The organism is Sphingomonas sp., assembly GCF_003248515.1.
Lineage (GTDB): Bacteria > Pseudomonadota > Alphaproteobacteria > Sphingomonadales > Sphingomonadaceae > Sphingomonas_I.
This window is the reverse complement of sequence record NZ_QFOB01000004.1, coordinates 398,490-455,017: the sequence shown is the minus strand read 5'-3', so window position 1 is coordinate 455,017 and position 56,528 is coordinate 398,490. Positions and strand designations below refer to the sequence as shown.

The following is a 56,528-nucleotide window of genomic DNA, read 5'->3' as shown; positions in this document are numbered from 1 at the left end:
TCCAGCGTGATGCGGTTGGTGACGGCGCGGCCGGCGGGCAGCGCGCCGCTCGCGATCAGGTTCATCACGCGTGGCCAGTACCAGGTGGGATAGGCCCATGAGCCGCGCACCTCGATATCCTTGAAGGTGACGCTGAACCAGTCGAGCGGGTTTTCGTGCGGGTGGAGGCCGGTCTGCACCACTACGCCCTGCTTGCGCACGGCATCCACGCAGGCCTTCAGCGCATGCTCGTTGCCCACGCATTCGATGGCGACATCGCAGCCGACTTTGCCCTCGGTTTGATCGCGGATGACATCGCCCACATTCTCGCGGGTCGGGTTGATCGGGATCACGCCCAGCACTGCCTCTTCCGCGAAGCGCAGGCGTGCATCGTTGATGTCCGACACGAACAGGGTGGTGGCGCCTGCGGCACGCGCGGCCAGCAGGGTCAGCAGGCCGATCGGGCCGGCGCCGGTGACGAGCACCGAGTTGCCGGCGGAAACACCGCCGCGGTCGCAGGCATAGACTGCGACGGCAGTGGGCTCCACCAGTGCAGCTTCCTCGTCGGTGAGGCAGTCCGGCACTCTGGCCACATTATATTCGTGGACGATTGCCGCTTCAGACATGCCGCCCCACTGCCAGGAGAGACCGGCAAGCGCGAGTTGGTCGCTGAGGTGGAAGGCGATCGCCCACCTTCACGGTGGTGACGCCTTCGCCGATCGCCTCGATCGTGCCGCCGAACTCATGGCCCAGTATCTGTGGACCGCGCGCCTTGGTGAAAGGGTGCGGGTTGGCATCCGGGATGAAGATCGGGCCAGACGCATATTCGTGCAGGTCCGTGCCGCAGATTCCGACATAGCGGTTGCGGACGAGAACCTGGCCCGGGCCGGGGTTGGTGGGCGCCTTGATATCTTCGATCCGGAGATCGCGCTTGGCGTGAAAACGCAGAGCTTTCATGATTTTCTCCTTGCGATGGAATGGCCGATGACGAAGGTCAGGCGGCGAGATCGATGAGGATCTTCAGGTTGGTGCCGGCGGGGTCGAGCAGGGCGTCGAAGCCGTCCTTCACCGCCGTATCAAGCGTGATACGGTTGGTGACGGCGCGGCCGGCGGGCAGCGCGCCGCTGGCGATCAGGTTCATCACGCGCGGCCAGTACCAGGTGGGGTAGCACCAGGAGCCGCGCACCTCGATGTCCTTGAAGGTTACGCTGAACCAGTCGAGCGGGTTTTCGTGCGGGTGGAGGCCGGTCTGCACCACCACGCCCTGCTTGCGCACGGCATCCACGCAGGCCTTCAGCGCATGCTCGTTGCCCACGCACTCGATGGCCACGTCGCAGCCGACCTTTCCCTCCGTCTGGTCGCGCACGACATCGCCCACGTTCTCGCGCTTCGGATTGATCGGGATCACGCCCGGCACCGCTTCCTGCGCGAGCTTCAGGCGCGCATCGTTGAGGTCGGACACGAACAGGGTCGTCGCGCCGGCGGCACGCGCGGCCAGCAGGGTCAGCAGCCCGATCGGCCCGGCGCCCGCGATCAGCACGCTGTTGCCGGCGCTGATCCCGCCGCGATCGCAGGCATAGACGGCGACGGCGGTGGGCTCGACGAGCGCGGCCTCCTCGTCGGTCAGGTTATCGGGCACCTTCGCGACATTATATTCGTGGACTATCGCCTCCTCGGCCATGCCGCCCCACTGCCAGGAAAGACCTGTCACCGCGATCTGGTCGCTCAGCGATCGCCCACCTTCACGGTGGTGACGCCTTCGCCGATCGCCTCGATCGTGCCGCCGAACTCATGGCCCAGTATCTGTGGACCGCGCGCCTTGGTGAAGGGATGCGGCTCGGCCGACGGGATGAAGATTGGGCCGGAGGCATATTCGTGCAGATCGGTGCCGCAAATGCCGACATAGCGGTTGCGCACGCGCACCTGGCCGGGGCCGGGCCGCGCGGGGGCGGTGACGTTCTCGATGCGCAGATCGCGCGCGGCGTGAAAACGCAGGGCTTTCATCATTCTCTCCATCAGTTTGTTTTGTAGGGAAAATGGTGCGGCGGGGCTGTCATCTCCGCCGCACCTGACAGGCGGGATCAGCTCAGATGATGCACGGGCTGCAGCCCGTAGACGGGCGTCGCGATGCCCTCCATTCGCGCCTTCAGCTGCAGCGCGAGATACAGCGAATAGTGACGCGACTGGTGGAGGTTGCCGCCGTGGAACCAGAGGTTTTCCTGCTGCGTCGGTTTCCACATGTTGCGCTGTTCGCCCTCCCAGGGGCCGGGATCCTTCGGCGTGTCGGAGCCGAGACCCCAGACCTTGCCGACCTTGTCCGCCACCTCCTGGCTGATCAGGTCGGCCGCCCAGCCGTTCATCGATCCGTAGCCGGTGGCGTAGACGATCAGATCAGCCGGCAGTTCGGTGCCGTCCACGAACTTCACGCCGGTCTCGGTGATCTCGTCTATCTCGACGCCGCTCTTCAGCTTGATCGATCCGTCGATCACCAGATCGCTGGCACCGACATCGATATAATAGCCGGAGCCGCGACGCAGGTATTTCATGAACAGGCCGCTCTCGTCGGCACCGAAATCCAGCATGAAGCCGGCTTCCCGCAGGGCGTCATAGAAGGACGCGTCCTTCTTCTTGACCTGATCGTATACGGGGATCTGGAAGTCCGCCATGATCCGGTAGGGCAAGGATGCGAAAGTCATGTCCGCCTTGCGGGTCGTCATGCCGTTGGCGAGCGCGCGCTCCGAGTAGAGATCGCCCAGCACTTCCTCTGTCAGCGAGTCCGAACGCAGGATGTGGGTGCTGGAACGCTGCACCATCGTCACGTCCGCGCCCGCTTCCCACAGCGCCGCGCAGATATCGTGCGAACTGTTGTTGGCGCCGATCACCACCACCTGCTTGCCGGCATAGGCGTCCGGCCCCGGATGTTGCGAGCTGTGATGCTGCTCGCCCCGGAAGCGATCCATGCCCTTGAACTGCGGCACGTTGGGCTTGCCGGACATGCCCGTCGCCAGAACCAGCTGGGTCGGATGGAGGATGATCTCCTCGCCGTCCCGGTTCACGGTGACCGCCCAGCGGCCCTTCTGCTCGTCGAACACGGCGTTGTGCGCCGTGGTCTTCGACCAGTAATTCACCTCCATCACGCGGGTGTACATTTCCAGCCAGTCGCCGATCTTGTCCTTCGGCGCGAAGACCGGCCAGTTCTTCGGGAAATCCAGATAGGGCAGGTGATCGTACCAGACCGGATCGTGCAGGCAGAGCGACTTGTAGCGCCCGCGCCACTGGTCGCCGGGGCGATCATGGCTGTCGATCACGATATGGGGCACGCCCAGCTGGCGCATCCGCGCGCCCAATGCGATGCCGCCCTGGCCGCCGCCGATGATCAGCACATAAGGCTGCTCCGTGCGGCCCAGCGCCTCCACTTCCGCCGCCTTGCGCTCTGGCCAGCTCTTGCGGCCGCGGATCACGCCATGCTCCGCGCCCATGATCCGGGTCGGCCCGCTGCGTTCCTCATGGCCCTTCAGCTCGGTCAGCGATGTCAGCAGGGTCCAGGCCTTGCCGTCGCGCAGCCGCACCAGGCCTTCGCCGCGCCCGATGCCCGTCTCCAGCGAGAGCCAGGCGGTGACGATCCCGTCCTCCTCGCTCGGCTCCTCCGCGATCGTGAAGCGCGCAGTGCCGACATGGGGGAGGGTGGCCTCCAGCATATCGTGGATGCCATCCGGATTTTCCACGGTCCGGATGTTCCAGGTGAAGGCGATCAGATCGCGCCAGAAGCTGGTCGTCCCGAACAGTCGGGAGGCGGCGGTCGCGTCCTTGCGTGCCAGCGCCGCGTTGAGATCGGCCACCCATTTGTCGGCCACGATGCGCGCGGTGGTCGCCGTCTCGTCCGGGGATGGCCTGGTCAATTCGGTCATGTCTCTCTCCTTGTTCCGGTGGTGCGTGGCGATGTCAGACGAACACCATCCCGCCGTCCGCCATCAGGCTCTGGCCGGTGGTGAAGCCGCTCTCGGTCGAGGCCAGCCAGCGGGCGACGCCCACCAGATCGCCGGGCGTAGAGGCGCGGCCCAGAACGGCGCCGGCGGCGAAGGTCTCGAAGGCCTCCTGCGGCCGCTCGGTCAGCGCATTGTCCTGAAAGCCCTGGTCGATCGTCTTCCACATGTCGGTGGCGACGACGCCGGGGCAGATGGCGTTGACGCGGATGCCGTCCTTGCCGAAGGCGCGCGCGGCGGCCTGGGTGAAGGCGACCACGGCGAACTTGCTGGCCGAATAATGGGCCAGCGGCTCATAGCCCTGCTTGCCGGCGATAGAGGCCGTGTTGACGATCGATCCGCCGGTGCCCTGCGCCTTCATCTGGCGGACGGTTTCCTGCACGCCGATCATCACGCCCAGCGCATTGATGTCCATCACCACGCGGAAATCCTCCTCGGTGATGTCGAGGAAGGGGCGGACCTGCGCGATGCCGGCATTGTTGAACATCGCGTCCAGCCCGCCGAACGCGGTCACCGCCTCGCCGATCGCGGCGCGCACCGAGGCGCGGTCGCGCACGTCCACCTTCACCGCGCGGGCCGATCCGCCGATCTCCGCCGCGACGGCGCGGGCCTTCTCCTCATTGATATCGCCCACCACGACGCGCGCGCCGCTTTCCGCCAGCCCCCGCGCGATCGCGGCGCCGATGCCCTGGCCCGCTCCGTTGATTACGGCGCGCACGCCATCCAGATCGATTGCCATCCAGCCTCTCCTTTTCGTTTTGATGATCGGCATCGCAAACCGCGTGCCAGCTTCGAAAATCCCGGTTTTCCGGGACAATCCGCATGATGTGGGGGAGGGGCGCCACAAGTGGCCGCCACAGGGCGCGCCACAGTTGCGGCGGCCCTCAGAACAACAAGGCGAACTTGAAATAGGCGGCGTTGGTGCCGGTCACGTTGCGCCCATCGATGCTACGCGAATAGCGCAGGGTGAGCGACGTCTTCTTCGAAAGCGTCACCATCGCGCCCGCGCCCAGCGCGGTGTCGTGCCCCGCCGGGCTGGCGATGCCCAGGCCACCCCGGTAATAACCGGCCTGGTTCTTCTGCCAGTCGAACGAGACGAAGGGCTCCACTGGCGTCTTTGTCTTCAGGCTCGCGCGCACATTGGCGTGATAGCTGTTGCCCTCGTCGATATCCGGCGTGCTGCCGTTGCGGCGATTGCCCCGGAAGATCGCGCCGATATCGCCGCCGATACTGGCTATCGGGCTCTGCACATCGAAGAAGAAGGACGAATAATTGGCCCAGAAATCGTTGGTCACCTGCTGCGCGCCGATCGGCACGCTGACGAACGTCTGGAAGCCCAGCGTGCTGTTCTTCGAAGGCTTGAACCAGGTGGCGATGCCGGTGAGCGGATCGCCGAAGCCGCTGGCCTTCACGCCGGGTCCGGTGACGCGCACCTCGGGCTGGATATATTCATAGGCGAAGCCCACGTCGGGCAGCCCGTCGAACGTCCAGAAATGCACATATTTCGTCAGGCCGACAACCAGATCGGTGTCCGGCCCGGCCACGCGGTGGCCCGATCCGTCATAGCGTTTCGATCCGCTGTTATATTCGCCATATTGCACCACCACGTCGAACGGGCGGAAGCCGTCCGTCGGCAGATCATATTCGTGCGGGCCGATCACCGCGAAGGTGATGTCCTCGGCCCGCGCCGTGCCCGTCGCGCCGATGCCCCCGATCACGCACAGCATGGGCGCGAAATGCCTCGCCTTCATCCTCATCCCTCCGGATCCTGTTATTGGGAGGAAGAAGAGCAACAGGCGTGCCAGGTGCGGAAATCACCGGAAAACCGCGCTGTCCGGCCAATGCGGGGTGTGGCGCGCCACAGCCCTGCGCCTCAGTTGTGCGGCATGATACCGAGGCGCCGCATCCGGCGGTGGACGGTCGTGCGATCCACGCCCAGGCGGCGCGCCGCCTCGGAGACATTGCCGTTGCACGCGGTCAGCACGCCCTGCAGCGCGCCGGCCTCGTCGTCCGTGCCCTCTACGCCATGGGCGATCGCGTCGGGCAGGTCGGCGCAATCGATCACGCCGCCCTCGTTCAGCGCCGCCGCCACCGCGATGACATTGTCCAGTTCGCGGATATTGCCCGGCCAGGCATGCGCCCGCAGCAGCGAGAGCGCGGCGGGCGTCACCGCGATTGTCCGTCCGTCGGCCGAATGCCGCTCCAGCAGGCGATCGAGCACCCAGCCGAAATCGCTCCGGTCGCGAAGCGGCGGCAGGCGCAGCGCGGCGGCGCTGAGCCGATAATACAGATCCTCGCGGAACAGCCCGTCCGCCACCAGATCCGCCAGCGGCCGGTGCGAGGCGGAGAGGACGCGCAGGTCGACGCGCCGGGGCGTCACCGCGCCCACCGGCTGCACCTCGCGCTCGGCCAGCACGCGCAGCAGACGGCTCTGCAGGCCGAGCGGCATGTCGCCGATCTCGTCCAGGAAGAGCGTGCCCCCGTTCGCCTGCTCGATCAGGCCCTTACGCCCCTTCGAGACCGCGCCCGTGAAGGCGCCCGGCGCATGGCCGAACAATTCGCTCTCGATTAGCGATTCCGGGATCGCCGCGCAATTGATCGCCACGAACGGCCCCTGGCGGCCGCTACCGTCATGGATGGCGCGGGCGAGATGCTCCTTGCCCGTGCCGGTCTCGCCCTGGATCAGTATCGGCAGCGGCGTGCGCGCCAGTTTCGCGGCCTTGTACTGAAGGTCGCCGATTTCGGGCGATCCGCCGCCGAGCTGGCGGATCGAGGCGGGCAGGCGGATAGTGGAGACCGCGCGCCCCGCCGGCTTGGGCTCGATCGCGTGGGCGAACAGCACGTTGCCGTCGCGCATCCGCACCCAGCGTTCCTGTGTAGAGCGCCGGCGGGTGAGGTCCGGCAGGCCATCGATGTCGAACTCCGCGAAATCGGTGATCGATCGCCCGATCAGGTCGGCGGGGTCGCGCCAGTCCGCGCCGATCGCGCGGCCCAGAAGCCGCGCGCCGAAATGGGTCATGCCTGCGATCCGGCCGCCATCGTCGATCGCGATCGCGCCTTCGGGGTCCACGTCGAGAAACTCCGGCGATCGAGCGAAGCGCAGCACCCACTGGTGGCGGGTCCGCGCCATCAGATGGGCCATCTCCACCCGCCGCGCGGTGGCGGAGACGAGGTGCAGCGCCAGGTTCTGGCTGGCCTTGGGAGCGGGCGAGGAGAGCAGCGACAGGTCCAGCACCGCTGCCAGCCGCCCTTCGCTGTCGTAAATGGGGGCGGCGGTGCAGGAGAGCGGCGTGTGCGTCGTGTCGAAATGGTCGTCCTGATGGATGGTCAGTGCCTCGCCGGTAGCGATGCAGGAACCGACCGCGCTGGTCCCGCTGCCTGGCTCCGACCATTGCGAGCCCAGATACAGCCCGGCCTTGCGCAGGTTCCCGTCGAAGAACGGATCGCCCATGAAATCCACGGTTACGCCCTGGCGATCGGCGAGCAGCAGCACATAACCCTGGCCCGCCACCTGCCCGTAAAGCCGCTCCAGCCCGGATCGCGCGATTGCGATCAGCTCTTCCGATTGCTGGCGATGTTCCTTCAGCCGCTGTTCGGTGACGATGATAGCTTCGCAGGCGCGGGCCGGATCGAGGCGATGCTGGTCCAGGCACCGCCGCCATGACTGGACGACGAGGGGGGCGCGCGCCGTCGCGCCGCCCATCGCCGCGCCCTCGATCTCGCGCACATGATCGGCATGTGTCGGCATGTCGTATCGCGGTGGTCTTTCGATCCGACCGCGCCTCTCCGTTTTATCTCGGGGCAGGGTGCCCGACCCGGTGCGCTCTTGCAAATGGGCCCTAGGTGCAAGGCGTGGTTATTTGAATGCGATACGCTCGGGTGATAGTCTCTACCCGAGGCAATCATCGTCGCCGTCCTCAACGCGCGGGCTTGACGGGCCAAGCCAGCGTCTGCTTTTGGCTCCGTTGCCTAGCCCTCGGATGACCAAGATTGGTCGGTAGCTGTCGTCGGCCGCTGTCAACTGAACGAACGGGCGTTTACGCCTGTCAATCCTTCAAACCGGACATTCCGCTTCCCACCCCGAATTAGCGCCTCCCGTTCACCTGCGCTGTGCGTCATCGACGCTATAGAACATCGGATTGTGCATCCACTCCCGCACGGCCGACTCCCTCCATCCGGCACACCGCTCGCTGATCGCGATCTGGCGCGGGAAGGTGCCATTCTGGATCTTCCGATAAAGCGTCGATCGGCTGAGCCCGGTACGCTCGAGCACGGCATCGATCCGGAGAATGCGGTCGGGGGCATCTGCGTTCATGGCGGTCACTCCGTCCATCATCTGCAGCCAAGCTGGGCGAGGATCGCGTGGGCCACCAGACAATGACAGGTGACACTCAGGGCATCTGAATTCGCGGCTGTAGCTTCGCATGCTCAAGCTCGATGCTTGAGGCCACTTCCGGGTCGATCCCTTAGCTCAGATCGCCACAAAGTCGCGCTGGACGCGATCACGCAGCAGCAGGCCACGTTTACCGAGCGCGATCTTGCCCGGTTCGTGCACCGGCACAGCGATGGCAAAGAGCAGTTCGATCGGGTCATGGCAGCGGTGCACGCGTCGATCTGATCGACCGCTGGGACGGCGAACGACGCGAAGCGCCGGCTGAAAGCCGGATCATCCTCACCCACACCAATGACGAGGTGCGCCAGCTCAACCTAGCTGCGCGCAACAGGCTCCGGAATGCGGGTGAGCTCGGGCAGGAGTTCGCCGTCCAGACCGGTCGCGGCGAGCGGGTGTTCGCGGCCGGAGACCGCGTCATGTTCCTGCACAACGAGCGCGGGCTGGGCGTGAAGAATGGCTCTCGCGGGATCGTCGAGAGTGTGAACCAGGTGCGGATGGCGGTGCTGCTCGACGACGGGCGCAGCATCGCCTTCGACCTGAAGGACTATGCGCAGGTCGATCATGGCTATGCCGCCACCGTCCACAAGGCGCAGGGCATGACGGTGGACCGGGTCCATGTGCTGGCGACGCCGGGGCTCGACCGGCATGCCGCCTATGTCGGGCTGTCGCGGCACCGGGCAGGCGTCGGCCTCCATTATGGTCGGGACGACTTCGCTGATCAGGACCGGCTCGCCGCCACGCTGGGTCGCGAGCGGGGCAAGGACATGGCGTCGGACTATCCCTTGCCGGCACAGGTGTCGGAGAAGGCGCCCGAGCCGCCCCGCAATCCGTTCGCCGGCCTGCGGCTCGGCGTCGCACGAGCCACCGATGAGCCCGAGCGATCGCCTCTCGCGCGGGCGGTTGAGCGTTATGCGCGGGCCATGCTCGATATCGAGCGGCTGGGCCGGCGCGGCGATCCGCTGCCACACCAGGCTGCGGCCCTGCGGACGGCGCGCGATGGCGTGAACGCCATACGGCCGCTGGCATCACGGGATCTGGCGTCGGCATTCGGGGCCGACCCGCAGCTGATGGAAGAGGCAGCGCGCGGCCGTCCTGCCGCTGCCATCCAGGCGATGCAGCTGGAGGCGGAGATCCGCGTCGATGCCGCGCAGCGGGCAGACCGGTTCGTCGCGGAATGGCAGAAGGAGACGCTGCGTTGGCAGGGCTACCGGCAGAATGGTGACGTCGTGCGCGCTGAACACACGGTCGACCGCATGAGGGACATGGCAAAGGACCTGCAGCGCGACCCCCAGCTCGAGTCGCTGCTCCGGAATCGCCGGATCGAGCTCGGTCTGAAGGCTTCCGGCGGGCAGGGTTTGTCCCACGACCTCCAGGATCATTCCGCCCTCTCGCGTGGTCGCGGCCTTGGCCGCTAGCGTCGCGCGATGACCCAAGATCCCTCCGAAACCGACCCCGCCGCCGCCTTCGAGAGCCTGCGCCGGGAGATCAGCCTCACCCGCGCCGCAGTCGAAGGCCTCACCGCCGCGCGGGAGCGCATCCCTGATTATGGTCCGACACTCACGGCTGTCGTCGACGGCCTGAAGAAGATCTACGATGTCGCCGTGCAGATCGGGAGCAGCCCGGCGATCCAGCTGCCACCGGCCGCCATGGCTGGCGAGATGAAGAGGGCCAGCGAGATCGCGCGGGCTCCGGATGCCGAACTTCTGCGGCAGGCCGCCGGCGATCTGCAGCGCAGCTGCGCGCAGATCGACCTGATGATCAAACGGGGGCAGGCGGCAGACCAGCAATACTGGCTCATGGCCGCGTGCGTCGTCTTGGGGGTATCCCTCGCCATCCTCGCCATGATTATCTTCTGACCGATCGTGCGCGTAGTGCCCGCTCGCCGCGTCATGGGCGCCGCAACGGGCCTGAGGGCGGCTTGCGACCAATCCAGGCCGTTCAAGTGCTCGCGGCCACGTCCTGTAAGCCGACATTCCAGGATCGTTTGTGCACGCGATCGAGACGCTCGCGGTCCGAGCGGCTGGAACACTGCGCTGACGCGCGCTCCAGCGCGTCGGCTGCCTCGCGCTGGCAGTCCTGCGCTGCCTCGGGCTCAATCGCCTGAAGAGACGCGAGCGCCTTTTGCAGGCGGACACCGACCTCGACCATGCCAGCGCCGTCGCGCGCGATAGGCCGGTAGAGATCCTCGATCAGGTCGGGAAACGCGAATGCGGGCACCTTCACATTGTCGGGAGGAGCCAGGTTCGGGTCGAGCTCATGTCGCAGCATGGTCGCGAGAACCCGCGTCCCCGCCTCGATCACCGCGATCGCGGTGCCCGGGTCGTTGACCGCCGGCGACAATGCGCGCGAGGCAATCTCGGAGAGCACCACCAGCCCGAAGCGTGGATCGGTATCGAACACGCGGTGATGGGCGAGCGTGAAGGCCGAGCGGATGCGACAGACCTGCTTTTCGTCGAGAGCAGCCTCACTCCAGGCGAGCAGGCGTGCCGGATCGACGAGCGTTCCCGGCAGCGCTGCGAGATGGATGTCAGCCCCGATCTCGTCCGCGACCTCGGACAGCGCGATCACGTCGACATGATTGACCCGGCCGATCTCGGTGTGACGGACCGCCGATGCGTTTTCCGGCACGATGATCCGCTGCCGTGGGCCGAAGCGCGGGCGAAGTGCCATGGCCTTGGCCGCCATGGTCGCTGCGCGCTCAACCCTGTCGATCGTGTCCTGCATCCGCCCGAAGCGCGCGACATGCTCGATCCAGCGCAGGAAAGTGATGACGATCAGTGCGATCACGAGGATCGTGCCGGCGAACAGGATCACGCGGCCGGTCTCTCCATAGAGGCCGGTCGACAGCGCGATGATGCCGACAATCGCGAACAGGAAGCTGCCAAGGAAGGTGCCAAGCGCATTCTGGGCGACGCTGTCATCGATGAGCAGTTGCACGGCCCGTGGCGTGACGCTGCTTGCAGCGCCGGCATAGGCCGACACCATCGTCGTGAGAGAGAAAGTAGTGACCGCCAGCATGCTGGAGGCCAACACGTTCAGGATTTCATCGACCGACTTCGATCCAAGCTTGGCGGCGAAGTCGTAGGACAACGCATGGCCGATCAGCACACCGGCGAACGCCAGCACGACGCCGAAGATGCAGAAGAGCGACGCCCGGAACCACATGCGCCGCGCGAGCAGGCGCAGAACCCACTGCCAGCGCGTCATGCGCGGGCCTCATGTGGAAGATCAGTCGCTTCTGGAATTCTCATTTCCCCCGCTCTTTCAGCCGCACCTTGCCGGCGTCAGGGCGATACGCCTCTCGGACCGCCGGGTTCCGGTTCTGGTGGACAGGGCAGGCCCGGCCGTTCAGTCCTCTGAACGGGTCCGTAGTGCGTTGGGAGTATCATGCAGCACGTCGATGTCGTCACTCTGGGGTTGCTGCTGTTCGTCGCCTGCCTGGTTGCGATCGTCACGCGCCGCATCGGTCTGCCCTACGCGATCGGGCTGGTCGTCGCCGGGATCGGGCTCAGCCTTGCCGGATATCAGAGCCGTATCGCGCTCACGCCCGAGTTGATCTTCACTTTCCTGCTGCCGCCGCTGATCTTCGAGGCCGCGCTTCACCTCGGCTGGGGCCAGTTCAAGCGGGAAGCACCGCTCGTGCTCAGCATGGCCTTTGTCGGCACGCTGCTCTCCGCCTTCGTGGTGGCGGCCGGCATGCACTGGGTCATCCACTGGAGCTGGCAGGCGTCCCTGCTCTTCGGTTCCCTCATCGCCGCGACCGATCCGGTGTCGGTGATCGCCATGATGAAGGAGCAGAATGCCGAGAAGCGGCTCCGCTTCCTGATGGAGGCCGAGAGCATCGTGAACGACGGCGCCGCCGCCGTCCTCTTCGCGCTCGTCGTGGCCTGGATCTCGGGAGGGGACAGCAGCGCCGGCGGCGTGGCGATCTCGCTCGTCACCACAGTAGGCGGCGGCGTGCTGTGCGGCCTTCTGGTCGCGGGCTCGCTGCTCACGATTGCCGGCCGCTCGGACGACCATCTCGTCGAGATCACGTTGACGATGCTGGCCGCCTACGGTTCCTTCCTGATCGCGGAGAAATTCCATGTCTCCGGCGTCCTGGCGACGCTCTCGGCCGGCATGCTGGTCGGGAACTGGGGCCGTGGACGCCGCCTCACCGAATATGGTGGCGAGGCGATGATCCGCTTCTGGGATTTCGCCGCCTTCCTCGCCAACTCGGTGGTCTTCCTGCTGATCGGCAGCCGTGAGGCAGCGCAGCAGCTGGGTGCCTATCTCTGGCCGGCCGCCATCGGCACCGCCCTAGTGCTCGCGGGCCGAACCATCGCGGTCTATCCGATCACGGCGGTGTTCCACCGCACCGCACTCGCGACCAATCGGATCACGCAGCACATCCTCTTCTGGGGTGGGCTTCGCGGTGCCTTGGCGTTGGCACTGGCACTTGCGGCGCCTGCCGAACTACCCGAGCATGACGCTCTGATCGGCGTCGCCTTTGCGGTCGTAGCCTTCTCAATTTTCGTTCAGGGGCTCAGTGTGCCAAGGCTGCTGAAGGCCGCCTCCATCGCCAAAGACTGAGGCGGCAGGCGACCAATCCAAATTATTCCCGGGCTTTCGGTGGCTTCCTAAAAGCTGACCTTCCAGAACCGACGGGGCACCCGATCAAGACGCTATTCGATGAGCTGGCGCTAGCCAATCTTCGCGAACATCGCGGATCCCGCAGCGCGCACGCGCCTTAGCGTCAGAGCGTCGTCGCGAGACACGGCGACGGTGCCAGCTAAACCGTCGAGCAGCGCGCTCACATCCGCGAGCCGTGCATGGTTGATCCGGTAGAAGATCAGCTTAGCCTCGCGTCGCGTCTCGACGAGCGCCGCATTGCGCAACACGGCAAGCTGTTGCGACAGCGCAGGCTGGCCGATGCCTGAAACCTTTTCCAAATCGCCGACCGAGCGCTCGCTATCTGCGAGAGCGATCAGGATCGCCAGGCGCGTGGCATGCGCCAGCGCCTTTAGCAATTCGGCCGACGCTTCGAGATCGGACATGCTCACGCGGCATCCGGGACGGGCTGGTAAAACCAGTCCGATGGATCCTCGCCCGCGACGATGTCCTCTAGTGTCTGGCTCGGCTCGCGCAGCAGGTCCGCACCAGGCTCCCAATCGGCAGGGGCGAGCACACCGCCACCATGGACCCGCTGCAAGGCGCGCACGGTGCGTATGATTTCGGGAATCGAGCGGCCGACCTCGGCGGGATAGGTAGTAGTAGCCCGAACGACACCATCGGGATCGATTACCATCGTCGTGCGCACCGTCGAAGCATCGGTGGCATCGTGCGCCACCATGCCGAACGCCTTCGCGACCTCCAGCGTCGGATCCTCGATAATCGGGAAATCGATCTTGACCTCGAAGCGGTCATGGATCGCCCGCATCCAGGCGAGATGCGAGAACAGGCTGTCGACCGACAATCCGAGCAACGCGCAGTCCATGTCGGCGAAAGCCTGTGCCATGCGCGCCAGGCCGACAAATTCCGTCGTGCAGACCGGCGTGAAGTCGGCGGGGTGTGAGAAGAACACGAGCCACCGGCCGCGATAGTCTGAAAGCCTCACCGCACCCCTTGTAGTTCGAGCCGTAAAATCCGGCGCCGCATCGCCGAGCCGCACCGGTGCGGGAGTGTGTGCGTCCATCATCTTCCTCATCAAGCCCAACAATCTGGCCGAGCACGATCCTTGACACAAGTCAGATACACATATACACGCTTTCTGTAAATGTGATGGAGTCTTTTGATGGACACCGCTCTAAGCCACGCCAGCACCCTCATCGCAGAGGCGGGTGCGGAATCGTCGCCAAAGCCCGTAGTGCGAACCTTCTTCGACGAGCCCACCTTCACCGCGAGCCACGTCGTGTTCGATCCGGCGACCCTGAAAGCCGCGATCATCGACTCGGTGCTGGACTTCGATCCCGCAGCTGGCCGCACGTCGCATGCCTCAGCTGACGCGATCATCGCATTCGTTCGGGCAGAGGGCCTTGTCGTCGAGTGGCTGCTCGAAACCCACGCGCATGCCGATCATCTTTCGGCCGCGCCCTATCTTCAGCAGCAGCTTGGCGGACAACTCGCGATCGGTCGTGCGATCACGACCGTCCAATCGGTATTCGGCAAGCTCTTCAACGAAGGCACCGCGTTCGAGCGCGACGGATCGCAATTTGATCGACTGTTCGATGATGGCGACACCTTCACGATCGGCTCGCTTTCGGCCTCGGTGCTTCATGTCCCCGGACACACGCCGGCCGATCTTGCCTATGTCATCGGCGACGCCGTCTTCTGTGGCGACAGCCTGTTCATGCCGGACTACGGGACCGCGCGAGCTGACTTTCCCGGCGGCGATGCGCGCCAGCTCTATCGTTCGATCCGCCGCCTGTTGTCGCTCCCACGCGAGGCGCGCCTGTTTCTCTGTCACGACTACAAGGCGCCGGGCCGCGACAGCTTTGCGTGGGAGACCACGATCGGGATCGAGCGCGACGCTAACGTCCATGTCCATGACGGCGTGAGCGAGGATGCCTTCGTAACGATGCGGACGGCGCGCGATGCGACCCTCGCGATGCCCCGCCTGATCCTGCCGTCGGTCCAGGTCAACATGAATGCGGGTCGGCTTCCAGAGCCGGAAAATAATGGGACTCGCTACCTCAAGATTCCGCTGGACGTGATCTGATGGCGTGGTCCAGCGCCCAACCATTGGCCGGACTTTTTGGCGGCCTTATGATCGGACTAGCAGCCGCGATCATGCTGCTGGGACTCGGCCGCATTGCCGGCGTGAGCGGCCTTGCCGCCCGCGCCGTCGGGATCGCGCCACCGGGCGCTCCGTGGGTCATCGCCGTCGCCTTCATCGTCGGCCTGCCCCTTGGCGGGGCGCTGGTCGGCACTGGCGGTTTCGCCTCCGCGATCCATATGCCCGCTTCACTCCTTACCCTGATCGTTGCTGGATTGCTGGTAGGGATCGGCACACGCCTCGGGAGCGGCTGCACGAGCGGGCATGGCGTGTGCGGCCTGTCACGGCTGTCGCGTCGATCCATGCTCGCAACGCTGACCTTCATGGCCGCCGGCATCGCAACCGTTGCCGCGATGCGCGGACTGGCGGGCTGATGCGCGCGCTCGTCGCCTTGGTCTCCGGCACCCTGTTCGGAGCGGGCCTCGCCGTATCCGGAATGACCGATCCCATGCGCGTCCGTGCGTTTCTCGACATTTTCGGTGGCGCGTGGGACCCGACGCTCGCCTTTGTCATGGCCGGTGCGATCGTGCCGATGACGGCAGCCTGGGCGTTGCAGCGCCGGATGGCGAAGCCGGTAGCAGAAACGGTTTTCCACCTCCCGAGCACAAGTCGCGTTGACGCCCGCCTACTCGGTGGCGCCGCGCTGTTCGGCATGGGTTGGGGCCTTGCCGGACTCTGTCCTGGACCAGCGATCGCCGACCTTGCCCTTCGCCCGATCCCCGCCGCGACCTTCGTCGCGGCGATGCTGACCGGCTTCGCTCTGCATGCGGTCGCAGGACGCATAAGCCCCAAAACAACGACCGCCTGATCTCAAGGAGAGGATGATGTCGCCCAAGTCGCTGACACCGGATCTGTCCGTCGCACCGCAGCTGTCGCTTGGCGACATCGAGGAAGCGGCCGAACTCGGCTTTCGCACGATCATCGACAACCGGCCGGACGATGAAGAAGCGGGCCAGCCCGAGGCAGAGGTGCTGGCCGCACATGCTCGCCGGCTCGGAATGGAGTTCGTCCACCAGCCCATCGTGCCAGGCCAGATCGGTGACGCTGACGTCGAGGCGTTCGGCAGGACGATGCTGGGCTGCGCCAAACCCGTGCTCGCCTTCTGCCGCACGGGGACGCGATCGACGACATTGTGGGCGCTAGCGCACAAGGACCAACAGCCGCCTGCGGATATTCTCTTGACCGCCAAGGCGGCAGGCTACGACCTCTCCGCACTTCTTCCGAAGCTGGAGCGCGGCTCACGCCCGCACGATGTTGTCATCGTCGGCGGCGGTTCGGCCGGGATCGCCACGGCCGCCTCACTGCTGCGACGCCGCCCCGGCCTCGACGTCGTGATCGTCGAGCCGCGCGACCGGCATTTCTACCAACCGGGCTGGACGATGGTCGGCGGTGGCATCTTCGATCCGTCCTCGACCTGCAGGCGTGAGGCGGACGTCATTCCGTCCGGAGCGAACTGGGTGAAAGGCGCGGTCGCGACGTTCGATCCCGAGCGCAACCGCGTGACGCTCGAAGACGGCGCGGCCCTAAGCTATCGCACCCTCATCGTGGCGCCGGGCAATGTGCTCGACTGGAACGCCGTCGACGGCCTCGAAGCGACCCTCGGCCGCCACGGCGTCACCTCCAACTACAGCTACGAGACCGCGCCCTACACCTGGGAACTGGTCCAGGATCTGCGCGAAGGCGTCGCGCTATTCACCCAGCCGCCGATGCCGATCAAATGCGCCGGTGCGCCGCAGAAGGCGATGTATCTTTCCTGCGATCATTGGAAGCGGACCGGGCGTCTCGGCAATATCGATGTCGCCTTCCATAATGCGGGTGCGGCCCTCTTCGGAGTCAAGGAATATGTCCCGCCGCTGATGCGCTATATCGACGACTACGGAATCGACCTGCGGCTCGAATCGAAATTAATAGCCGTCGATGGGCCAGCGCGCCGCGCGACCTTCGCCACCAAGGCCGGCGAAATCACGCGCGACTTCGACATGCTCCACGTCTGCCCGCCCCAGAAGGCACCGGAGTTCCTCGCGCGCAGCCCGCTCGCCGATCAGGCGGGCTATACCGAGGTCGATCCCGCGACGATGCGGCACGTCCGCTACGAAAATATCTTCGGCCTGGGCGACGGCGGCTCGACGCCCAATGCAAAGACGGCGGCTGCGGCACGCAAGCAGGCCCCGATCGTAGCGGTCAATCTTCTGGCTGTGCTCGACGGTAAGGCCCCCCCGGCCGTCTACGACGGCTATGGCTCCTGTCCGCTCACCGTCGAGCGTGGGCGCATCGTCCTCGCTGAATTCGGCTATGGCGGCAAGTTGCTACCGAGTTTCCCGAAATGGATGATCGACGGACAGAAGCCGCAACGGCTCAGCTGGTGGCTCAAGGGGCAGGCGCTCCCCTGGATCTACTGGAATGGTATGCTGAAGGGGCATGAGTGGCTGGCCAAACCGCTCCTCGCTGACGTGGCCTGAGCCATGCTCGACACGTTGCAATACGGCCTTGGCGCCCTGTCCGGTGGACTTGTCGGCTTCTCGCTCGGCCTCGTGGGTGGCGGCGGCTCAATCCTCGCCGTGCCGCTAATGGTCTATCTGGTCGGCGTGTCGAGTCCGCACGTCGCGATCGGCACCAGCGCCCTGGCCGTCGCAGCGAACGCGGGAACAGGCCTTGCCAGCCACGCGCGTGCCCATACCGTCAAGTGGCGGTGCGGCGGCATGTACGCGGTTGCCGGTGTCGCGGGTGCGCTGGCGGGATCGACCATCGGCAAGGCATTCGACGGGCAGAAGCTGCTGTTCCTCTTTGCCCTCGTCATGCTCGCCGTCGGCGCGCTGATGCTCAAGGGGCGCAAGGCGGTCGGGATCGAGGGCGCGCAGTGCAATCGGGAGAATGCCCCCAAAGTGCTGGGCTATGGCCTTGGTACGGGGCTGTTCTCCGGCTTCTTCGGCATTGGTGGCGGTTTCCTGATCGTGCCGGGACTGGTCGCCTCGACCCGGATGCCGATGATCAACGCGGTCGGCACGAGCCTGGTCGCCGTCACGGCCTTCGGCCTGACCACGGCGCTCAATTATGCCTTCTCGGGGTTGGTCGACTGGCCGCTCGCCGGCGTGTTCATTGCTGGGGGCATAGCCGGTGGCTTCGGCGGCACGATGACGGCGAGGCGTCTTTCGGGAACGGGAACGCTGACCACGGTCTTTGCGGTGCTCATCTTCGTCGTGGCAGGCTATATGCTGTGGAAGAGCGCGGCGGCGCTATGACGGTCATGGCTGACAAGGAGGCGCGGTGCCTTGCGGTCGAGGCGCTCGTCGCGACTGGCAGGGGTGTGATCGAAAGCTGCCGCGAAGTCGGCATCTCGGAAAGCGTCTTCCAGCGCTGGAAGCGCGCGAAGCGACAGGGAGCAGGTAATTAGATGCTGTCGTCACTCGATCCGGTGATTTTGGCGCGAGCCCAGTTCGCCTTCACCGTCTCCTTCCATTTTATCTTTCCAGCCTTTTCGATCGGGCTGGCAAGCTACCTGATGGTGCTGGAGGGCCTGTGGCTGAAGACGGGCAGCGGCATCTACGCAAACCTCTATCGCTACTGGCTCAAGATCTTCGCGGTCGCCTTCGGCATGGGCGTCGTGTCCGGCCTCGTCATGTCCTACCAGTTCGGCACCAACTGGTCGGTCTTCTCGACCAAAGCCGGGCCGATCATCGGGCCGCTGATGGCCTATGAGGTGCTGACCGCTTTCTTCCTCGAGGCAGGCTTCCTTGGCGTCATGCTGTTCGGCATTTCCAAGGTTGGGCGCGGGCTGCACTTCTTCGCGACCTGCATGGTGGCGCTCGGCACGCTGGTCTCGGCGACGTGGATCATCAGCGTGAACAGCTGGATGCAGACGCCGGTCGGCTATGCGATCAACGCCAAGGGCCAGTTCGTGCCCGCCGGCTCCTGGCTGCCGATCATCTTCAATCCCAGCTTCCCCTATCGGCTCGTTCACACCGTCATTGCCGCCTATCTCACCACCTCGCTCGTGGTGGGCGGGGTCGGCGCCTGGCATCTGTTGAAAGACCGCACCAATCCGGGTGCGCGACGCATGTTCTCGATGGCGATGTGGATGGCGGCGCTCGTCGCCCCCATCCAGATACTTGCCGGCGACGCGCACGGCCTCAACACGCTCGAGCACCAGCCTGCCAAGGTGCTGGCGATGGAGGGGGACTATCATCCGAGTCCCAATGGCGCGCCGCTGATCCTGTTCGGGCTGCCGAGCAACGACGAGGCCCGCGTCCGCTACGAGGTGGCAGTGCCCAAGCTCGGCTCGCTGATCCTCAAGCATGATCCCAATGCGCCGCTGCCGGGACTGACCGATTTCCCACGCGACAAGTGGCCGCCATCGCCGATCGTCTTCTGGTCGTTCCGGATCATGGTGGCGCTGGGCTTGGCGATGCTCGGCCTCGGCCTGTGGAGCCTGCTCGCCCGCGCCCGTAAACAGCTCTATGACTGGCCATGGCTGCATCGGGCCGCCGTCGCATTGAGCCCGGCGGGCTTTGTCGCGGTGATTGCCGGCTGGGTGACGACCGAGGTCGGCCGACAGCCCTATACCGTCTATGGTTTGCTTGAGACGGCAAAATCCCATTCGCCGCTGGGGGCGCCGGCCGTCGCCTCATCGCTGCTCGCCTTCGTGCTGGTCTATTTCTCCTGCTTCGGCGCCGGCACGCTTTACCTTTTGCGGCTGATGGCGAAGCCGCCCGAGCGCGGCGAGACCGAGCCGCCCAACGTGCCGAACCGCACGGCAGGCATTACACCCGCGCCTGCGGTGGGCGCGGTCCCGGCGGCGGAGTGACGATGATGGGGCATTTCGATCTTACCATCGTCTGGGCGTGCATCATCGGCTTTGCGGTGTTCGCCTATGTCGTGATGGACGGCTTCGACCTGGGTATTGGCATCCTGTTCCCGAGTTTCGCTGTCGGCGACGAGCGCGATCAGGCGATGAACGCGATCGCGCCCGTGTGGGACGGCAACGAGACATGGCTGGTGATGGGCGGCGGCGGGCTGCTCGCCGCTTTCCCGCTGGCTTATGCGATCATCCTGCCGGCGACCTATCCGCTGATCATCGCGATGTTGCTGGGCCTCGTCTTCCGGGGCGTCGCGTTCGAGTTTCGCTGGCGCGATCCTGGTCATCGACCGCTGTGGGATTTCGCGTTCATGCTCGGCTCGCTCGTCGCTGCGCTTTCGCAAGGGATCGTCCTCGGCGCGATCCTGCAGGGCATTCATGTCGAGGCCGACGCCTATGCCGGTGGCTGGCTCGACTGGTTGAGCCCGTTCAGCCTGCTCACCGGCGTCTCGGTGGTAATCGGCTATGCCCTGCTCGGAGCGACCTGGCTGGTGTGGAAGACCGAAGGCTCCGCGCAAACTCATGCTCGGCGCCTCACGTTATGGTCCGGCATGGCGACGCTGCTGGCGCTGGGAGCCGTAAGCGCAGCGACGCCATTTCTCGCATACGACTATTGGCACCGCTGGTTCACCATGCCGGGCGTGCTGCTGACCGCGCAGGTGCCGCTGATGACGCTGATCGTGGCTATTGCCTTCTTCATCAGCCTTCGTCGTGGTGCCGAACGGCTGCCCTTCCTGCTGGCGCTGGCGATCTTCCTTCTCGGCTTCGTCGGCCTCGGGATCAGCATCTATCCCTACGTGGTGCCACGCTCGGTGACGATCTGGGATGCCGCCGCTCCCCCGCAGAGCCAGCTCTTCATGCTGGCCGGCGCCGTCATCATCGTGCCGGTCATTCTCGCTTACACCGGCTGGGCCTACTGGGTGTTTCGCGGCAAAGTCGGCACCCACGGATATCATTGATGGAAGCCGAGCGCCCCTTCTGGCACCGCCTTTTGTGGATGATCGGCATCTGGACGGCGAGCGTCCTGGCGCTCGGCATCGTCGCATCCATAATCCGGTTCTGGTTGCGGTGAGGAGAATGGTGTGCGGAAGATTTTGACGGCGATGACCATGATCGGGCTATCGGGTCCGACCATTGCCCAGTCCGCTTTGGCGGTCCCGCACTTTGGCAAGATCGTTGATGTGCCCGGTGCGCAGGAGCGTCCCGATTCGAAGATCGAATATCGGGTCGTTTTCGGCGTGACGAAAGCTGCGCCGAAACGAGATCAAGCGAACCCCTCGCTTGAGCGCGTCGCCCGTTTCGTGAACCTGCTCACGCACTATGGCGTCGGCCGAGACAATATTCATGTCGTGGCGATTATATCCGGACCTGCAACTGCGATCGTTCGCAAGCCCGATGGCGGAGCATCGCAACCCATCGACGCGGCGCTTATCGGTGAGTTAACCTCCGCCGGTGTTCGGGTAGCAGTTTGCAGTCAGGCGGCGAGCGCGCACGGCATCGCGGCGACGGACTTGTTGCCCGGCGTGCACCTCGATGTATCGGCGATCACGACGATCGCCACGTTGCAGGCGAAAGGCTATGGCTACCAGCCGGATTGACTAGGCTGTTCAGCCGCTCGCACTTTAATCGCCACCGAGATGCAGCAGCAGAGCCGTCGGGCAGCTCTGATGCTTTGCAGCTCCAAAGCTGCCTGGCGGATAAGTCCCAATTCTCGCCATCCAGCTTGCTTATCTGTGCCGCCGGGCTCTGGTGCTCGCTGCATAAACACACGTCTGCGATTGGGCAGCGGCTGTTGGATCGCGGATGCCCGCCGTCTGCCGTGACGGGGCAGCTTCTTCGACAGTCTTTGCAGGCCTAAAGAGGGGCTATGGTTACGATCGGCGCGTTCTTTGATGCGTACCCCGGCTTTTTAGCTGACCCGGAGGGCGTTTCACCGCAAGCCGCCCCACTTGGGGTACTATTGGGGGTGTCTAGCCGCGCGAGCACAAAAAATTCGCAATAAAACAAGCTCCTAAGGCATGGGTCGACAGTAAACGGTTTCTGTCCCCGCAACCAACTTCAAATATCCCACAACCGCCCAGGGCAGCCTGCGGCGGCTTTTTTGTGCCTCCTTCCCGCGCGACACCCACTCGCCCCCCAAACACTCCTCGAAGCGCCCATCGCACGGGCCCGCACTGCAGATCGTCAGCTGCCCCCGCCCAGCGGATGCCCCGGCCTCGCCGCCACAACCCGAAAACCCCCGCGCCAGAGCTGACCTGCTCCCCGTTTCCAGGTCGCTGATAAGTCAGCTTCCGTGTCCTCATGCCCCCTGGCGAGGGCGGGTGGTGAATTCGGCGGCTGCCATGCCACCGAGGCTGCTGTGCGGATCTACGGCATTGTGGTCCGTCCGCCATGCCCCGCGAACCCGTCTCGCCGTAGCGCTCGTCTCCATCCGACGAACAGCCTCACCGAATGCGTGACGTCCGGGGAGCACGTCACCGTCGATCAAGGCTGCGGCCGATGCGCTCCGTCATGTGGATCGAACGCATTTCGGATCCCGGACCCCATGACAGCACTCCATGCCGAATTCGGCTTCTTACGATCGGTCTCCCGTGGCTCCCGGGCGGGCCTGGCGCCAGGTGACGTCGCGCCGCCCGCTTATGCGGCCGCTATCCCCGAGCCGATCGAACTCTCCATCGTGGTGCCGACCTTCAACGAGCGCGCCAATGTCGGCCCGTTGATCGGGCGTATCGCTGCGGCGCTGGCCGGCGTGCAGTGGGAGGTGATCGTCGTTGACGACGATTCCCCCGATCGCACAGCGGATTATGTCCGCACCCTGCATGCCCGGGATCCGCGTGTGCGCGTCATTCGCCGCGTCGGCCGTCGCGGGCTGTCCTCGGCCTGCGTGGAAGGCATGCTTGCCTCCAGCGCGCCTTTTCTCGCGGTGATGGACGCCGATCTGCAGCACGATCCGGCCCTGCTCGCGGCGATGCTGGCGACGCTTCGGGCGGGCCACACCGATCTCGTGATCGGCAGCCGCCACGTCGCCGGCGGATCGCTTGGCGAATGGGCGGGATCGCGCGCCGCCGCCAGCCGCCTGGCGACATGGTTCGCCACGAAGATGACCGCGGTGGACCTGACGGATCCCATGAGCGGCTTTTTCGCGCTGCGTCGCGAGGTGATCGATCGATGGGCTCCGGAACTGTCCGCGATCGGCTTCAAGGTGCTGCTCGATATCGTGCTTACCGCCGGCCCATCACTCCGCATACGGGAACTCCCGCTGCGCTTCTCCACGCGACGGCATGGCGAGAGCAAGCTCTCCCTGCGGGTTACCTGGGACTATGGCATGATGCTGGCGGACAGGCTTTTCGGCCATGTCATTCCCGTGCGGCTCTTTTCCTTCGCCTGCGTGGGGGCTCTGGGCCTGCTGGTTCACCTCGCCGTGCTGGGGCTATTGTTCAGGCTGCTGGGCGCGGGCTTCCGGATATCGGAAGTCGTGGCCACCGGCGCCGCCATGATCGGCAACTATGCGGTGAACAATCTCCTCACCTATGCCGATCGCCGTCGACGGGGATGGGGATGGCTGGGCGGCCTGGCCAGCTTTGCGCTGGTCTGCGCGATCGGCGCGATCGCCAACGTGCTGGTTGCGACCACCGCACTCGGTATGGGGCTGCCCTGGGAGATGGCCGCGATTGCCGGTATCCTGGCCGGCATGGTGTGGAATTACGGTGCGTCGGCCCGATATACCTGGTCGACGGACGCGTGACCGTGCCGATGCAGCAGATATCGGGCGGCGTCGGGATGATCCTGGCAACGTGTTGGAAGGAAATCGGGCCATGCGAAACGCCGACGCAGAGGGAGTGCAGACTAGGGCAGGGTCATGGCTTCCTTCCAGGGGGTGGCAATTCGCGCCTGTACCGGCTAGCGGCGCGACCCGACTTGGCCGATGTGATCGACGATTATGACCAAAGCCGGCCTCGAGGCCGTATTTCTGGAGAATCGCGCGAGATTGTTGCGCTTCCTTTTCGCGCATGGCGCGGGAGAGGCGGCGGAGGATCTGCTGCAGGAACTGTGGATCAAGGTTTCGGCCACACCGCCGGGGCCGATCGGCGCGCCGCTCTCGTATCTTTTTCGCGCAGCCAACAATCTGATGGTCGACCGGCATCGCTCGCTTCGTCAGGCCAGTGTGCGCGAGAGGGACTGGAACGAGGCGTTCGGCACCACCTTTCCCGGCAAGTCGGACGAACCCTCGGGCGAGCGGACGCTCATCGCGCGCGAGGCGCTGGGTGTCGCGCAGGCGGCGCTGGACAATATTCCCGGGCGGGCGGCTGCGATCTTCCGGCGCCACAGGATCGACGGGATCGGCCAGCGCGATATCGCGGCGGAGATGAACATCAGCATCAGTACGGTGGAGAGCGATCTGCGCGTCGCATATGGGGCGCTTCTCGAAGCCCGGAGGCGCATCGATGACGCGTGATTCAGACATGGTCGATGCGGCCGCGCTCGACTGGATCGTGCGGCTGGGCGATCCGGCGTTCGAGGACTGGGATGGCTTCACCGCCTGGCTGGAGGCGGATCCGCGCCATGCCGAGCGCTATCATGCGCTGGAAGCCGACGCCGCTGACCTCGCCACGCTGGTTCCCGCCCCGGCGCAGGGGATGCCCGCGATTGCGCCAAGGGCGTCTTCGCGGCGTGGCCTGTGGATCTCCGGCGCTTTCGCTGCCTCCGTCGCGGCGATCGCGGGCTATGGCGTTTTGCAGAACCGGGCCGATCCTTATGGGATCGAGACGGCGCCAGGCGAGACGCGTACGGTGGCACTGGCGGATGGCACCAGCATCGCGCTCAACGGCGGGAGCCGCGTCATTCTGGACCATCGTGATTCCCGGATCGCCACGCTGGAGCGTGGTGAGGCCTATTTCATGGTGCGCCATGATGCCGACCGGCCTTTCCGGGTGAAGGCCGGCGAGGATGAGCTTCTCGACGTCGGGACGGCGTTTGACGTGGCCCGCGACGGTGCCGGCATCCGGGTGGGGGTCGCCGAAGGGGCCGTGCTGTTCAATCCTTCGGGCGAGAAGGTCCGCCTCGAAGCCGGCCAGGGGCTGCTCTCCAACGGGCGCTCGATCCGTCTCGCGGAGGTCTCCCCGGAAAGCGTCGGCGGCTGGCGGCAGGGCACGCTCGACTATGACGGCGCCCCGCTGGAGCAGGTATCCGCGGATCTCTCGCGTGCGCTGGGCCACAGGATCGCGGTTGCCCCCGCCATAGCGACCCGGTCTTTCCGGGGAACGATCTCGCTTGATGTGGTGCGCGATGATCCTGCCCGGCTGGGGCCGCTGCTCAATGTCCGGATCCGGCGCAACGGTGACGGCTGGGAGATCACGCCACTCCCGTGAAAATTGCGCACTGCCTGTTCGCGCCCCTGCTGCTGGCCTCCGGGCCGGCACTGGCGGCGGAGCCCACGCTCGATCTTCCGGCTGGAAAGCTGGGCGATGCCGTGCGCGCGCTCGGCCGCGCGACCCGCACCAGCGTCAGCGTGGAAGGCACGGAATTGTGGGAGCGAAAGGTCCCCGCCATTCGCGGCCGCATGACCGCCCGCAAGGCTCTCGATCGGATGGCCAAGGCGGCTGGCGCGGAGCTTCGCCCGGCAGGCCCCGGCGGCTGGCGCCTGCTCGCCAAGCCGGCGCGGACGGGGCAGCCCGCCATCCGTCCGGCGGGGCAAACCCCGCCGCCTTCGCAGATCGCCGCGCCATCCGAGATCATCGTCACCGCCAGCAAGCGTGACGTCCGGTTGCGCGATCTGCCGGGCCAGGCATCGCTGATCGACGGCATCGATCTGGCCTTCGGCGGCGCCGGCGGAACCGATGCGATCCTGTCCCGGCTGGCCAGCGTTTCGTCGACCCATCTGGGCGCGGGGCGCAACAAGCTCTTCATCCGCGGGATCGCCGATTCCAGCTTCACCGGGCCGACCCAGTCGACGGTCGGCCAGTATCTTGGCGATCTCCGGCTTACCTATAATGCGCCCGATCCCGATCTGCGCCTGTACGACATGGCGTCCGTCGAGGTGCTCGAAGGCCCGCAGGGCACGCTTTACGGCGCCGGTTCGCTCGGCGGCATCATCCGGCTGGCGCCGAACGCGCCGGTGCTGGGGCAATTCCAGGGCTCGGTCGCTGGCGGCGTGAGCGCGACCGCGCACGGCGATCCGGGCGGCGATCTTTCGGCCATACTGAACCTGCCGGTGGCGGGGGACAGAGCGGCGCTGCGCGTGGTGGGCTATGGCGTCAGCGAGGGCGGCTTTATCGACAATCCCCTGCGAGGCGAAAAGGACATCAATCGCACGCGGACGGCCGGGGGCCGCGCGACCCTGCGCGTCGATGCCGGGAGCGGCTGGACGATCGACATCGGCGCGATCGGCCAGCGCACCCATGGGGACGATAGCCAATATGCCGATCGGGATGGGCCGCCGCTCACCCGCTCCAGCGCGATCGCTCAGGGTTTTTCCGCTTCCTATGTGCTGGGGCAGCTCGTCATCGCCAAGGACTGGGGCGGGATCCGCTTCCGTTCGTCCAGCGGCGCGATCGGCCAGCACCTGCGCGAACGCTACGATGCGGGCGTGCCGAGCGGATCGGTGGTGCCCGGGACGGGTGTCGATGCGGAGCCGCTGGCGGCCGGCGTCGTCCTGTCGCGCGGCGAGCCCCGCGTTTTCGTCCAGCGCAACAGCACGCGCCTGATTGCCAGCGAAAGCAGGCTGTGGCGGCCGACGGCCGATGGCTATGGCTGGCTGATCGGCACCAGCTTCACCGCGAACCGAACCCGGCTCAAGCGCGCGATGGGGCTGGATTCCTCGCTGCTTCCCGCCACCGGCATCGTCAACCGGACCGACGAATATACGCTCTACGGAGAGGCGAGCATCGCCCCCGTCCGGGGCCTCACCATCACAGGTGGCGGACGGCTCAGCCATGCCCGGCTCTCGGGCGCGGCCGAAGACGTATCGCCTCTGTCCAGCGCCGTCGCGGAGTTAGCCCGGGCGCAACTGATCGCCGATCGCACCACCACCCGCCTGCTGCCTTCGGGATCGATCGTGGCGGCCATCCTTCCGAAGCTGAGCCTCTTCACGCGCTTTCAGCAGGGGTTTCGGCCCGGGGGACTCGCGATCGAGGGCGATTTCGTCCGCCGCTTCCGGGGAGACCGGGTTTCGACCCTCGAAAGCGGGCTCCGTTTCGGCGAGCCCGGCCGAGACCGGATCGATCTCGCGGCCAGCCTTTCCCATAGCCGTTGGGACGATATCCAGGCCGACTTCATCGATTCCAGCGGGCTGCCGAGCACCGCCAACATCGGCGACGGCCGCATCTGGACGGCGAGCCTTGCGGCGGGCTGGAAGCCGATCTCCGGCCTGCGGCTGGATCTGGGCGTCACCTACAATGACAGCCGGGTCGCCGAACCGGCACCCGAAGTGGCGCGGATCGCTCTCGTCCGCATGAGCCGCGTGCCGAATGTCGCGCGTTATGCGGCGAGGGTGGGCCTCGATTATCAGCGGGCGATGGGCGACGGCTTCACGCTCCGTCTGAACGGCTGGGCCCGCTATGTCGGCCGTTCGCGTCTCGGCATCGGGCCGATCCTCGGCGAGGCGCAGGGCGATTATCTGGATACGGCGCTGGCGCTGCGTGTCGGCAGGGCCGGCTGGGGCGTGACGCTGGGCGCCACCAACCTGACCGACGCCGTAGGCAACCGGTTCGCGCTCGGCACCCCCTTCGCGATCGGGCACAGCCAGATCACGCCGCTGCGGCCGCGCACTGTCCGTCTCGGCGTCGACGCCTCATTCTGAATTCAAGGCGCCCCGCGAAGGGCTCCGTCCTGAGGTGCAAACGGCGCGATCCGATCGCGCCGGTCACTGCACAAAGGGACCTTCATGCGTCGTCATCTGTTCGCTTCCGCCTGCCTGCCGGCGCTCCTGTCCGCCTTTCCGGTTCGTGCAGAAACGCTGATTGAGGCCAAGCGCACCGATCCCGTCCGCACGTCCACGATAAAGGCGGGCGCGAGCGATGATACGCGCATCACCAGTGCGGGCTCGATCGTCCCGACGGCTGGCGCCGCCGTAACGGTCGACAGCAACAACAAGCTGACCAATGAGGGCCTGATCCAGATCACCAATGCGGATGGCGCAACCGGCATCGCAGTGGCTGCGGGAGCCGGCGGTGGCATCGCGAACACCGGCAAGATCACCATCGACGAAACCTACGAGCCGACGGACGCCGACAAGGACGGGGATCTCGATGGTCCGCTCGCCGTTGGCACTGGCCGCAGCGGCATCCGCACCGCCGGCTCCTATGCGGGATCGATCTCGAACAGCGGCACCATCGCCGTGGAGGGCAAGGACAGCGCCGGAATCTGGCTGGGCGGCGCCCTGACCGGTGCCTTCACCCACGATGGCACGACCACGATTGTCGGCGATCGATCGGTCGGCGTGCGGCTGGATGCCGTGAATGGCAATGTCCGCCTTGCCGGCGCCATCGGCGCGCAGGGCGAAGGGGCTGTCGCGGCCCGTGTGGATGGCGACATCGCCGGCGCACTGGTGGTGCAGGGCGCCCTGGCCTCGACCGGCTATCGCACCACGACCCTGCCGGCCGATCCCAGCAAGCTGGACGCGGACGATCTGCTTCAGGGTGGCCCGGCCCTTATCGTCGCCGGCAATGTTTCGGGCGGGATCATTCTCGCCGTTCCGCCCAAGGATAACAGCCCGACCGACAATGACGAGGACAAGGACGGGATCGATGATGGCAAGGAAGGCTCCGCCACGATCCTTTCTTATGGGGCGGCGGCGGCCGTGCAGATCGGCGCGGCCGATCGCGCCGTGGCGATCGGGCCTGTAGCCGGCACGGGCACCGGCTTCGGCCTGATCGTCGACGGCAGCATTTCGGGGCAGGGCCTCTATGCCGGGATCGACGGCAACGGCCTCGTCGTCGGGGGCCTGGGCGGAACGGTCTCGATCGCGAACGGGATCGGCGTCAATGGCCGGATCGAGGCTGTTTCGAACGGCGCCAGCGCCACCGCGATCCGGATCGGCAACGGCGCCACGACGCCCGAAATCCGCGTGGCGGGCAGCGTGACGGCCACAGGCGGCGGCACTTCAACATCCCGGGCTACGGCAATCGTGATCGAGACGGGAGGCCATGTCGCCACGATCCGCAACAGCGGAACGATCAGGGCCACCGCGAGCGGTGCGGACGGAAGCGCCACCGCGATCGTGGATCGTGGCGGCTCCGTCTCCCTCGTCGAAAACAGCGGCGCCATTTCCGCCTCCGGCGCGCTCGCCACGTCCGACCGTAACATCGCCATCGATCTGTCCGCCAACAATGAGGGCGTAATCGTGCGGCAGACGGCGGTGGCGGCCGGCATCACCGCGCCCAGCATCGCGGGGGACATCCGCTTCGGCGCGGGCAACGATCTGCTGGATGTCGCGGACGGGTCGGTCAAGGGGCAGGCGCGTTTCGGCACGGGCGACAACAGGCTCGCCCTTTCGGGAGACGCCACGTTCGATGGAACCGCCTCGTTCGGATCGGGCAATGACAGCGTCTCGCTGGCCGGCACCTCCGTGTTCACCGGAACCGCCGATTTTGGCGGTGGCCAGGATATGCTGACCCTGTCCGGCACCGCGCGCTTCGCGGGCACGCTCGCCAATGCGCAGGAGCTTGCGGTCACGGTCAATGGTGGCACGTTCGATCTCGCCAAGGGCGCCTCGATCGCGTCGCTGGCGATGGGCAGCGGATCCGTCCTGCGTGTGACGCTTCAGAAGGATAGCGCGGCGCAGGCCGCCAACCTTCTCCAGATTTCGGGCAATGCCTCCTTCGCGCAGGGCTCGAAGCTCGCGATCAAGCTCGGCAGCATCGCCGACGCGGAAGGGCGCTACACCGTCCTGCGCGCCGGCAGCCTCAGCGGGGCGGCGAATCTGGCGACGGATACGGCGTTGCTCCCGTTTCTTTTCAAGGGCGCGCTCTCGGCCGTCGGCGGCAATGAGCTCGCCGTCGACATCAGCCGCAAGACGACCACCGAACTGGGGCTCAATCGCTCCCAGGCGGCGATCTACGATGCGGCCTATGCCGCGCTGGGGCGCGACCAGAAAGTCGGCGCCGCCTTCCTCGACATCACGGACGGAGATGATTTCCGCAGGTCGCTCCGCCAGATGCTGCCGGATCATGCCGGTGGTACGTTCGAGCTGGCGTCGCTGGGATCGCGCGCCACGGCCCGGATCCTTGCCGACCCGCGCGGGCCTTTCAAGGATAAGGGGCGCTGGGGATACTGGATCAGCCAGATCGCCCTCAGCACGACGAAGAGCGTGGACGACACGGCGGGCTATTCCGTGGGGGGCTGGGGCCTGTCGACGGGCGGCGAATATAAGACCGGCCTCGGCAATTTCGGCCTCTCGGTCGGCTATGTGGCGGGCCGCGACAATGATCGCGGCACCGACAATGATGTTCACGCCAATCAGTGGGAACTGGCGGCCTATTGGCGCGGGACGTGGGCTGGTCTCTCCGCCTATGCGCGGGCCTCGGCCGGGCGGATCGATTTCAAGAGCGCGCGCAGCTTCACCGGCAACACCGGCAGCGAAGCGGTAACCCGATCGACCAAGGGCAGTTGGAACGGCAATCTCGCCTCGGCCGCCGGCGGTGTATCTTACGAGATGGTTTCGGGATCCTTCTCGCTCCGCCCGATCGCGTCGGTCGATTATTACCGGCTCAAGGAGGATGGCTATGCCGAGAGCGGAGGCGGCCAGGCGTTCGATCTGATCGTGGCGTCACGTAAGAGCGATGAACTCGCCGTCACCGGCAGCGTGGCGGCCGGCCTCGATTTCGGCGGCTATGACCAGGATAGCGGATGGCTCCGGATCGAAGTGGAAGGCGGCCGCCGGCAGCTGGTGGGAGGATCGTTGGGCTCGACGACCGCGCACTTCGCCGATGGCCAGACGTTCGCGCTGGTGCCGGAGGATCGCACCAGCGGCTGGGTCGGCAAGCTTCGCGCGACGGGGGGCAATTCCATGTTCCGCGTGGGGAGCGAATTCAATGCGGAGCAGCAGCAGGGCCGCGCGGCCCTGTCGCTCCGCGCCAACCTGCAATTCGATCTCTGACAGGTGGCGGGGCAATGCCGGTCCACCGGCGTTGCCCCGCGCCGCCGTGGAAGACGCCAGGGCCAACGGATCGGCGTCGCCCGGTTTTCCTGCGGGTAAGCGGGGCGGGGCGGGCGAACCGGCGGAGGCCGGAGCGCCCGCATCCCGGCCACGGATCCGGATCGGGGCGATGGCCATCCTCGCCCCAGGAGTCGCGACAAGGGGCGCCGTCTCGGTCCCTATGGGTGCTTCCCCCGGGGGGCCGGCCGCACCGTGAGTTCGATGCGCCTGGAAATCGCCGCACCATCCAGGAAAGCCTCGTCATGGCTCACCACCAGCAAGGCGCCGTCGAAGGCCCGCAGCGCCGCCTCGATCGCGGCGACGGACTCGAGGTCCAGATGGTTGGTAGGTTCATCGAGGATCAGCAGCGGCGGCGGCGCGGGGCCGCCCAGGATGCAGGCCAGCGCGGCTCTCAACATCTGTCCGCCGCTGAGCGTTCCGGCCCGTTGCAGGGCGGCGTCGGCCCTGAAGCGGAATTTCGCGAGTGCCGCACGGCATGCAAGGGCGTCGATGCCCGGGTTCAGCGCATGGAAATTTTCGGCGATCGTCAGCCCGGGATCGAGGATCGCCGCCGTCTGATCCAGCATGGCGAATGGAGCGCCACGCATGATCGTGCCGGAAGTCGGCGCCATTCGCCCGGCGATCAGATTGAGCAGGGTCGTCTTGCCCGATCCGTTCGGGCCGACGATCGCGATCCGCTCCGGACCGGTGATCGTAAGCGAGAATTTGCGGATGACAGGAGGGCTTGCCGGATATCCCGCCGTCACGTCCTGAAGATGCAGGATCGTCTTGCTGTCAGGTAATCCGGTGGGCGAAAGGGTTACGCTCATAGGCTCGAGGATCTCGATCCGGCTTCGCGCGGCCGCCGCCGCCTCCATCGCCTCCGCGCGCTGGCGCCCGGCCAGTCGGGCATTGTCGCCGCCGCTATTCTCGGCCCGCTCCTTCCGGGCTCCGGCCAGAATTTTCGGCATGTCTCCGCGCGCGCCCTTGCGGCTGCCGGCCGCATCCCGGCGCTGCTTGCGCTCGATCGCGATCTGCGCCTTGCGATCGATTTCGATCCGTTGCCGCTCGGCGGTCTCCAGATCCTGATGGGCGGCCGCAAGCTCGATCACCTTGCGCTCGCGATAGTGCGTCCAGTTCCCTCCGTAGCGCGCCGCGCCGAGCGGGGTCATCTCGACGATCGCATCCATTGTCTCCAGCAGCGCGCGATCATGGCTGACGATGATGGCGCCCGCCCGCCACGATGCCAGCAGTTCGAACAATGCGTCCCGGCCGGCGCGATCCAGATGGTTCGTGGGCTCATCGAGAAGCAGGAAGTCCGGCGCGGCAAGCATCACCCCCGCCATGGCGGCGCGGGTGCGCTGGCCCCCGGAAAGGCGGCGGAGGGGGCTGCCCGGGCTGGCATCGAGGCCCACGCGCGCGAGTGCCGACTGGACGCGCGCCTCCAATGTCCAGTCGACCGCCGCCAGTTCGTCGGCCGTGGCCTCGCCGGCTGAGGCCCGCCGGAGCAGGGCGAGATCGGCGGCGACGCCCAGCAGATCGGCGAGGGTTTCGTCCGGGCCTATCTGAACGATCTGCCGTAGCATCGCGACCGTTCCGCGCCTGACGATCCTGCCGTGCCCCGGCGGATGCTGGTCCGCCAGCATTCGGAGCAATGTGCTTTTGCCGACGCCGTTGCGACCGACGATGCCGACGCGCTCCTGGTTGAAGCTGAGATTGAGGTGATGGAAGACCGGATAACCTTCCGGCGTCGACCAACCGAGGTCGAACGTCGCGATCGAGGCGGACATGAACATGATTTCCCTGGCGGCAAAACGGATCGATTTTGCTGTCAGATCGAAATCACATGTGCGCTGTGGTCCTGCCGGTATGTGGTGGGATGTCTATCGCCGCCGACACGCGACGGCAAGTGGAGCACCTCTTTCGCAAGGCCGAGCCGATCGGGCGGCGACCGTTGGGAGAGGTGCGGCGCGATTTCGGCGGGGCGCCAGCGATGCCTCTTCCGTCCCCATCCGTTTTCGTCGCGGGAAGGGATGAGACGCGGCCCGGTCTCGAATCGTCACAGCCCCCGGCCGAAGCGCGCCGTGGGGACGGCAGGCGGCGCGGCCGGCCCGCGCACGGCCCTACCCTTGAGCCAGGTCTGCGCGGCGCTGCGTGAGATGAAATATTCATGATAGCGGGCGTCGAGCGTTCGCCGCATCTGGTTCTTGGCGAGCGAGTTCGAGACGAGCATGGCGACGGCGTCGCCCGGCCGGTATATATTGCGGGTCATCGTCGCGATGATGCCCGCCACCTCGTCCGACTGGGCGAGGCCTTCCCCCATGTCGACGAACGCCGAGACCGCCAGACCGTTGGCATGAACCGCTTTTACGACGTGTCGCCAATCCTCGAAATAGCCCTTCACCTGAGGGGGGGACCATATGCCGGTGCCCCGCGCCTGCACCGCGCCGCCGATGAGATCGAATGTTACCGATAGTTCGCCGTCCACTCCCGGCTCTTCGTTGAAATGCTGGCGTGACTGCACGGATATTCTCGCAACTTCTCTTCAGGAACGAGCCGGCACTGGGCGGATAAGGTTTACAGAAACTAAGATTCTAATCCGCGGCGACACGAAGCCGACCAAAGTCTAACGGGAAGGAACACTCAGCTTGCCCGTCACCGGACGCTATAGGGGACGGTGACCGAATAAGAGGAAAGCGCCGCCATGCTGCCCTTGGGGCGCACGCGCACCGTGGTCACGGCCGCCTGAGAGGTGGCGTTGCCGGCGACGGGCGCATAGGTCCAGCTGGTGCCCTGATCGCTCGAGAAATCGACGTCATCGCCCGTATTGGAGGCGCCGCTGTAGGAGAAGGTCAGCCCCGAGGCCGGGCTGCCTTCGCTGCCCTGGATCACCGCGCCCGATCCCGTGCCGTCTCCGTCCAGCGCGATGATCATGTTGGTCGGGGTGGGCAGGATGAGTTGCACGGCATCGGCCTGCGTCGCGACGATATCGGGATTGGTGACCGTCAGGATCATGCGCCGCTTGCTGCCGGGAATCGCCTTGGGATTGTAGGTGCCGTTCACGCTGTCCCAGGTGGGCTGCCCCAGGGTGAGGCTGACGATCGGCGGCCTAGATTGCACGACGAGCGTGACGTTGACGACGCCCGATTTGCTGCCGGAGTCGACGATGCCGACGCACGCAAAGGCGACCGCGATCCCGTTGCAGAAATTCCAGTCCCATTTCACCGAGAAGCTGCCGGTATAGGTTCCGGGGGCAACTGCATTCGTGCTCGCCAGCTTAAAATAAACGGGCACGTTGATCGTGCCGTCTCCCAGGAGGTTCAGCAGATTCAGGATGACGCCGTTCATGTAATAAGCGGATATGCCCGGCTTCAGCTCGATCGAGGCGTTGCTGTCGGCAAAGAGCTGATAGGTCACGCTATCGGTGGGCGATGCCGCCGATGTCAGTTTCAGAACCGTGCCGGCGGGGACGGTGGCTTTCAGGAAATTCCCGCTCAGGACTGTGAGCACGCTGAAGCTGGCGCAGGAAAAGCCGGCGCCAGTCTTGACGAACGGCGCGCTCGCCTTGATCGCGGCGGGGGAATAGTTGCCGACACTCGTGGCGATCGGCGTCGCGACATCGCAGGCCGCAGTGGCCCCCGACGCCGCGCATGCCAGCGTGAGCAACGCGACGATGCGCGCGATGATCGGCCGACGCATCCGCGATCGCGAAGACAATATCAATCTCAAGAAGCGCATCTTTGCTGTCGATGCGAATCCATGTTTTAAAATCGCTTAATCGTGGTGGGCGGTATTGCCGGATTAGACTTTAGGATGGTTGCCGCCGGCAACTTGCCCGGAATTGCGGCCGGACCGGAATGCATGGAGCTTCAGTGCGCTGCCGCGTCCCGTCCGGCGAGATCACGATCGATTTCCGCCACGACGATGCGGGTACGGCGACGGATCATGGTGCGATCCGGGCCGTCACCTTCCGACAGCAGGCGCCAGTCCCGGCTGAGATCCGAAAAGCCCAGAATGCCCGCAAATCCGGCGACGCGATGCGCGACATCGGCCGGATCGTGTGTGTCCAGCGCACCGAGGGCCTCGTCGAGAAGCGAACGCAGCCCGCGGAGCATTTGCGTGACTTCCCCGTCACCGAACAATTGCTCCAGATGTTCTGCAGTGGGTGGCATCGGCTCCGGCCGCCACTTCTCCGCGGCGGCAACAAGTTCTTCGGCTGTATAGGTCTCCGCAAGCGAATCGTCGAAGCCCAATTGATGCAGATCATCGATATCCGGTGTGGGCGCACCCGTGATCGCGATCATCGGGGCACTCCGGAAGGATTCTCCCAAAGAACGAATTTCTGCGGAAAACTCGCTCCCGCCCGGCATATCGAGATGCAGGGGTGCAATGATGAGCGCAGGAATCTGATCGAGATGCAAAAGTGCTTCCGTCCCATTGGGAGCTGTCACTGTTTGCCATCCAGCATAATTTAGCATCGTCCGCGCAGAAATGAGATTGATCGATCGATCATCCACTATCATTATCAGCGGAGATGGGACGGATTTGGCCATAAACAATGTCCAAAATCGAATTAACTGCTACAAACTTCCGTAAGTCTATGGGCGATGACGTGAGTCGTCAAAGCTTAAACAGAATTTCTTGTTGCGTTGCGGAAAGGATCTTATGAGCGGCCGGGTACTGGTGGTCGATGATCATCCCCTTACGCGAGAGGGGCTGTCGCTCGCCGCTCGGGTCGCCCTGCCGGGCGTTGCTGTGGTTGGTGTGGGATCGGTCGCGGAGGCGGTGGAGGTCATGCCGACCAAGCCGGCCTTCCGGCTCGTGCTGCTGGATTTCCAGCTTTCGGATGCTCATGGCTATTCGGGCCTGCTCAAGCTTCAGCACATCGATCCTCATGTGCCGATCGTGATGATCACCGCGCGCGAGGATGCCTCCCTGATCGAGGCGGCGAAGGCGCTCGGCGCCGCGGGATTCGTATTCAAAAGCCGCCCGGTGGACGAGATCGCCGCGATCCTGAAGCGGATCGTGGCAGGGGGCACCCATTTCCCGGCTGAAGTGGCGGCAAGCCAGACCATCGCCGCAGCCCGTGCCCGCATCGCCGATCTTTCGCCGGCGCAGAACGCGGTGCTGATCGCGCTGGCCGACGGGCGCTCAAACAAGGAGATTGCGCGCGATCTGGATGTGACGGAGGCGACGATAAAGGCGCATCTGACCGCCATCTTCCGGCGGCTGGGCGTCAGCAATCGCACACAGGCGCTGCTGGCGGTCCGTCCGCTGTTCGAGATCGATCAGCCAGCCAGATGATGACGCAGCGCGAGCGCCGGTCGGAACTCTATCTTCGCGCGCCGCGCGCCTGGCGTTCGATTCTCGCCGCCGTGCTGGTGCCGCTCCTCCTGATCGCCGGAATTGCCGGCTTGCAGGGCCAGTTCCGGGAGTCGGAGGCGCTCCGCGCGCAGGCAAGCCAATCCTATGATCGCCGCATGGGCCAGGTGACCTTGCTCTCCCAACTCAAGGATGCGGAAACGGCGCAGCGCGGCTTCCTGCTGACGGGCGATCCCGATTTCCTGAAACCATATGAGCCGGCGCGCGTGGAAATCGCGGCGCAGATCGGGGCGATGCGCGGGCAGGCCGGGGCGGATATGCCGGAGACCTATGTCCGCCGCGTGGCCGGCTTGGTGGAGGCGAAGTTCGAGGAACTGGATCGCACCATCGCCGCCGCCAGGCGCGGCGATCGCCAGGGTGCGCTCGGCATGGTCGCATCCGGCAACGGCAAGCGACTGATGGACGCATTGCGGGTCACGATCGGTGCGATGATCGATCGGGAGGCTGCCCTCTCGGATAGTCGCAGGGAGGCGTTTCTCGATCAGCGTGCGGGCCTGCAGCGGCTTATGCTGCTGGCATGCATGGCGGCGGTGCTGGTGCTGCTCGCCTTTCTCTATCTGGGATGGCGCCTGCGGCACGAACGGTATCTGTCGCTGGTCGATGCGTTCGAGGCGGCGGAGCGGAACGCGACGATCCTGAACAGCACGATCGATGCCATCCTGATCCTGAACCCCAGCGGCACGATCGAACTGATCAATGCCGCCGCCAGCGGAATGCTGGGCTTTGCCAGTAAGGATCTGGAGCGGAAAGACGTTGCCTCGATCATCGATATCGCGCCCGGCGAGGGCAGCTTCCACAAGCGCATCGGCCTGGTGGAAGGGCAGTTGTCTCGATCCTTCCTGGCCGATCGCGTCGTGCGCCATCATGAAGGGCATCATATCGCCGTCGATGTCGCGATGGGTGTGATGAGCCTGCCCAGCGGCGATCATATCGTGCTGTCTCTGCGCGACATTTCCGAGCGGAAGCGGATCGAGCGGGTGAAGGACGATCTGATGTCCACCGTGAGCCACGAACTGCGCACGCCGCTGACATCCGTCGTCGGTTCGCTCGGCCTGCTGCGGGCGGGCAGCGTGGGCCTGTTGCCGGAAGGCGCGGCGCGGCTGGTGGAGATAGCGGAGAATAATTCGCGGCGGCTGATCCGGCTCATCAACGACATGCTGGACATCGACAGGATCGAATCCGGCCAGTTGCACATGCTGCGCGATCCGATGGACCTGCGCCTCCTGATCGATCAGGCGTGCACGGGCAGCGAAGGGCTGGCCAAGGGGCGCGGCGTGAAGCTGGAATGCCACAAGCCGGATCGCCCCGTCATGGTGGCGGGGGATCAGGATCGACTGCTGCAGGTCGTCACCAATCTGCTCTCCAATGCCATTCGCGCCGCGCCGCAGGGATCGGCGGTGCGGCTGTCGACGAGCGTCGATCCCGGCGGTCGCGCGCTCGTCACGGTCGATGACAGCGGCGCCGGAATACCGATCGCCTTCCGCAGCCGCATCTTTGGGCGCTTCGAGCGCGGCGCACCGCACGATGGCTCGACGGGAACGGGGCTCGGCCTTGCCATATCGCGCGAAATCATCCTTCGGCACGATGGGATGATCTGGTTCGAGGATCGCGACGAGGGCGGTACGCGCTTCGCCTTCGCGCTCCCCCGGATCGGCGCCCTGGCGGAACAGGATGTGGATGCGCCGCGCATCCTGATCTGCGAGCAGGACGAAGCCACGGCCTGCGCGATCGTGGCCCTCGCGATGAAGGAGGGATGTGCCTATGATCTCGCTCGCAATGGGGACGAGGCCCGCGCGATCCTGGGTCAGCGCGACTATGCGGCGCTGATCGTCGATCTCCATCTGCCGGAGGAGGGCGGCCTCGCCTTCACCCGTCTGGTTCGCGATGGCGATGGCGCGTTCTGCGGACCCGTGATCGTCGTTTCCTCCAGCGTGCCCGGCGATGGCGAACAGCTTGCCCCGCTCGATATGATCGACTGGATCGAAAAGCCGGGCGATGCGGATCGGCTCTCGTCCGCGCTCCGCACGGCGCTGCGGCGGACGGACGCACGCCGGCCGACGATCCTGCATCTGGACGATGATCGCGATCTGCTGGATGTCGTCGCCGCCGCACTGGAGCCGGAGGCGCGGATCATCACCGCGACCGATATTGCCGAGGCGATGGCCCTATTGCAGACCAGTTCGCCCGATGCCGTGATCCTGGACATTCAGCTGGCGCACGGCTCGGGGCTGGATCTGATGCCCTTCCTTGTCGATCGGGAGGGCGTCGCCATCCCGACCATCATCTATTCCGCGCAGGATGCGGCATCGGATGTGATCGGCCAGGTCGATGCCGTGCTCGTCAAGGCGCGGGGATCGATACCGGATCTGAAGGCCACCGTGCGCCGGGTGGTGCGGTCGCGCATGGTGCGGGAGATGCAATTGTGACCCTGTCTGTCCTCTATGTGGATGATGATGACGATATCCGGCATGTCGCCGCCCTTTCGCTGGGGCTGGATCCGATGCTGGCCGTCCGCGTCGCCGCATCGGGGCGCGAGGCACTGGAAATGATCGATGCCGGCTGGGTTCCCGATGTCGCGCTCCTGGACGTGATGATGCCGGGCATGGACGGCATGGAACTGCTGGAGCGGCTGCGGGCCAGGCGAGAGACCAGCGCGGTGCCCGTCCTCTTCATGACAGCGCGGGGACGCTCCGCCGACGTGGCGGACTATAAGGCGCGCGGCGCGGTCGGCGTGATCGTCAAACCCTTCGATCCGCTCGGGCTGGCGCGGCAATTACGCGACGTGCTGGATGCGCAGGACGAACGGGCGCGGGCCTGAGGCGGCATGTTTCGGGTCGCGTGGTAGCCGGGCGATCGTTCAACCGGCCTGAATCACGTCATAGTGGACGGCGAGCGAATAGAGGACGGCGGTCTCCCGATTCACACTGTCACTCACCCGTCGAAGAACCACGCTGGTTTCCTCCGAAAAATCGTCCCAGTTCGCCATGATGCGCGGCGCATCCCAACGATAGAGATATTGTGCCCAGTCCTCGCGCAGCATGTCCAGTTCCGCGACTGATGCGCGTGCAGCAGGCTCGTGGCGAGCCCCGTTCGCGGCGGCGGCCGTGGCATGGATGATCGGGTCCGCAGTGGCGAGATGATCGCGGATCGCCATGGCCAACATGTCCAGAACCTGCGCCGCCGTTTCCGGTCGCGAATTGCCCGAGCGCACCAGCTTCAGCAGATGTTGGGTCAGGCGATCGATCGTTTCGTGGTCTGCGATCAGCGCGGAATATTCCATTGCGATCTCCAGGCGCGCGGCAAGAAAACGAGCGAAGGCCATCCTAAAACTGCGAATGTTTCGCATATCAATCCCATCCTCGCTCAATTCCGGCATGTGTCCCGATTATGTCTCGGCTCGTCGCGCGTGGCGCCTTAAGGCGTCAGCGCCTGCCAAAGATGGCGGCGGCCGCGCCGCCGATCGTCTGCTGATCGAATTTCAGCCGCGCCGTGATGAACGGGCCGGATCGGGTGTAGCGATCCTTGCTGAAATCGCGGTCGCGATAGCCCGTCACGTTATAGCCGGCGGTGATCCACATGTTCCTGCCCGGCGATACGCCCACGCTGGGGCCGACGCTGAAGGCAACGCTCTTGCGCTCCCATGCATGTTGCATCGATCCCTGCACGCCGATATCCACGCGCTTGCCGATATCCTTGCGCAGTTCGAAGCCGATCACGTCGATCAGTCCGGAATAATCATCCTCTCCGAAGCTGCCGCGCACCCATTTGATGCCGTGATACAAAGTGGCTTCCAGGCCGTGGGTGGCCCCCTCGCGCCCGGTGCGGTAATTGATCGCGATATTGTTGATGAAGCGGAGCGTGGCCTGATAGCCGCCGCCATAAGCCGGCACGCCCAGCACGTTGCGATCGGTGAAGCCGGCATCGGCGCGCTCGTTGCGCGCCGTCAGGCGCTCAAGGATCGACCAGCGGCTGCCGAGCGGGCGCCATGCGAGCGAGAGATCGGCCGTGATGAAGGCGGCCGTGGCGCCGCCATCCTGCTTCACCTGATACCAGCGCACCGATCCCGCCAGCGTGCGCCCTTCGCCCAGCGAGCGCAGCACATTGCTGGTGATGCCGAAGCGATTTCCATCGTCGGCGCGGCGATATTCGAGCCGGCCGTTCCACGACCAGAGCTGTGCGCGATAGTTCGCACCAAGCGTTATCGCCGTATAATCGGCATTGCTGGTGGTGCCGTTCTGCGTCTGTGAGAGGGATCCGCCGGATGCCACGGGCTGAAAGGCGTTGATGACCGCGCCTTCCGGTATCCTGCCTTTCACGGTGCTGCTGGCATCCAGCGTGGCATCCACCGTCCATCGTTCGCCCAGCGGCAGGGATTGATTGAGCCCATATTGGGCGAAGGTACGCTGCCCGTTCTCGCCGATCCCGCCGCCCACGCCCTGCTGGTTGACGGTGCTCATCAGCTTCGCGCCGGCCCAGGGGGAAAGATCGAAGCCGATCCGCTTGGTATGCGCGGTGAAGGCTTGGCCCTGCGCGATCTCGTAACCGCCCAGCAGGCGGATGGCAGGGCGCACGGCATAAGCGAGGGTCAACTGGTGGCGGATCGGGAAATCCACGCTGGCCTTGTCTCCACCCGGCGCGAACTGCGTCTGGCCCGCCAGCGTGAGCTTGCCATCCAGCACTGCCTGAGTGCCGCCGAGCGTGAGCAGGCGGCTGGCGCGATCCTTGCCGTCCATGCCCTGATCCGCCGCCAGCTGGGCGCCGATGAAGATCGTGCCCTTCGGGCGGCGCAGCTCCAGGCGCGTATCGAAGGCGGTGCGCGTGCTGCCCGTTTCCAGCTGCTCCTGATGCCAGGCGGTGCCGGTGACGGAGAGGCGCTCGCCCAGCCTCAGCCGCCCGTCGAGGCCCAGCTTGCGCGTGCCCGCCTCGACGAGATTCTGCTGGCCGAGGCCGAAGCCCAGATCCTGCTGGCGCGCATAACCGAGCAGATCCAGCGCCCGGCTGTGATGCTCCGCCTCCACCAGCCATGCGCGGCCCGCATCCAGCCCGGCCCTGCCGCCGGTCGCCGCTTCGGCGCGCAGTTCCGCCACGCGGCCGATCCGTGCCTTGCCGTCGATCGCGAGCACCGTCGCCGCGCTTACCGTCTCGTCGCGCAGCGCCGTCGCGCCGAGTTCCACCTTGTCCCCGGCGAGCTTGAGGGCGGCGCGGCCACCCGCCACCAGCTTCTTGCCGCTCCCATAGGTTTCATAATCGACGACGATGATGATCGGATTGAGGTTCGCGTCGCGGGTGAGGATCGGCTCGCGAAAGCGGATCGTGCCCAGGCTGGTATCGATGTCGTAATCGATATGCCGGGTCATCTGCGTCGAAGAGACGATCAGTTCGGAACGGAAGCGATCGCGCACCTCGATGCGCAGCTTGTCGCTGTTGGGTACGATATCGCGTCCGGAAAGGCGATAGGGGCCGCTCAGGCCATTCCCCTGTATCTCGTCCCGCGCGTAAAGCTGGTCGTCGTGCGCGCCGAAGGCGGTGAAGCTCAGGTGGCGGCCATTATAGGCGACCTTGGCGCCGTTCAGCGTGCGGCTGTAGCGGCCGAGCTGGGTTTCGGTGAAGCCGGTCTCGTAATCGCCGAACAGCGCATAGAATTCGCGCCGTTCGAGCCGGAGATAGAGTTTGCGCGCGGTCGGTGCGTCATAGCCCTGGCGCGATCCGTCGCCATAGACGGTGTAATAGCGATCGGGATCGATCACGCCGAGCAGCCCCCGGTCGCGATCGCGCGTGCGGCCGCTATCATAGGCGATGGTGGCGAGCCACGATCCCTTGATCCGGCCCTTGGCATAGAGCGCGAGTTCGCCGTCGCGAATGGCGCCACGGCCCCGATCGGCGAGCTGGCTGCTGCGCTTGCGCAGCGTATCATAGCCCAGTGTCCCGCTGCCAAAGCCGACAACCATCCACTGCTTCTGGGAGGCGGAGAGCCAGGCGCGGATATCGCTGGTGCGCACGATCCGCTCCTCCGTCAGCGAAACCTGCGCGTGGACGGCGCCGGCCTGCGTCGTGGGCTCCAGCGCGATGAAGGCCAACCCCTCATCGCCCACCACGCGCGCGACCGAGGGGCTCCGGCCTTTCCCCGTCAGCTGGCGGGCCTGCTCCAGTTCGGCATCGATCGCGGCCATATAGGGCTGGTCGAGATGGAAGGGCAGCAAGGTGCCGTCGCGCACGGGATGGCCATCCCTGTCGGTGACCTTCACGGCCAGCAGCGGCCGGGTGACGCCATCGGCCACGAGGCGGCTCTTTTCGGGAACGAAGGTGGCGCGCGAGGGGATGCTGGAGGAATGAACCACGCGGGTGATCGTTGTTACCGTGGCGCCCTTCTCGTCGAGGATCCGTGCCTCGATGCGGTTGTCGCCCTCCACCAGCGGCAGGCCCGTCCAGCGCGAGATGGCGATCGTGCCGCCGGGATCGGTGTCGGTCGTATCGAAGGCCAGCGGATCGCTCAGCGCGCCATTGATGCTGAGCGCGACGTGCTGGGCCGGCAGATGCTTGATGACAACGCGCAGCGCCGGTGCGCGCGGATTGTGATCGATCTGTGGGAAAAGCATGTCGATGCCCGGCTGCTGGCCGGCGAACCAGTCGCGATTGCCGGCCGCGGTGGCATCGTCCGGCACCGTAATGGGCAGGGCCTGCGCCGTGGCCGCGATCTTGCCGGTGCGGCGCAGCTGGAAATCGACCCGTTTCAGCAGGCCGCCGTCGCTTTCCACGAAGCGGGAAATCGCGCTTTGCGACTGGCGCGTATCCTGATCGCACGCGACCGGCGCGTGGCTGGCCGGTACGCTTCCCGTATCGAGCTGGACGACGTGGCGGCCGGGACGCACGCCTTCGAAATGGTAGAGGCCGTCGCGATCGGTGACCACGAAGGTGCCATCCTCCATCAGCAGTCGGATGCCGGCCAGGCCCTTGCGATGATCGACGGGATCGCCGCAGCCGCCTTCGGTGACGCGGCCGACGATGGTGAAGCCATCAGTGAAGAGCAGGGGCTTCAGGCGGACGGCGGCGGCCGCCTCGTTCGCGGTCGCGCCGCTGCTGCCGGACGCCAGCACGCGGTTGATCGCCTCGCCAGATGGTGCTCCCGGTGCCACTGACACGACATAACGAACCTCTATGGTTTGTTTTGGTGCGACGGTGGGGATCGAGAAGTCCAGGTTTCGTCCGTCTCCTGCGATGTGCGGCGCATCGGCGCCACGATGGGAGCCGATTTCATAGCGGAGGCCGGGTGGCAGGATATCGGTGAGATGCACGTCATGCGCGGCGGTGTCGCCGCGATTGGTGAGCGTCACCCGATATTGCACGAAATCGCCTGGCGATGCTTCGCGCACCGAGGCGGTCTTGGTGAGCAGCAATGTCGTGTCGCCGATGCGATCGATCGGAATATCCGAATAGAAAGGCTCGGGTGACGAAAGCTCGAAAACCCCGCCGAACGATGCCTCGTTCAGCAGGTAGCTCCGTCCTTTCGGATCCTTGAGTTGTTCGAGCGCCGCGCGATCCCTTCGGGATGGCGCGGTGTAGCTTCCGGGCGGCTTGATACTCAGATGATATTTGCCGGGCAGGGTGAGGGGGAAGCGATAATTTCCCTGCGTGAATTTATAGATGCGGCCGCTGGCATCGGCGACGGACGTGCCGGTGACGACCACGGAGGGATAGCGGCTGACGCCATCGTCGCCATAGACGGTGGCGGGGCGCCCCTGATCGTCGAGCAGGCTGACTTCCGCGCCATCGACGAGCGCGCCTGTCATGGAATCAAAGACATAGCCTGCCGGATCGATCAGCAGCGAAAAGGTGGAGGCATAGCTGTAATCATCCTCGGCGAAGGAGAGGACGAGCCGGGTGTTTCGCGTCAGGGTCGGATCGCAGGCCGATGTCGCCTCGTCGCCGCCGCCGGCCGGCACGCCGCCTGCGAAAACGCCCGTATCCGGGCCTGTTTCCAGCAGCGGGAGCGAAGAGGTGAAATCGCCCGAATTGACGTTGATCGAAAAGGTTTCGCGAACAGTGGGATCGTGATTGCCGGCCTGATTATCCAGAACCATGATCATCGGCGTCTCGGCATCGATTGTTTCGAGCTTCGGCGCGGCCGCCAGCGTCGCCGCATCGATCGGCGCGGGCGTGAACCTGATCGACGGGCTCGTTTCGCACTTCATGCCGGAAAGCTGGTAGCCGGGCGGCAGCAGCCGGAAGCTGAGCGAGGTCGGGCCTTTGCTCACGTCCACGTCGAGCGAGACGGTGTTGGACGAGATGGTCTGGCGCTGGTTCGCATCGCCGAAGGAGAGCGTGGCCTTATTTTCGACGCGCGTCACCAACTCCCCGGCCGCGGGTGCGGCCGGGGCCAGGCCGAGCAGGGCGGCGAGGCAGAGGAGCAGGCGACGCGAAAAGGGCATGAGGGGGCAGCCTCCGACGGGCACGGCCCGCGGAGTATTTTCTCCTTTTTCTGGAATGATTTAGATCAGTCGATCGTGACCTTGAACGCGACTGCGACGGTTGCCCCGCCGCCGACCGTGTCGATATGGGCGGAGACGGTCTTGCTCGACGTGTCGAACGAGGCCGTGAAGCCGTCCGTCTCGGCCGCGTCGTCCGTATCGTCGTCCTCGGCCGATCCGCTCACGACGCAGGCGATCCCCAGCACGCCGGGTGTGCCGATCGAGATCGAGCCCGGAACATAGGTCGTCTTCGCCGGAATGGCGTCCGTCAGGTTGACGCTGGTGGCCGCCGTGGTGAGCGTGGCATTGTTGACGCGAAGGCAATATTCCACGGTCGCGCCGGGCAAGGCCTTGGGATTCAGGATGTTGACGCCATCCGAAAGCACCAGCGCCGATTTGGCGACCGTCAGCGAGACGTTGTGCGTGCCGATTTCATAGCCTGAATAAGCGCGGCCCTGCCCGTTGCGGGCGATATCGCCGAGATAGAGCGTGCCGTCGCTGTCATCATCGGCGAACACGATATCGACGGTATTGTCGGCATTGGCGAGATTGAGGTCCGTCGCCACGAGCGCGCTGCCCTTCGTGCCAGCCGTGCCGCCAGCGGCGACGATGACGTGGAGGGAGTCGAACGCCAGAAGCGCGCTGGGCGTCGTCGGCACATTGCCGACGAGGAACACCGTCACCGAGGCATCGGGCGCGAGTTCGTCGATATAGGTCGCCGTGTCGACGCCCGGATCATAGACGCCGTTATTGTTGGAATCGACATAGGCCTTCAGATTCAGCATGTCGAAATTGTCGGTGCCCGGCAGAATGCCGACCGAGATGTTCTGCTGATCGGGATCCAGGATGAAATCCTGCACGTCATTCGTCAGGTTCGTGACCTTGAAGCGCGTAACCGCATTCTGTTCCCCCAGATTGACCTGCGTCAGACCTGTCTGATCGGTGGCGACCGTGAAGTTCACCTTGCGGTCGACCACGAACGAGGCGGTCGTCGAGCTGGTCGACTGGCTCGTGCCGTTGACGGTGTAGGTGACGGACGCCGTATTGTTGATGACGGTGCCCGCCGTCGTCTGCGACGCGGCCTGCGCGCCCGTCGCGGCGCATAGCCCCGCCGTGCCGGCGAGCAGCGCCGGAACGAGCCTCTTCGCGAACATGGTGTGAAACATCCTTCCCTGTTGAACTGGAGCGCGCCGGCCGATCACCGCAGCGTCGCCTGGAATGCGAGCTGGCCGGAGGTGCCGGCGGCGAGCGGACGCGTCAGCCGCCAGCGGACGCTGGTCACGTCTTCGGCGGTGGCGGCGCGTATCGCGCCGCCGGCACCCGCCACGCGCAGGGCGGCGAGCTGGCCGTAAGTCTTGCCGTCGGCTGAAACGTCGGGCGCCACGGAGCCTTGTGCCGGTGCCCGATAGCTCAGCTCCGCCGGCACCGGATTGGCCAGAACGATATCGTTGAGCGGCTGCGTGCCGACATTGCGATAGGCGAGTACGAAGACGACCCGATCGCCCGGAACGACGCGGCGGGCGGGCTCCAGCACGATGCGCGTGCTGCCATCGGCCGCGCGCTGTCTGGTTTCGACCATCACCTTCGAGGTCACTTCCAGCGGGCCTGCGGCCGCTGCGGGAACGGCGACGAGTGCGACCGTCGCGAGGGTGAGCATGCGCAACATTACGAACTCCTCAAAGAATCTTGGCCTGAAAGGTGACGGTGCGGGTGGCGGCGGTGGTGACGTCACCGAAGAGGATGTGGACGGCGCTGCCGTCGAAGCTGGCCATGTCGCCGTCGGCGGCATCGGTCAGCGACTGGCCGTCGAGCGTGATGCTGCCGGCGACGAAGGCCGTTCCCGCCGGGATCGGATCGCGAAGCTCGACGGCGGTGGCAGCGCCCGGAAAGCGGGCGTCGAGCCGATAGGTGATGATCGATCCATGGCCGGCATGGGCGGAGCCGTCCCGCGCGAGGACCGTCTGCGATTTTTCGAGGGTCGGGCCGGTGGATCGTTCGCCGAGCACGACCGAGGCGGTCGCTCGCGCGCCGGTGCGCCCGACGATCGCATCGACGCCGCCGGCGCCCGCGCCCGCGAAGACAGTGCCGGCGTCGCCGCTGCCGGTGGATGACGCCACGGTGATCGACAGGGCCGCATCCTGGCTGCCGGCGAGGCGGACGAGGGCGAACAGCCGCCGGTGCTCGCCCGGCGCGATTTTGACCGACGATCCCGTCAGCAGCGTATCGCCATCGCCATAGACGCCGTTGTCGTCGCTATCGATGGCGAGGCCGGAAAGCGTTGCGAGATTAGGATCGACCGCGCCGGAAAGCGTGAAGGTCTCTTCCGCATTGCCGCTGTTGGTGATGACGAAGGCGATCGGGGTAGGGCCATTCGCCGCGGGGCGGACGGTGGGCTGCTCGGCACGGATCGCCACATCGAGAAGCATGTCGACACCCAGCGTGACCGTGTTGCTGGAAATGCGGACAGATGAATTGCCATCGACGAAGGACAGGCTGGCCGTATTCGCGATCCGGGTGCCGGCCGGCGTGGGATCGGCGTGCGCGCAGGTGGCCGGAAGGGCGCACGCGATCGCCCCCGCCACAATGGCGAGAAAGCGATTGCGGATCGCAAACCCTTTCGATCGGTCCAACATGCCCCAGTCCGGACGACGTGATTGTCGTGCGCGACCGTGACAGCGCCATGTGCGGTTAAGCGGTTCTTACTACGCGTCTTTTGGATGAGGCGAATTCGACCAAGGTCTATCCTTTCGCCAAAATGAACGGCGCGTCATCGGCGCGGGAATATTGGGGGAAGGCGGGATTTTCTTTCGGCACGGGAGAAGATACCGGAGAGCCGGCAAGGAGAGCCGGATTTGATCTATGCTCAACTGGATCAGGCTCCGCAGCATATCAGGGGTGCTGCTTGGGCTCGATCCCGTTCGTGGGCGGGCGAGCCTCGATATTCCCGTCATACCTCTGTGCCTCCAGGCTGACGAAGCCGGCGCGGTTGGGCATCGCGATCTTCGCCAGGCGATCGGCATCCAGCCGGGTTTCGGCCGGCACGATGCCGTCGATCGAAAGCAGATAGGCGACAAGACCATAGACTTCGTCGTCGGTCAGCGATTGCGGCGCCGTGAGAGGCATGGCGCGGCGGATATAGTCGAAGATCGTGGGCGCATAAGGCCAGTAACTCGCCACGGTTCGCACCGGTCTGGGCGAGGCGAGTGTGCCCAGCCCGCCCGTCAGCCGGTCCGCGACGCCGCCGCTCCCCGCCGCGCCGTGGCAGGCGGCGCATTTCTCGGCATAGGTCGCCCGCCCTTCGGCGACGGAGCCGGAGCCCGGTGGCAGGTTCGCACCGTCCGAGCTGACGGTGAGGTCCGTCCGCTCCACCACTTCGGCGGAAACCGGCCGGCCGAGTTTGGGCGCGCCCCCGATGGCATCGCGCGCATGGCCGGGGCGGGAGAGAGCGAGGGCCATGCCGATCGCGATCCCGGCCGTGGCGAAGAGGCGATCACGCATAGACATGGCTCACTTTCCCCAGCGGATCGACGCGCCAGCTCTGGATCGCATTGCCGTGATAGCCCTGGCCCGGCCCGTATTTGCCGATCCAGTCGGCGCGGCGTGGCTGTACCGCCCCGGTTTCGTCGATGGCCCTGCTCATCAGGATGGCGGGTCCGCCGCTCCATTGCCACGGCATGCGGAAGCGCGTGAGCGCCTTGGGCAGGATCGGCGCGGTCAGTGCGGCCTCCGCCCAGCTGGCGCCGCCATCCGCCGAAACTTCCACCTTGCGGATGCGCCCACGGCCCGACCAGGCAAGGCCGCCGATCTCGTGAAACCCTGCCCCCTTCAGATCCAGGCCGAAGGAGGGAGAGAGGATGATCGACTTGACGCCCATCCGCAGCGAGAAGATCTCCGCGTGCGCGTCCGCCAGCAGATCCGAATATCTGGATGTCTCCTCGCGCGAGAAAGCGGGCGCCGCGATCACCTTCAGCCGGCGGAGCCATTTGACCGAGGCATTGCCCTCGATCCCCGGCAGCAGCAGCCGCAGGGGATAGCCCTGCTGCGGCCGCAGCGGCTCCCCATTCTGGAACAGCGCGATCATCGCATCATCGAGGCAGATGGACAGCGGGATGCTCCGCGTCATGCCCGCGGCATCGGCGCCTTCCGCCTGCACCCAGCGCGCGGCCGGATCCAGCCCCGCTTCGTCCAGCAGGGTGGACAGGCGCACGCCCGTCCATTCGGCGCAGGAGAGCAGCCCGTTGAGCTGGCCAGCGCTCACCTGCGCGGGCCGATCCGCGGCGATCGCGCCGCTATTGCCCGAGCATTCCAGAAACAGGATCCGGCTTTCGCGCGGATAGCGCAGCAGATCCTCGTAGCGGAACGACAGCGGTTGGCGGACGAGCCCGTGCACCAGCAACTCGTGCGTTGCCGGATCCAGATCGGGGATGCCGTTATGATGCCGTTCGAAATGCAGGCCGTTCGGCGTGATCGTGCCTTCCAGCAGATGCAGCGGCGTGCGTGACGATCCCGTTCCCGGAAAAGGCAGGGCGGGCACGATGCGCTGGATCGCGGCGGCGGCTGGGCCGGGCTCGCCATAGCCTGACAGCGGCGCGCCCGGCTCCAGCATCGATGCGGGTGAATTCCGGGCCGGCGCGGCCTTCAGCGTCGCGCCGAGGCCGCTTGCCGAGAGCGCGCCCGCGACGAGCAGGGATCGGCGGTGGATCAGGCCGCCGCCGGCCACCGCTTCATCCGGCGTATCGCTGCGATCGCGCATGTCACGTCTCCGGATAGTGCCTGTGCAGGCGGCACAAAAAACGGCCCGGCGGTCGGCCGGGCCGCAGGTTACGCCTCGGGAGTCTGAAACCTAAGGCGATCGGAAGGATCAGGATGTCGCGTTGCTGACGTTCTCGATGCCGGAGGCGTCGCTCGCGTTCGGCGCGATCTCCTCGATATTGTCCAGCGCCTCATCGACCGAATTGCTGACATTTTCCGTCGTCACATTCTGCTCGGGCGATTTCGAGCAGGCGGAAAGGCCGGCCGCGGCCAGCGTGAACGACAGGATCGTGATGGTCTTCTTCATGTCATGCCCCTTTTGTGCATCGGTCGTGGTGAGGAGGTTCGTGACGGTCAGGCGACCGCCTCCGGATGACGGAGCCGGCTATCGGCATCCGCCGCGTCATCGCGCAGCAGCGGGAGCAGCTGATCGCCCTGCCGCCGGATCTCCGGCAGATAGGGCGTATCGGACAGCACGAAATGCGTGACGCCCAGATCGCGATATTTGCGCAGCGAGCTGGCGACATCGGCCGCCGAGCCGACCAGCCAGGTCGTGCCCGCGCCGCCGCCGCCATAGCGGCCCGGCGCCGTGTAGAGATTGTCGTCCAGCACCTCGCCGCGCGCGTGCAGATCGAGCAGGCGCTGCTGGCCCGCCGCCGGCGCGCGGCGATGCTCATCCACCGTGCCCTGCTTCTTCGCCATCTCGTCCACCTTCGCCTCGGCATCGGCCCACGCCTCTTCGGTCGTGTCCCGAACGAGCGTGGTGATGCGCAGGCCGAATTGCAGCGGCGCCAGATCGCGATCCAGATCGCGGCTGAGCGCCTTCAGGCGCGCGATCCGGCCCGCCACGCCATCCAGCGGCTCGCCCCAGAAGAGCTGGACGTCCGCCTCGGTGGCGGCCACGCGCTCCGCCGCTTCGGACGCGCCGCCGAAATAGAGCTTCGGATGCAGCCTGTCTCCGCGCGGGGTGAGGCGCGGCAGCACGGTGGATCCCTCCACGCTGAAATGCGTGCCCGCGAAGGAGACATTTTCCTCGGTCCAGAGCCGGCGCACCAGCCGCATGAATTCCTTCGTGCGGCCGTAGCGGTGCGCCTGATCGCCCTCGCTATCGCCATAAGCGGCGAGATTGTCCTGCCCCGAGACGATGTTGATGCGTATGCGGCCGCCCGTCAGCTCGTCCAGCGTGGCGGCGGACGATGCGAAATGGGCCGGTCGCCAGTAGCCGGGCCGGATCGCGATGAGCGGCTCGAACGTCTTCGTGCGCGCGGCGAGGGCGGTCGCGACCGTGAAGGTATCGGGGCGGCCCCAGCTCGTGCCGATCAGCGCGCCTTTCCAGCCATGCTGCTCCAGCGCCGTGGCGTGGCTCGTCAGGGCTTCCAGGCTGCGATGATCCGTGCCCGCGCTGTCGCCGCGATGGCCGGGCTCGATCTGATTGGGAATATACCAGAGGAATTCGGAGCTCATGCTTGGCCTCCTTGAGAAATCCGGAAGGGAAAGGGTGCGCGGCGGCTATTCGAGGCCGAAGCCCAGGGCGTGGAGGATATCGCGCAGCACATGGCGGCCGCTGCGCGCCAGATGATCGTGGCCCACGCGCTGGGTGGCCTGTTCGGTCCAGTCGCGCTCGATCATGCCCTGCTCGCGCTGGAAGCCGCGCAGGCGATGATCGTAGGCGGCGAGCGCGAGGCCGTTATCCCCCGCGCCATAGGTTTCGCGAAACAGCACCGCCTCCTGCGGCAGGCGCGGCTTCACTGAGGCGGGACGATCCGGATCGGGATGGCCCACCGTCAGGCCGAAGAGCGCGAAGACATTCGGCGGCAGGCCCAGTTCGGCGGCGACTTCGGCCGGCCTGTTGCGGATGCCGCCGATATAGCAGCTGCCGAGGCCGATCGATTCCAGCGCCACCACCGCGCTCTGCGCCGCCAGCGACGTATCGACCGCGCCCAGCAGGAAGCTTTCGAGATAGCGCAGGCCGACAGTGGGCGCCGAAAGCGCCTCGCCAATACCGGTCAGCCGTTGGAGATCCACCAGCCACAGCAGGAAGAGCGGAGCCTGATATATCTGCTTCTGATCTCCTGCGAGCAGGGCCAGCCGCGCCTTGCGCGCGGGATCCTCGACCGCGATCACGCTCCAGGGCTGGAGGTTCGAAGAGCTCGCGGCGGATTGCGCCGCCGCCACCAGCAACTCCACCGTCCCCTCCGGCAGCGCGTCTGGCAGGTAGGCGCGAACCGAGCGGTGCGCGACGAGCGTGTCGAGCGTGTCGTTCCACGCGACCGGCAGGTCGAGCGTGTCGCGATACCGCTCGTAGAGCCGCGCATCCCGCCGATCATCCGCGACGGACGAATGGATCAGTTCGGCGATCTGGCTCATCGGGGTTTCCCATCTTGGAAGGAGAGTTCGCGCGCCTCGGCGGCTGATCGCGGGTCGAGAGGATCGACTGGCACGTCTTCGACGCCGAGCAGGCGGTGGAGCAGCGTCCGCAGCTCCGCGATCCGTTCGCGCCGGGCGAGGCCCTCCGGTGGCAGCGCGACCGACAGGTCCGCCGCGAGGCGGCCATCGTCCAGCAGCACGATCCGGTCTGCCAGCAGGATCGCCTCGTCGATATCGTGCGTCACCAGAAGCACGGCCGGATCGTGCACGTCCGAGAGACGGCGGAGCAAAGCGTGCATCTGGATCCGGGTGAGCGCATCCAGGGCGCCGAACGGCTCGTCCGCCAGCAGCAGTTCGGGTTCGCGCACCAGCGCGCGGGCCAGCGCCACGCGCTGCTGTTCGCCGCCCGAAAGCTCGTGCGGCCATGCCCGTTCGCGCCCGGCAAGACCCACTTCGGCCAGCGCCTCGCGTCCCCGTTCGCGCTGGCCTGTAATGCCGAGCAGCACATTATCCAGCACGCGCATCCAGGGCAGCAGGCGTGCATCCTGGAAGATCACGGCGAGGCGATCGGGCAGGGCGATCTCGCCCGTCCCCTCCGCCTCATGATCGATCTCGGCCAGAGCGCGCAGCAGCGTGCTCTTGCCGGATCCGCTGCGGCCCAGCAGGGCCACGAATTCGCCCGGCGCGATATCCAGATCGATCCCGTTGAGCACGCCCTTGAGCGTGAAGGTGCGGACCAGCCCCCGCACCCGGACAGCGGGCGCGCTCATCGGCCGAGTGTCCTGCGCCAGCCGAGCAGCCTTCGCTCCAGCTGCCGCACGAGCGCATCCGAGCCGAAGCCGAGCAGCGCATAGACGACGAGCCCGACCAGCATCACATCGGTCTGGGCGTAGGCGCGGGCCAGCGTGACCATGTAGCCGATGCCGCTCGTCGCGTTCAGCTGTTCCACCACGACCAGCGCGAGCCATGCCGAGGTGACGCCGAAGCGGAGCCCGGTAAGAAAGCCCGGCAGCGAACCCGGTATCACCACATGGCGGAGAAACTGCCAGCGGCTGAGGCGGACGGTTTCTGCCAGCTCCACATGGCGCAGTTCGATCGCGCGGAGCGCGCCATGCGTGTTGATATAGACCGGGAAGAAGACGGCGGTGGCGATCAGGGTGATCTTCATCGCCTCGCCGATGCCCAGCCACAGGATCATGAAGGGGATGAGCGCCAGGATCGGTATGCCGCGCTTGATCTGCACGAGCCCGTCGATCACGTAGCCGCCGAGCAGCGACAGGCCAGAAAGCAGGGCCAGCGCCACGCCGATCGTCACGCCGAAGCCTAACCCGATCATTGCACGCCATGCGGAGACGGCGAGATTTTCCTGCAACCGTCCATCGCGGATCAGATCGATTGCGGTGGTCACGGCCGTCCAGGGAGCGGGCAGGACACGCGGATCGAGCCAGCCTGTAAGGGACAGGGCCGACCAGTAGAGGAGCAGTAGTCCCGGCCCGAGCAGGATGCCGTAGCGGGCCGGCGATCCGGGGCTCAGCCGCTGTTTCGGCGCGAGCCGCCCTTTCGGGCGAACCAGCTCGGATGGCTCCCGAAGATCGCCGAGATAGGCGTTCAGAAGATCGTCGGAATAAGCGTTCATCAGCTTTTCCCCTGGGGCCAGCCGGGTGACGGGGAGGCGCCGTCGCCTGCGATCGTCTCAAAACGGCGATCGAAAAGCGTCGCCGCATCGAAGCGTGGATGCTTGGTTTCCGGCGCGAGCGTGTCGATCGCGGCCTGCTGATAGGCGATGGCTCCCGCCCAGTTACGCGGAACCGCGACATCGCTGTAATAGGCCGCCATCACGCGGGCATCATCGATAGGGAGCCCGCGCTTCTCGACGAAATAGCCGCGCGCCAGTTCTTCTGGGTGATCGTTGATCCAGGCCTGCGCCAGCCCCCAATAGCGGGCGAAGACACGAAGTGCGGCCGCTTTCCCCGGATCGGCCAGGGCGGTTTCCGGAACATAGACGTTGGCTCCGTCGTCGCGAAACGGAGGATGCTTGAGAAGACGTGCGCCGCGTGGCCCGAAATCGCGAATGTAATGTTGCGCGACGACTTCGGCCCGGATGGGTGCGGCATCGATGGAGCCGGAAGCGAGCGCGTTGGTATAGACGTCTCCGCCGATGTTCGAGGACAGTTCGACGAGCGTAACCTCGTCGCGGCGGATCCCCGCCGCCTTCAGCGTCTCGATCACGACCTGCGCCTGCACCTGGCTGGGGCTGAAGGCGATCCGCTTGCCCCGCAGATCCGCCAGCGTGCGGATGTGCGCCTTCGGGGCGATGCCGAAGACATAGGCCTGGCGGCTCACACGATCGGCATATTCGCGGAAAGCGATGATGCGCACGGGAATGCCCATCCATATGGCATGGATCGGCGGCACGCTGGCGCCGAAGCCCACATCCAGCGCGCCGGCATGGAACGCTTCGGTTACCTCCGGCCCGCCCGTGATTTCCGCCCATTCGATGCGGAAGGGCACCTTTTTATCCCAGCCATTATGCTCGAACACCCAGCGTGTCACCGGATCGCCCACGCGCAGCACCACGCCGGGCGGGACCCGATCGGGCAGAGGCGCGGAGAGCGCCAATCCCTGCCTTGAGGCCGCCGCCCTGCGCGCGGGCGCGAAGGCGAAGAGCAGCGCGATCGAGGCGATCACGAACGCGGCAAGCGTCGTGGAGCCCCTTGGCCAATAAGATCGTGTGGTCGCCATCGGCCGGTTTCCGGAATGCCGCGTGATCGTTCAGGCCAGCGCCGGCTCGGCGGGAACCTGCCTGAGCTGCTCCGGCGGATAGCGGTCGCCGAAGGTGGCGCCGCGCGGGAAGGCGGCTTCCAGTTCCTCGATCGTGCCCTCGTCGAGGTGAATGTCGCCGGCCGCCCAATTGTCTTCCAGATGGCGAATGTGTCGCGTGCCGGGAATGGGCACGACGCCCTTGGCAAGCACCCAGGCGAGGCTCACCTGCGCGGGCGTTACGCGCAGCCGCTCCGCGACATCCTCGATCGTCCGCCGGCGAACCGAATTGGCTGCAATGGCATCGGGCCTGAAACGTGGATGGATCGCGCGGCGATCGGTGGCTCCGCTGGATTCGGCCCCCGCCAGGAAGCCCCGGCCGAGCGGGCTATAGGCGACGAAGCCGATGCCCAGTTCGCGCGTGGCGGCGAGAATCTCCACCTCCACGTCGCGGGTCCACAGCGAATATTCGCTCTGTAGCGCCGTCAGCGGGCTTTCCGCATGCGCGCGGCGGATCTGCGCGGCGCTCGCTTCGGATATGCCGACGCCGCCGATCTTCCCTTCGTCCTTCAGTTGGCCGAGCAGGCCAACCGATTCCTCGATCGGCACCAGCGTATCGACGCGGTGGAGATAATAGAGATCGATATGGTCGACATTGAGCCGGCGCAGGCTGGCTTCCACGGCCGCGCGCGGGCTGGTCCGCGTGCCATCCTGCCGGGCGTGGGTGAACTTGCTGGCGATGACCAGGCCGTTGCGCCGGCCGGCGATCGCCTTGCCCAGCAATTCCTCGTTATGGCCGCTGCCATAGGCGGTCGCGGTATCGAAGAAGGTGACGCCAAGCTCGATCGCGCGATGGATCGTGCGGATCGATTCCGCGTCGTCCGCCTGCCCGTAAACGGACGAAAGCCCCATCGCGCCAAAGCCCTGCGCACTGACGTTCAATGATCCGATCTTCGCCATTCTCGATCTCCTGCCACCCCGGCTGCCCAGTTTCTGGCACCGGACCCGCATTCGCCGCGATGCAGAAAAACTTATGCGGGACGCAGATTCTCTAGTTACCCGATAGGAATTATGGTTTCTAGTCAAATGCGCCTTCCAGAAATTCGAGAAGGGGCAATTCCAATGATCCATCGGCGTCAGCGCGCGTTCCTCGCCGCGGCCCTGTCGGGCACCCTCGCTTCGGCCGCGGCGGCGGCGGATCCGGTCGCGGATGCCGCCGTGGCGGCGGATGCGGGCAATTCACCCGAAGTGGTGGTGACCGCGCGCCGCCGCGCCGAAAACATCCAGGACGTGCCCATCTCCGTGCAGGCGATCAGCGGCGAAACCCTGCAGCGGAAAGGAACGATCGATCTACAGAGCCTGATCGATCAGACGCCGGGCCTGAATTCCACGGGCGGCAATCCGCGCAATTTCTCCGTGACGATCCGTGGCATCGGCTATGCGCCCACCGCCGCTGATGGCCTCGACAATGCGATCGGCGTCTATTTCGATGGCGTCTATCAGGCGCGGCCCGGCCAGGTGCTCCAGGATCTGGTCGACGTGCAGAGCTTCGAAGTGCTGCGTGGTCCCCAGGGAACCCTGTTCGGCCGTAACGCGGCGGCGGGCGCGCTGAACATCACCTTCAACAAGCCCAGTTTCACGGCCGGGCAGACCTTCGAAGTCTCCTATGGCCGGTATAATTTCGCGCAGGGCAAGGCGATCATCACC

The 56,528-nt window shown here is 65.9% G+C and carries 53 protein-coding genes (2 of these 53 cut by a window edge); 22 read left to right on the top strand and 31 right to left on the bottom strand.

Translation table 11 applies throughout. From position 1 onward, the window contains the following. The 10 genes from DI605_RS09615 to DI605_RS09570 form a co-directional block, all read right to left on the bottom strand. Window positions 1–605, bottom strand: the 5' portion of a protein-coding gene (locus DI605_RS09615) for a zinc-binding dehydrogenase (protein ID WP_293972512.1). 82 nt of this gene lie to the left of the window's left edge; only the first 605 of its 687 coding nucleotides appear in the window; the start codon lies at window positions 603–605; the stop codon falls past the left edge of the window. After that, window positions 598–936 (bottom strand): alcohol dehydrogenase catalytic domain-containing protein, encoded by a 339-nt coding sequence (locus tag DI605_RS09610; RefSeq protein ID WP_293972511.1) that lies wholly within the window; start codon window positions 934–936, stop codon window positions 598–600. The genes DI605_RS09615 and DI605_RS09610 overlap by 8 nt, the downstream gene beginning before the upstream one ends. A 37-nt stretch (window positions 937–973) precedes the next feature. Continuing rightward, on the bottom strand, window positions 974–1,690 hold the full coding sequence (locus tag DI605_RS09605; RefSeq protein WP_293972509.1) for a zinc-binding dehydrogenase: 717 nt from the start codon (window positions 1,688–1,690) through the stop codon (window positions 974–976). A gap of 14 nt (window positions 1,691–1,704) precedes the next feature. Continuing rightward, window positions 1,705–1,983, bottom strand: coding sequence for an alcohol dehydrogenase catalytic domain-containing protein (locus DI605_RS09600; protein ID WP_293972506.1), 279 nt, complete (start codon window positions 1,981–1,983; stop codon window positions 1,705–1,707). 77 nt (window positions 1,984–2,060) lie between these two features. After that, window positions 2,061–3,887 (bottom strand): NAD(P)/FAD-dependent oxidoreductase, encoded by a 1,827-nt coding sequence (locus DI605_RS09595; RefSeq protein WP_293972503.1) that lies wholly within the window; start codon window positions 3,885–3,887, stop codon window positions 2,061–2,063. Between the two features lie 34 nt (window positions 3,888–3,921). After that, entirely contained in the window at window positions 3,922–4,701 is a 780-nt protein-coding gene (locus tag DI605_RS09590; RefSeq protein ID WP_293972500.1) for an SDR family NAD(P)-dependent oxidoreductase, read from the bottom strand. A 145-nt stretch (window positions 4,702–4,846) separates the two neighbouring features. Next, window positions 4,847–5,713 carry a transporter gene (locus DI605_RS09585; RefSeq protein WP_293972497.1) on the bottom strand — a complete coding sequence of 289 codons (867 nt, stop codon included), beginning with the start codon at window positions 5,711–5,713 and terminating at the stop codon, window positions 4,847–4,849. A gap of 122 nt (window positions 5,714–5,835) precedes the next feature. Beyond that, complete coding sequence (locus tag DI605_RS09580; protein ID WP_293972495.1) at window positions 5,836–7,710, bottom strand: sigma-54-dependent Fis family transcriptional regulator; 1,875 nt, start codon at window positions 7,708–7,710, stop codon at window positions 5,836–5,838. Window positions 7,711–8,061: 351 nt separating this feature from the next. Further along, the gene (locus DI605_RS09575; RefSeq protein ID WP_293972492.1) at window positions 8,062–8,277 is read right to left on the bottom strand and encodes an AlpA family transcriptional regulator; all 216 of its coding nucleotides are present in this window, start codon (window positions 8,275–8,277) and stop codon (window positions 8,062–8,064) included. Between the two features lie 156 nt (window positions 8,278–8,433). Continuing rightward, a complete protein-coding gene (locus DI605_RS09570; RefSeq protein ID WP_293972489.1) occupies window positions 8,434–8,568 on the bottom strand; it encodes a hypothetical protein in 135 nt (44 codons plus the stop codon). Window positions 8,569–8,654: 86 nt separating this feature from the next. Between DI605_RS09570 and DI605_RS09565 the strand changes: the two genes are divergently transcribed. Together DI605_RS09565 and DI605_RS09560 are read left to right on the top strand one after the other, a co-directional pair. Next, the gene (locus DI605_RS09565; protein WP_293972486.1) at window positions 8,655–9,770 is read left to right on the top strand and encodes a hypothetical protein; all 1,116 of its coding nucleotides are present in this window, start codon (window positions 8,655–8,657) and stop codon (window positions 9,768–9,770) included. Window positions 9,771–9,779: 9 nt separating this feature from the next. Beyond that, on the top strand, window positions 9,780–10,211 hold the full coding sequence (locus tag DI605_RS09560; protein WP_293972483.1) for a DUF6118 family protein: 432 nt from the start codon (window positions 9,780–9,782) through the stop codon (window positions 10,209–10,211). An 82-nt stretch (window positions 10,212–10,293) separates the two neighbouring features. Here the strand turns inward: DI605_RS09560 and DI605_RS09555 are convergent, their stop codons facing one another. Further along, window positions 10,294–11,562: a DUF2254 domain-containing protein gene (locus DI605_RS09555; protein ID WP_293972481.1), complete on the bottom strand. Its 1,269-nt coding sequence runs from the start codon at window positions 11,560–11,562 to the stop codon at window positions 10,294–10,296. 180 nt (window positions 11,563–11,742) lie between these two features. Here DI605_RS09555 and DI605_RS09550 point away from each other — a divergent pair, with 180 nt between their 5' ends. Next, window positions 11,743–12,927: a sodium:proton antiporter gene (locus DI605_RS09550; RefSeq protein WP_293972478.1), complete on the top strand. Its 1,185-nt coding sequence runs from the start codon at window positions 11,743–11,745 to the stop codon at window positions 12,925–12,927. Between the two features lie 110 nt (window positions 12,928–13,037). On the opposite strand, the gene DI605_RS09545 is transcribed toward DI605_RS09550, so the two are convergent. Together DI605_RS09545 and DI605_RS09540 are read right to left on the bottom strand one after the other, a co-directional pair. Beyond that, window positions 13,038–13,391: a metalloregulator ArsR/SmtB family transcription factor gene (locus tag DI605_RS09545; protein WP_293972475.1), complete on the bottom strand. Its 354-nt coding sequence runs from the start codon at window positions 13,389–13,391 to the stop codon at window positions 13,038–13,040. 2 nt (window positions 13,392–13,393) lie between these two features. Beyond that, window positions 13,394–14,032: a peroxiredoxin gene (locus DI605_RS09540; protein ID WP_367120037.1), complete on the bottom strand. Its 639-nt coding sequence runs from the start codon at window positions 14,030–14,032 to the stop codon at window positions 13,394–13,396. 96 nt (window positions 14,033–14,128) lie between these two features. Between DI605_RS09540 and DI605_RS09535 the strand changes: the two genes are divergently transcribed. From DI605_RS09535 to DI605_RS09465, 15 genes are all read left to right on the top strand, one after another. Then, the gene (locus DI605_RS09535; protein WP_293972472.1) at window positions 14,129–15,052 is read left to right on the top strand and encodes an MBL fold metallo-hydrolase; all 924 of its coding nucleotides are present in this window, start codon (window positions 14,129–14,131) and stop codon (window positions 15,050–15,052) included. A 47-nt stretch (window positions 15,053–15,099) separates the two neighbouring features. After that, window positions 15,100–15,483, top strand: a complete 384-nt coding sequence (locus DI605_RS09530; RefSeq protein ID WP_367120036.1) for a YeeE/YedE family protein — start codon at window positions 15,100–15,102, stop codon at window positions 15,481–15,483. Then, window positions 15,480–15,917 carry a YeeE/YedE family protein gene (locus DI605_RS09525; RefSeq protein WP_293972611.1) on the top strand — a complete coding sequence of 146 codons (438 nt, stop codon included), beginning with the start codon at window positions 15,480–15,482 and terminating at the stop codon, window positions 15,915–15,917. The genes DI605_RS09530 and DI605_RS09525 overlap by 4 nt, the downstream gene beginning before the upstream one ends. A gap of 16 nt (window positions 15,918–15,933) precedes the next feature. Beyond that, a complete protein-coding gene (locus DI605_RS09520; protein WP_293972466.1) occupies window positions 15,934–17,568 on the top strand; it encodes a bifunctional protein tyrosine phosphatase family protein/NAD(P)/FAD-dependent oxidoreductase in 1,635 nt (544 codons plus the stop codon). Window positions 17,569–17,571: 3 nt separating this feature from the next. Beyond that, window positions 17,572–18,348: a sulfite exporter TauE/SafE family protein gene (locus DI605_RS09515; protein WP_293972463.1), complete on the top strand. Its 777-nt coding sequence runs from the start codon at window positions 17,572–17,574 to the stop codon at window positions 18,346–18,348. Further along, the gene (locus tag DI605_RS09510; protein ID WP_293972460.1) at window positions 18,345–18,500 is read left to right on the top strand and encodes a transposase; all 156 of its coding nucleotides are present in this window, start codon (window positions 18,345–18,347) and stop codon (window positions 18,498–18,500) included. Before DI605_RS09515 ends, DI605_RS09510 begins: the two co-directional genes overlap by 4 nt. Then, window positions 18,501–19,910, top strand: coding sequence for a cytochrome ubiquinol oxidase subunit I (locus tag DI605_RS09505; RefSeq protein WP_293972457.1), 1,410 nt, complete (start codon window positions 18,501–18,503; stop codon window positions 19,908–19,910). It begins immediately after the preceding gene. Window positions 19,911–19,912: 2 nt separating this feature from the next. After that, window positions 19,913–20,920, top strand: a complete 1,008-nt coding sequence (cydB, locus tag DI605_RS09500; RefSeq protein WP_293972454.1) for a cytochrome d ubiquinol oxidase subunit II — start codon at window positions 19,913–19,915, stop codon at window positions 20,918–20,920. Then, window positions 20,920–21,033: a DUF2474 domain-containing protein gene (locus tag DI605_RS09495; protein ID WP_293972451.1), complete on the top strand. Its 114-nt coding sequence runs from the start codon at window positions 20,920–20,922 to the stop codon at window positions 21,031–21,033. The genes cydB and DI605_RS09495 overlap by 1 nt, the downstream gene beginning before the upstream one ends. Window positions 21,034–21,043: 10 nt before the next feature. Then, entirely contained in the window at window positions 21,044–21,559 is a 516-nt protein-coding gene (locus DI605_RS09490; protein ID WP_293972448.1) for a DsrE family protein, read from the top strand. A 947-nt stretch (window positions 21,560–22,506) separates the two neighbouring features. Further along, entirely contained in the window at window positions 22,507–23,706 is a 1,200-nt protein-coding gene (locus DI605_RS09485; RefSeq protein ID WP_293972445.1) for a glycosyltransferase family 2 protein, read from the top strand. Window positions 23,707–23,901: 195 nt separating this feature from the next. Beyond that, window positions 23,902–24,417, top strand: a complete 516-nt coding sequence (locus DI605_RS09480) for a sigma-70 family RNA polymerase sigma factor (RefSeq protein ID WP_293972442.1) — start codon at window positions 23,902–23,904, stop codon at window positions 24,415–24,417. Next, window positions 24,407–25,330 (top strand): FecR domain-containing protein, encoded by a 924-nt coding sequence (locus DI605_RS09475; protein WP_293972439.1) that lies wholly within the window; start codon window positions 24,407–24,409, stop codon window positions 25,328–25,330. The genes DI605_RS09480 and DI605_RS09475 overlap by 11 nt, the downstream gene beginning before the upstream one ends. Beyond that, entirely contained in the window at window positions 25,327–27,759 is a 2,433-nt protein-coding gene (locus tag DI605_RS09470) for a TonB-dependent receptor (protein WP_293972436.1), read from the top strand. The genes DI605_RS09475 and DI605_RS09470 overlap by 4 nt, the downstream gene beginning before the upstream one ends. 84 nt (window positions 27,760–27,843) lie before the next feature. Next, a complete protein-coding gene (locus tag DI605_RS09465) occupies window positions 27,844–31,056 on the top strand; it encodes an autotransporter domain-containing protein (protein ID WP_293972433.1) in 3,213 nt (1,070 codons plus the stop codon). A 218-nt stretch (window positions 31,057–31,274) separates the two neighbouring features. Here the strand turns inward: DI605_RS09465 and DI605_RS09460 are convergent, their stop codons facing one another. The 4 genes from DI605_RS09460 to DI605_RS09445 all read right to left on the bottom strand — a co-directional run bounded on the left by DI605_RS09460 (window position 31,275) and on the right by DI605_RS09445 (window position 35,648). After that, on the bottom strand, window positions 31,275–32,885 hold the full coding sequence (locus DI605_RS09460) for an ABC-F family ATP-binding cassette domain-containing protein (RefSeq protein ID WP_293972431.1): 1,611 nt from the start codon (window positions 32,883–32,885) through the stop codon (window positions 31,275–31,277). A gap of 269 nt (window positions 32,886–33,154) precedes the next feature. Beyond that, on the bottom strand, window positions 33,155–33,619 hold the full coding sequence (locus tag DI605_RS09455; protein ID WP_293972428.1) for a hypothetical protein: 465 nt from the start codon (window positions 33,617–33,619) through the stop codon (window positions 33,155–33,157). 131 nt (window positions 33,620–33,750) lie between these two features. Further along, entirely contained in the window at window positions 33,751–34,794 is a 1,044-nt protein-coding gene (locus tag DI605_RS09450; RefSeq protein ID WP_293972425.1) for a spore coat protein U domain-containing protein, read from the bottom strand. Window positions 34,795–34,964: 170 nt separating this feature from the next. Then, window positions 34,965–35,648: a response regulator gene (locus tag DI605_RS09445; RefSeq protein WP_293972421.1), complete on the bottom strand. Its 684-nt coding sequence runs from the start codon at window positions 35,646–35,648 to the stop codon at window positions 34,965–34,967. 112 nt (window positions 35,649–35,760) lie between these two features. Here DI605_RS09445 and DI605_RS09440 point away from each other — a divergent pair, with 112 nt between their 5' ends. From DI605_RS09440 to DI605_RS09430, 3 genes are read left to right on the top strand one after another with little or no spacing between them, the layout of a single operon-like run. Further along, on the top strand, window positions 35,761–36,399 hold the full coding sequence (locus DI605_RS09440; protein WP_293972418.1) for a response regulator transcription factor: 639 nt from the start codon (window positions 35,761–35,763) through the stop codon (window positions 36,397–36,399). Continuing rightward, window positions 36,396–38,903 carry a CHASE3 domain-containing protein gene (locus DI605_RS09435; RefSeq protein ID WP_293972415.1) on the top strand — a complete coding sequence of 836 codons (2,508 nt, stop codon included), beginning with the start codon at window positions 36,396–36,398 and terminating at the stop codon, window positions 38,901–38,903. The genes DI605_RS09440 and DI605_RS09435 overlap by 4 nt, the downstream gene beginning before the upstream one ends. Continuing rightward, window positions 38,900–39,295 carry a response regulator gene (locus DI605_RS09430; RefSeq protein ID WP_293972412.1) on the top strand — a complete coding sequence of 132 codons (396 nt, stop codon included), beginning with the start codon at window positions 38,900–38,902 and terminating at the stop codon, window positions 39,293–39,295. The genes DI605_RS09435 and DI605_RS09430 overlap by 4 nt, the downstream gene beginning before the upstream one ends. Window positions 39,296–39,334: 39 nt before the next feature. Here DI605_RS09430 and DI605_RS09425 read toward each other — a convergent pair whose 3' ends face one another. The 14 genes from DI605_RS09425 to DI605_RS09360 all read right to left on the bottom strand — a co-directional run bounded on the left by DI605_RS09425 (window position 39,335) and on the right by DI605_RS09360 (window position 55,781). Next, the gene (locus tag DI605_RS09425; protein WP_293972409.1) at window positions 39,335–39,799 is read right to left on the bottom strand and encodes a hypothetical protein; all 465 of its coding nucleotides are present in this window, start codon (window positions 39,797–39,799) and stop codon (window positions 39,335–39,337) included. A 100-nt stretch (window positions 39,800–39,899) separates the two neighbouring features. Next, window positions 39,900–44,903, bottom strand: a complete 5,004-nt coding sequence (locus DI605_RS09420; protein ID WP_293972406.1) for a hypothetical protein — start codon at window positions 44,901–44,903, stop codon at window positions 39,900–39,902. A 65-nt stretch (window positions 44,904–44,968) separates the two neighbouring features. Beyond that, window positions 44,969–46,096 carry a hypothetical protein gene (locus DI605_RS09415; protein ID WP_293972403.1) on the bottom strand — a complete coding sequence of 376 codons (1,128 nt, stop codon included), beginning with the start codon at window positions 46,094–46,096 and terminating at the stop codon, window positions 44,969–44,971. Between the two features lie 44 nt (window positions 46,097–46,140). Then, window positions 46,141–46,608, bottom strand: a complete 468-nt coding sequence (locus tag DI605_RS09410; protein WP_293972400.1) for a hypothetical protein — start codon at window positions 46,606–46,608, stop codon at window positions 46,141–46,143. 10 nt (window positions 46,609–46,618) lie between these two features. Further along, a complete protein-coding gene (locus DI605_RS09405; protein ID WP_293972398.1) occupies window positions 46,619–47,575 on the bottom strand; it encodes a hypothetical protein in 957 nt (318 codons plus the stop codon). Window positions 47,576–47,831: 256 nt separating this feature from the next. After that, window positions 47,832–48,446, bottom strand: a complete 615-nt coding sequence (locus tag DI605_RS09400) for a cytochrome c (protein WP_293972395.1) — start codon at window positions 48,444–48,446, stop codon at window positions 47,832–47,834. Beyond that, window positions 48,433–49,695, bottom strand: coding sequence for a sulfite dehydrogenase (gene soxC, locus DI605_RS09395; RefSeq protein ID WP_293972392.1), 1,263 nt, complete (start codon window positions 49,693–49,695; stop codon window positions 48,433–48,435). The genes DI605_RS09400 and soxC overlap by 14 nt, the downstream gene beginning before the upstream one ends. 108 nt (window positions 49,696–49,803) lie before the next feature. Continuing rightward, a complete protein-coding gene (locus tag DI605_RS09390; RefSeq protein WP_293972389.1) occupies window positions 49,804–50,001 on the bottom strand; it encodes a hypothetical protein in 198 nt (65 codons plus the stop codon). A gap of 47 nt (window positions 50,002–50,048) precedes the next feature. After that, complete coding sequence (locus tag DI605_RS09385) at window positions 50,049–51,158, bottom strand: LLM class flavin-dependent oxidoreductase (RefSeq protein ID WP_293972386.1); 1,110 nt, start codon at window positions 51,156–51,158, stop codon at window positions 50,049–50,051. A 45-nt stretch (window positions 51,159–51,203) separates the two neighbouring features. After that, window positions 51,204–52,061, bottom strand: coding sequence for an NADPH-dependent oxidoreductase (locus tag DI605_RS09380; RefSeq protein ID WP_293972383.1), 858 nt, complete (start codon window positions 52,059–52,061; stop codon window positions 51,204–51,206). Further along, window positions 52,058–52,831, bottom strand: coding sequence for an ABC transporter ATP-binding protein (locus DI605_RS09375; RefSeq protein WP_293972380.1), 774 nt, complete (start codon window positions 52,829–52,831; stop codon window positions 52,058–52,060). The genes DI605_RS09380 and DI605_RS09375 overlap by 4 nt, the downstream gene beginning before the upstream one ends. Next, window positions 52,828–53,697, bottom strand: coding sequence for an ABC transporter permease (locus tag DI605_RS09370; RefSeq protein ID WP_293972377.1), 870 nt, complete (start codon window positions 53,695–53,697; stop codon window positions 52,828–52,830). The genes DI605_RS09375 and DI605_RS09370 overlap by 4 nt, the downstream gene beginning before the upstream one ends. Next, on the bottom strand, window positions 53,697–54,803 hold the full coding sequence (locus tag DI605_RS09365; protein WP_293972374.1) for an ABC transporter substrate-binding protein: 1,107 nt from the start codon (window positions 54,801–54,803) through the stop codon (window positions 53,697–53,699). The genes DI605_RS09370 and DI605_RS09365 overlap by 1 nt, the downstream gene beginning before the upstream one ends. Before the next feature lie 30 nt (window positions 54,804–54,833). Beyond that, window positions 54,834–55,781, bottom strand: coding sequence for an aldo/keto reductase (locus DI605_RS09360; protein WP_293972371.1), 948 nt, complete (start codon window positions 55,779–55,781; stop codon window positions 54,834–54,836). Window positions 55,782–55,943: 162 nt separating this feature from the next. Between DI605_RS09360 and DI605_RS09355 the strand changes: the two genes are divergently transcribed. Further along, window positions 55,944–56,528 carry the 5' portion of a TonB-dependent receptor gene (locus DI605_RS09355; RefSeq protein WP_293972368.1) on the top strand. 1,983 nt of this gene lie beyond the right edge of the window, so only the first 585 of its 2,568 coding nucleotides appear in the window; the start codon lies at window positions 55,944–55,946; its stop codon lies off the right edge, out of view.

What these genes read in the sequence shown, in the direction of transcription:
- DI605_RS09610 (WP_293972511.1), bottom strand. Translation starts at nt 936, where the DNA reads ATGAAAGCTCTGCGTTTTCACGCCAAGCGCGATCTCCGGATCGAAGAT.
- DI605_RS09600 (WP_293972506.1), bottom strand. Translation starts at nt 1,983, where the DNA reads ATGAAAGCCCTGCGTTTTCACGCCGCGCGCGATCTGCGCATCGAGAAC.
- DI605_RS09595 (WP_293972503.1), bottom strand. Translation starts at nt 3,887, where the DNA reads ATGACCGAATTGACCAGGCCATCCCCGGACGAGACGGCGACCACCGCG.
- DI605_RS09590 (WP_293972500.1), bottom strand. Translation starts at nt 4,701, where the DNA reads ATGGCAATCGATCTGGATGGCGTGCGCGCCGTAATCAACGGAGCGGGC.
- DI605_RS09585 (WP_293972497.1), bottom strand. Translation starts at nt 5,713, where the DNA reads ATGAAGGCGAGGCATTTCGCGCCCATGCTGTGCGTGATCGGGGGCATC.
- DI605_RS09580 (WP_293972495.1), bottom strand. Translation starts at nt 7,710, where the DNA reads ATGCCGACACATGCCGATCATGTGCGCGAGATCGAGGGCGCGGCGATG.
- DI605_RS09575 (WP_293972492.1), bottom strand. Translation starts at nt 8,277, where the DNA reads ATGAACGCAGATGCCCCCGACCGCATTCTCCGGATCGATGCCGTGCTC.
- DI605_RS09560 (WP_293972483.1), top strand. Translation starts at nt 9,780, where the DNA reads ATGACCCAAGATCCCTCCGAAACCGACCCCGCCGCCGCCTTCGAGAGC.
- DI605_RS09555 (WP_293972481.1), bottom strand. Translation starts at nt 11,562, where the DNA reads ATGACGCGCTGGCAGTGGGTTCTGCGCCTGCTCGCGCGGCGCATGTGG.
- DI605_RS09550 (WP_293972478.1), top strand. Translation starts at nt 11,743, where the DNA reads ATGCAGCACGTCGATGTCGTCACTCTGGGGTTGCTGCTGTTCGTCGCC.
- DI605_RS09545 (WP_293972475.1), bottom strand. Translation starts at nt 13,391, where the DNA reads ATGTCCGATCTCGAAGCGTCGGCCGAATTGCTAAAGGCGCTGGCGCAT.
- DI605_RS09540 (WP_367120037.1), bottom strand. Translation starts at nt 14,032, where the DNA reads ATGATGGACGCACACACTCCCGCACCGGTGCGGCTCGGCGATGCGGCG.
- DI605_RS09535 (WP_293972472.1), top strand. Translation starts at nt 14,129, where the DNA reads ATGGACACCGCTCTAAGCCACGCCAGCACCCTCATCGCAGAGGCGGGT.
- DI605_RS09530 (WP_367120036.1), top strand. Translation starts at nt 15,100, where the DNA reads ATGATCGGACTAGCAGCCGCGATCATGCTGCTGGGACTCGGCCGCATT.
- DI605_RS09520 (WP_293972466.1), top strand. Translation starts at nt 15,934, where the DNA reads ATGTCGCCCAAGTCGCTGACACCGGATCTGTCCGTCGCACCGCAGCTG.
- DI605_RS09515 (WP_293972463.1), top strand. Translation starts at nt 17,572, where the DNA reads ATGCTCGACACGTTGCAATACGGCCTTGGCGCCCTGTCCGGTGGACTT.
- DI605_RS09510 (WP_293972460.1), top strand. Translation starts at nt 18,345, where the DNA reads ATGACGGTCATGGCTGACAAGGAGGCGCGGTGCCTTGCGGTCGAGGCG.
- DI605_RS09505 (WP_293972457.1), top strand. Translation starts at nt 18,501, where the DNA reads ATGCTGTCGTCACTCGATCCGGTGATTTTGGCGCGAGCCCAGTTCGCC.
- cydB (WP_293972454.1), top strand. Translation starts at nt 19,913, where the DNA reads ATGATGGGGCATTTCGATCTTACCATCGTCTGGGCGTGCATCATCGGC.
- DI605_RS09495 (WP_293972451.1), top strand. Translation starts at nt 20,920, where the DNA reads ATGGAAGCCGAGCGCCCCTTCTGGCACCGCCTTTTGTGGATGATCGGC.
- DI605_RS09485 (WP_293972445.1), top strand. Translation starts at nt 22,507, where the DNA reads ATGACAGCACTCCATGCCGAATTCGGCTTCTTACGATCGGTCTCCCGT.
- DI605_RS09480 (WP_293972442.1), top strand. Translation starts at nt 23,902, where the DNA reads ATGACCAAAGCCGGCCTCGAGGCCGTATTTCTGGAGAATCGCGCGAGA.
- DI605_RS09475 (WP_293972439.1), top strand. Translation starts at nt 24,407, where the DNA reads ATGACGCGTGATTCAGACATGGTCGATGCGGCCGCGCTCGACTGGATC.
- DI605_RS09465 (WP_293972433.1), top strand. Translation starts at nt 27,844, where the DNA reads ATGCGTCGTCATCTGTTCGCTTCCGCCTGCCTGCCGGCGCTCCTGTCC.
- DI605_RS09460 (WP_293972431.1), bottom strand. Translation starts at nt 32,885, where the DNA reads ATGTCCGCCTCGATCGCGACGTTCGACCTCGGTTGGTCGACGCCGGAA.
- DI605_RS09450 (WP_293972425.1), bottom strand. Translation starts at nt 34,794, where the DNA reads ATGCGTCGGCCGATCATCGCGCGCATCGTCGCGTTGCTCACGCTGGCA.
- DI605_RS09445 (WP_293972421.1), bottom strand. Translation starts at nt 35,648, where the DNA reads ATGGCCAAATCCGTCCCATCTCCGCTGATAATGATAGTGGATGATCGA.
- DI605_RS09440 (WP_293972418.1), top strand. Translation starts at nt 35,761, where the DNA reads ATGAGCGGCCGGGTACTGGTGGTCGATGATCATCCCCTTACGCGAGAG.
- DI605_RS09435 (WP_293972415.1), top strand. Translation starts at nt 36,396, where the DNA reads ATGATGACGCAGCGCGAGCGCCGGTCGGAACTCTATCTTCGCGCGCCG.
- DI605_RS09425 (WP_293972409.1), bottom strand. Translation starts at nt 39,799, where the DNA reads ATGGCCTTCGCTCGTTTTCTTGCCGCGCGCCTGGAGATCGCAATGGAA.
- DI605_RS09420 (WP_293972406.1), bottom strand. Translation starts at nt 44,903, where the DNA reads ATGCCCTTTTCGCGTCGCCTGCTCCTCTGCCTCGCCGCCCTGCTCGGC.
- DI605_RS09415 (WP_293972403.1), bottom strand. Translation starts at nt 46,096, where the DNA reads ATGTTCGCGAAGAGGCTCGTTCCGGCGCTGCTCGCCGGCACGGCGGGG.
- DI605_RS09410 (WP_293972400.1), bottom strand. Translation starts at nt 46,608, where the DNA reads ATGTTGCGCATGCTCACCCTCGCGACGGTCGCACTCGTCGCCGTTCCC.
- DI605_RS09405 (WP_293972398.1), bottom strand. Translation starts at nt 47,575, where the DNA reads ATGTTGGACCGATCGAAAGGGTTTGCGATCCGCAATCGCTTTCTCGCC.
- DI605_RS09400 (WP_293972395.1), bottom strand. Translation starts at nt 48,446, where the DNA reads ATGTCTATGCGTGATCGCCTCTTCGCCACGGCCGGGATCGCGATCGGC.
- soxC (WP_293972392.1), bottom strand. Translation starts at nt 49,695, where the DNA reads ATGCGCGATCGCAGCGATACGCCGGATGAAGCGGTGGCCGGCGGCGGC.
- DI605_RS09390 (WP_293972389.1), bottom strand. Translation starts at nt 50,001, where the DNA reads ATGAAGAAGACCATCACGATCCTGTCGTTCACGCTGGCCGCGGCCGGC.
- DI605_RS09385 (WP_293972386.1), bottom strand. Translation starts at nt 51,158, where the DNA reads ATGAGCTCCGAATTCCTCTGGTATATTCCCAATCAGATCGAGCCCGGC.
- DI605_RS09380 (WP_293972383.1), bottom strand. Translation starts at nt 52,061, where the DNA reads ATGAGCCAGATCGCCGAACTGATCCATTCGTCCGTCGCGGATGATCGG.
- DI605_RS09375 (WP_293972380.1), bottom strand. Translation starts at nt 52,831, where the DNA reads ATGAGCGCGCCCGCTGTCCGGGTGCGGGGGCTGGTCCGCACCTTCACG.
- DI605_RS09370 (WP_293972377.1), bottom strand. Translation starts at nt 53,697, where the DNA reads ATGAACGCTTATTCCGACGATCTTCTGAACGCCTATCTCGGCGATCTT.
- DI605_RS09365 (WP_293972374.1), bottom strand. Translation starts at nt 54,803, where the DNA reads ATGGCGACCACACGATCTTATTGGCCAAGGGGCTCCACGACGCTTGCC.
- DI605_RS09360 (WP_293972371.1), bottom strand. Translation starts at nt 55,781, where the DNA reads ATGGCGAAGATCGGATCATTGAACGTCAGTGCGCAGGGCTTTGGCGCG.